Raw genomic sequence first — 55,631 nt, 5'->3', positions numbered from 1 at the left:
AGGGAGGGACAATTCCGCCTCAGGTGTTCGCATGCCTTGCCGGGTGCTGGCTATGTCATGCTCGGTGTGATGCGTGCGATGGCCGATGATTACGGCGCTCTGGTGTTTCTCGAACATCAGGGGTGGCGTGATTCGGGGGAGGAAACCGTCACGATCAATCTGCTGGAAACGGCCTATACGGAAGGGCGAAGCTTTGAACTGTCCGAACGGCTTGTGGGGTGAGACGTGAGTGTGGTGACGCCTGTGACATGCGATGTGAACCCGCTTCTGGCCTTCATGCCGTTGAGCCTGACCTTTTGCGACGCGGGGGTGATCTTGTCGGTGGGGCCGACGCTCGCGAAATTGCGCCCTGCGGAGGAGTTGATCGGCCGACAGGTGACAGAGGTGTTTGCGCTGCGCGATCATGGACGGGGGCGCGGTGCGGGGCCTGTGCCGTTGGATACCAAACTGTCTCTCACTTTCCGCTCCGGTCGTCCGACACCGCTCAAGGGGATGGCGGCGGCGCTTCCGAACGTGGGGGCGAATTTCCTCAACCTGTCCTTCGGAATCTCCATCGTGGATGCTGTGGCCGACTACCGTTTGAGCGCGGGCGATTTTGCCCATACCGATCTGGCGATTGAAATGCTCTATCTGGTGGAGGCGAAATCTGCCGTTATGGAAGAGACCAAAGAGCTGAACGCCCGTCTGCAACACGCGAAAGCTGCGGCGGAAGAACAGGCTGTGACCGATATGCTGACGGGGCTGAGGAACCGGCGGGCGCTGGACCAACATCTGGAACGCCTTTTGCGAAGCAATACGTCCTTCGCGCTGATGCACCTTGATCTCGATTATTTCAAAACGGTGAATGACACCTTGGGCCATGCCGCTGGTGATGCGGTTTTGCAGAAGGTGGCCGGTATTCTGCGGGAGGAAACCGGAGAGGATGATCTCGCGGCGCGTTTGGGCGGGGATGAATTCATTCTGGTCTATAAGACATGCTCCCATGACACAGACCTCGTGGCAAAGGCGCAGCGCCTGATTTCGCGGTTGGAGGAGCCAATTCCGTATCAGGGCAAACCTTGCAGCATTTCAGCCTCTATCGGGATCACGACAACCGGATTTTATGACACCCCCTCCGCGAAACAGATGATTCATGACGCTGATCTGGCACTCTATCAGTCTAAAGATGGCGGGCGAGGACATGCGACGATGTTTGATCCGGTAGCCTATTCCAAGGCCCGGTCCCCGCTCCGGAGCGAGGCTGCGGGACGTGCGATATCGCATGGAGGATAGTGGTGTGAGATCTGTGTTGGAAAAATTATGGAGAAAATTGCAATTCCATAAAGAATCCCTCTTGCGCCGCCCGCGCGTATTTCATAGATACGCGCCACGCAAAGCGCGGTCCGTTCGTCTATCGGTTAGGACGCCAGGTTTTCAACCTGGAAAGAGGGGTTCGATTCCCCTACGGACTGCCACTTTTATTTCCCTAAAATATGACAGGTCGCAAGACCGCTCCGCATCTGCAAATGACACATGCCTATCGCGTAGGCTGTGCTCCTGTCTTGGCTTTCGCCGTGTCAAAAGACAGGACGCTCTGCGCCCTGTCTCATGTGGTTCAGATTCGAAAGATCGGCTGCAACAGGCGCGGCACAAAGGCATTGAACCTCAAAGGCGCATCCGTCGCGGCAAGGCAGATACAGGGCGGGCCGGCCTCTGCGACCGGCGTGTGCTCCAGATCCTGATCGGCGACCTCGGCATCACCCACGTCGAACCGACCGGTTTCATCCACAAAGCTGCCCTGAAGTACCAGCGTGAGTTCCAGCCCGTTATGCCCGTGATCCGGCACGGCTTGTCCCGGAGGGATATACAAAAGCCGCACAGAGCCTTCCGAATTGCCCGTAAGGATGCACTGACGGACGCCCAGCCCCAAGGATTTCCAGCGTGGAGGGCGACCTTTGAGGGCGGCCATGACCGGTCCGGGGTAGATGCCGGAGCGGCTGTGCGCGGGCTGCGGCACAACGGGGGTATCGAGCATGGCCATGACTCCGGTTTTCAGATCACCGGAAAGCGCCTCGGTCGAGGCCATTTCCAGCACCGCCCCACCAAGCATCTGATGGGCCTCGTAATTGGCGCGGCATTCCAGACACATCGACAGATGCGTGGCCACCACGAGCGCATAAGGCTCCGACAAAGACCCTGTCGCATAGGCTGCGAGCACGTGGTCCGGAATATGATGCGTGATTTCAGCCATCTGATCGCATGTCCTTCAATTCATGGCGCAATTTTTCCAGTCCCAAACGGATTCTGGATTTGATCGTGCCAAGCGGCAGGCCGGTCTGGGATTTGATCTCCTGATGGGTCAATTCTCCCAGATAAGCCTTCTCTATCATCTCGCGCTGGTCCGGTTTCAGCCGGCCAATCGCGGTTTTCAACTTGCAGGCCTCCTGTTCGAGACCCAGCATCTGCTGCGCATCCGGCTCTGTGGCCTGATCTGCGTGCAACTCCTCTGGTACGGGGCGGTTCTCTTTGCGGATCACATCAATCTGGCGATTTCTCGCAATTTGATAAATCCAGCCGGACACCTGTGCGCGTTGAGGGTCGAACATCGCGGATTTGCGCCAGACCGTCAGCATGACATCCTGCACAATCTCTTCCGCCTGACCCGAGCCTGTGCCCGAGCGCATGATGAAGCCCTTCAGCCGCGGGGCAAAATGATCGAAGAGAGCCGCAAACGCCACTTTGTCCCGCGTGTCGCGCACGGCCAGCATCCAAAGCGTTTCCTGAGAGAGTGCGTGCAACGCATCGGCGGCGGGATCGGAGGAAGGGCTCTCCTGTGTCATATCCTGTCGCGGCCTTTCCTTGGCGGCGCCACTGAGGACGCGCCGGTACTCCCTGCGATGTGATGCGGGACGTTCTGTGCTTTCGATCAACATATCCTGACTACGCAGGAAAAAGATAGGCGGATCATTTTTGATCCGATTTTCTTTGCGGTTAAAGCGGGGAGCATATGGTGTGAAGTGCGGGTGATGTCGCTTGCAGCGCTTCTATTGAGCCACGGCCACGACAAACCTAGCGCGATGCTCTCGCATCCGTTTTAATCTGTTTAAACTATAGGGAGGAAAAAGTGGCAGTCCGTAGGGGAATCGAACCCCTCTTTCCAGGTTGAAAACCTGGCGTCCTAACCGATAGACGAACGGACCGCGCTTGGCGTGGCGCGTATCTATGAAATACGCGCGGGCGGCGCAAGAGATATTTTGCTTCCGGAGAGAGTTTTTTCAAAAATTTGTGACGGAAGCGGGCATCAGGCCTCTGCGGCATCTTCCAGACGCAGTTGCACCGATTGCCGTCCGCCCCATGTGTTGATCTCAAGACGGCCGGCCAGATGGAAGCGCGCGCCGCCATGGTGTTCGAGGGCGGGGCCGAGCGGGCTGTCGAAGGCTCCGAAACAGATCGCGTCAAGGCGCGGACCTTGTCCGTCGGAGAAGGTCACTTTGAGGTGGCTCTCACCGACGCGGCGGGCGAAATGGATGGCGCAGTCGGGGAAGGCAAAGCGCGGGGCGGGGGCGGAGGCGCCATAGGGGCCGGCGGCTTCGAGTTGCGCGATCAGTTCGGGGGAGGCCGCGCCAGGCATGAGCATCCCGTCGAGTTTCAGATCCGACGGGCCGAGATCGCCCGCGCCCTGTTTCGCCAGAAGATCCGACAGACGCTCCATCGCAGGCTCCAGCTTGTCACGCATCACGGTCAGCCCCGCAGCCATCTTGTGACCGCCGCCTTTGACCAGAAGACCCTCTGCGGCAAGGCGCTGGATCGAGGCGCCGAGGTCGACGCCGGTGACAGAGCGGCCCGATCCCTTGCCGACGCCGTCTTCGTCGAAGCCGATCACGATGGCGGGGCGGTTGGTGGCCTCTTTGAGTCGCGAGGCGACGATGCCCACCACGCCGGGATGCCAACCATTGCCCGCCGCCCAGACCAGCGGCGCGTCGAGACCGCGTTGCTCGGCTTGCACCAAAGCCTCATCGCGCACCGCATTCTCGATCTCGCGGCGTTCCGTGTTGAGATGGTCGAGGCGTTCGGCAAGGGCCTGCGCCTCGTTCGGGTCCTCGGTGGAGAGCAGGCGCGCGCCCAGATCGGCGGCTCCGATCCGTCCGCCCGCGTTGATGCGGGGTCCCAAGAGAAAGCCGAGCGAATAGGAGGTGGGCGCACTGTCCATGCGCGAGACATCCGCAAGCGCGCGCAGCCCGATGCGTTCGCGGCGGGCCATGACCTTGAGTCCTTGCCGCACCAGCGCACGGTTCACGCCGACCAGCGGGGCGACATCGGCCACGGTGGCCAGCGCCACGAGATCGAGCATTGCCATGAGATCAGGGCCTTTGGCGCCTTCGCTGCGCATCTGGCGTCCGGCTTCGACCAGCATGAGAAAGACGACAGAGGCGGCACAGAGATGCGCCAGATCGCCGCTTTCGTCCTGACGGTTCGGGTTCACCACGGCGACGCACTCCGGCAGGGTCTCGCCGCCCAAGTGGTGATCCAGCACCATCACATCCGCACCTTTCGCGGCGGCAATGGCCTCATGGGACAGGGTGCCGCAATCGACGCAGATGATGAGGTCGTGATCGCGGGCCAGCCCCTCCATCGCCGGTTCGTTGGGGCCATAGCCCTCGTCGATCCGGTCGGGAATGTAGAGGGTCGAGGGCAGGCCCATCTGCCGCAGCCATGTGATCAGCAGCGCCGCAGAGGTGCCGCCATCCACATCGTAATCGGCAAACACAGCGATTTTCTCGCGGGCTTTGACGGCTTTGAGAAAACGTGTGGCGGCGGTGCCCATGTCTTTGAGCGTCAAGGGATCGGGCAGCAGGTCTTTGAGCTTGGGCTCAAGGAAATTTGCCACATCATCGGGGGCCACGCCGCGCCGTGCGAGGGTCTGGCACAGGGGCAGGGGCAGGGCGGTCTGTTGCGCGAGCGCCTCGGCCAGACGGTTGCGTTCGACCGAGGGGCCGACCCAGCGGCGACCTGTGAGAGACGCGGAAACATTCAGGAAATCATGCATGGCTCATGTATCGCCCAAGCGTGCGAAACTTGCAATCGCGCATGAAAAAGGCGGCCCGAAAGAGCCGCCTTCAAAATGGGAAAACCCGCCGCTTATTTCTTGATCGGGTTGCGGTAGGTCATGTGACGCACGGAGCCGGTTTTCGAGCGCATTAGGATGGTTTCCGTGGTCAGGTGGGTCGGCTCGCGTTTGATGCCGCGCACAATGGAACCATCGGTGACACCGGTGGCGGCAAAGATCACGTCGGAGGTCACAAGCTCGTCGCGCGAGTAGACCTTGTTGAGATCGGTGATGCCGGCTTTGGCGGCGCGGCCCCGTTCGTCATCATTGCGGAACAACAGGCGGCCCCACATCTGGCCCCCCATGCATTTGAGCGCGGAGGCGGCGAGAACGCCTTCTGGTGCGCCACCGGAGCCCATATACATGTCGATCCCTGTTGTCGGTTCGGCACAGTGGATGACACCGGCGACATCGCCATCGGTGATGAGGCGGATGGCGCAACCTGTGGCACGCAGCTCGGCGATCATGTCTTCGTGGCGCGGACGTTCCAGCACGCACAGGGTGATTTGGTTGGGCGCAACGCCTTTGGCCTTTGCGAGGGCGTGAACCCGTTCGGTCGGCGTCATGTCCAGCGAGACGACGTTTTCGGGATAGCCGGGGCCGATGGCAAGTTTGTCCATATAGACATCCGGCGCGTGCAGCAGCGTGCCGCGCGGGGCCATGGCGATCACGGTCAGCGCGTTGGGCATGTCTTTGGCGGTCAGGGTTGTGCCTTCGAGCGGATCAAGCGCGATGTCCACGGCGGGTCCGTTGCCGGAGCCGACTTCTTCGCCGATGAAGAGCATCGGGGCTTCGTCGCGCTCGCCTTCGCCGATCACCACGACACCTTTGATGTCGAGCGAGTTGAGCTGTTCGCGCATGGCGTTCACAGCGGCCTGATCCGCGGCTTTCTCGTCCCCGAGGCCGATGAAATCGGCGGAGGCGAGGGCGGCCTGCTCTGCGACGCGGGCGAGGCCAAGGGAAAGCATACGGTCATGGAAGGTGGGAGTTTGCGACATGTCTTACGGGTCCTTTTCGGCGGACAGGGAGTTCTGTTCTCCCTTCATGACCACATGTTCCCGAGCGGGGCAAGGGTAGGGGAGTTGTCACAGCGCTAACATTTCCATGTTTGCGCCAACAGTCTGGAAAGGTGAAGTTTTTGCGACGTTTTGATGCGTCGCGACACGGCGGGTTGCGTGGATTTTCCCGCGTCCGAATTGGCGCGGGCGGGCAGCATCCGAACATGCGCCCGCCTTCGTCGTGTGTGAATGGACGCGCGGAAAAGGGCCGTGCGTTACAGGTTTTCGATGCGGATCGCGACGGGGTTTGTGGCGAGAACCCCCGTGGCTTTCATGCCGTCGAGAGCGGCGTCCAGCGAGGCGCGTGAGGTGGCATCTGTGACGATGAGCACGGGCGCAACCTCGGGGTTCACGTCCTGACCGTATTGGCGCATCCGGTCGATGGAGACACCCGCATCGCCCAGAGCGGCGGCGATTTTCGCCAAGGCACCCGGTTTGTCCAGAAGCGACATGCGCAGGTAATAGGGCGCGGGGGTGGCGGCGACTGCGGGGGTGGATTTCTCCAGCGCAGCGGCGGGCACGCCAAAGGTCGGCACGCGAATGCCACGGGCGATGTCGAGCACGTCGGACATGACGGCAGAGGCGGTGGGACCTTCGCCCGCACCTGCGCCGCGCAGCACGATCTGGCCTACCTCGTCGCCTTCCAGCACACACATATTGGTGGCATTTTCCAACTGTCCCAAGGGCGAGAGCGCCGGCACAAGGCAAGGTGTCATGCGCTGCTCAAGGCCACGGCCCGTCATCTGCGCAACCCCCAGAAGTTTGATACGATAGCCCATGTCGGCGGCGTGGCGGATGTCCTCGATGGTGATCCGTTCGATGCCTTCGAGCACCATATTGTCGAAATCGACCTGCGTGCCAAAGCCGATGGCGGCCAGAAGCGCCAGTTTGTGACCGGCGTCGATTCCGCCCACGTCCAAAGTCGGATCGGCTTCGAGATAGCCAAGGGCCTTTGCGGCCTCGAATACCTCGTCATAGGAGAGGCCTTCGTTCTCCATGCGGGTCAGAATGTAGTTGCAGGTGCCGTTCATCACGCCCGCGATGCGCTCGATCCGGTTGCCCGCAAGCCCTTCGGTCAGGGCTTTGATCACCGGAATGCCGCCCGCGACAGCCGCTTCAAAACGCAGGGCCGCGCCTTTGGCTTCGGCTTTTTCGGCCAGCATCTGACCGTGATGGGCGAGCATCGCCTTGTTCGCGGTAACCACATCCTTGCCTGCGGCAAGCGCGGCTTCGGTTGCGGCCTTGGCCGGACCGTCAGAGCCGCCCATCAGTTCGACGAACAGATCGACATCATCGCGCAGCGCCAGAGCCACGGGATCGTCTTCCCACGCGTAACCGGAAATCGTCACGCCGCGATCCTTGTCGCGGGAGCGTGCGGAGACGGCGGAGATGACCACGGATCGCCCCGTGCGCTGTGCCAGAAGGTTGGCTTTGCGCTGGATGATCTTGATCACGCCGACGCCAACGGTGCCAAGACCTGCAATGCCAAGACGCAGGGGGGCTTGGGAGGACGGGGTATTGGGCATAGGAGGCTCCGGCTGGGGCAAAAACTGACCGTTCTGATAGCGGTGAACGGGGGTATGTGCAACTCTTGTGCGCGTTTGGTCTCGTGCGGGTGTCGCTTTGTTGATGCTCAGTCGGCGGCGTTCAGCTGCGTAACGGCGGACTGGAGCTGGTCGCGCTCTGTCTGGTTCAGGATGGGCGCTCGCGACAGGCGGCTGGCGCGGGCCTGCAAGGCTGCGGCGCGGGCCTCCAGAGTTTGCGCCTGATCCAGACTGTCCTCTTCGCTGCCCGTTGCGGTCCCGCTCTGGGCCAAGTTGGCGCTGTCCAGAAGGCTGGGCCAAGGCTGGTCCGGATCAATAGGGGCCACGCGGCCCGACAGATCAGGGCGCTCGGCACAGGCGGACAGGCCGAGCATCAGGGCAATCCCCCCTGTCAGAAGCAGCGATGATGGGCGTGTGTGCGACATGAGAGATTCCCGGACGAGGTTGCTTTCTCCGTTCTAGCCTGCGGCGCGGCGCGGGACAATCCGCCTTTCCCTTTTGGCCGCCTCGGGCTAAAGCGCATGGGGTAAGCCAGTGTGTGCCAGAGGAGAGAGCCGATGAGTGATCTGAATGTGACCCCGTCGCCGATGCGTCGTGTGAGTGCCGTGGCGATGCTTGGCGTGCTCGGAGTTTTGCTCCTGCGTGTCGCGCTCGGGCCAGAGGCCCTTGGGGCGGGCTGGGTCGCCATGCTGCTGGTCTTTGCGGCGGCGGTGTTCTGGGTGTCCTGGCGCTTGTGGCAGGCAACAGCCTGTCGGCTTGTTCTGACGGAAGAGGAACTGGTCGAGGAAGGGCTGGATGGCACGCGTGGGCGTGTGCTGTGTCGGCTGGATGATATTGCAGGGGTCGAGCGGGGCACTTTTGCCTTCAAGCCGTCGAACGGGTTTATGATCCGTCTGAAAACGCCGGCTTCGCGTGTCTGGGCCCCCGGCTTGTGGTGGCGCTTTGGCAAGCGCGTGGGCGTGGGCGGTGTCACCCCCGCAGGGCAGGGCAAGGCGATGGCGGATGTGATTGCGGCGCGGATCGGCACGGGTGCGCGGATCGATTGATCTGCGCCCGATTGGCTCCGGCGTCCGGATGTCGCGGGAGCTGTGCCGGACACTTGTGAAGCGGGAGGCCGGACGCCGTTTTAGTTGGTCAAACTGCCAATGATTGATGACAGAAGCCCGTCTGAAGACTCTTCCGTGCCATCGGAATGGACGTAGCTGCTGCCGCTGCCAACGGTTCCGTCGTCGAAGGCCACTTGCGAGGAAAAGCGCGGCTTCGTGGTGACCACATCGGTAAAGTCGACATCTCCCAATCCGACATCAAAGAAAGGCGACCATGTGCGGCTGGTCTCGACAACAAGGACTTGTTCGCCATCGGACATCAAAGGCAAGACGCCTTCGATCGTGTCGAGATCGCTGTTGGTGAGCGCGTCATAGTTGCCGGTGCCATAGGACCAGACCAGCTGGTAATATTCGGTGCCTTCGTCATCCACAACAAATTGCACGGCAGAGGCGCGCAGGGCGATGTCTGCGTCATTGTTCAGGAACCTGTAGAGATCCGCCAGCCCGTCCACGAAAACCCCGTCAATCTCGTCGGTTTGACGCGAGAGGTAATCCGAGATCGTGTAATTGGCCTGGTTCGCATCGGTCTTGGCGCCGAAAGCGAGAAAAAACGTGATGATGAACAGCAACAAGAAGATCAGCAGAGGCAGCACCAGAACGGTCTCGACGACCCCTGAACCACTCTCGTCGCGGCGGAACTGTTGGCAGAGCCGGCGCAGGTTGCGCTTCGGAAGCCGATACGGATGAGCAGGTTTCATGATCAGCCTCCTTAACTGTTGGGTTCGTTAACAAAACCGGCGGTCGCCACCATCGCGTAGCCCGAGCCGGGGGTCTCTTCCAGCGCGGCGCCAAGCCAGCTGGTCGGGAAGAACGGATCAACCAGCACACAGGCGCGCACCAGCATCAACTCGTTCTCGCTCCCTGCATTAAAGGTCGTATTTGGGACGACATCTTCGGAGCGGTCGATACATTCTGCAAGACTGTCGGGATACTCGAAATCATTCGCGTCGATCGGTTCGAGAGCGATGTGAATGTTCTCTTCGCAATTGTTCACATATTTGGCGTAGTCACAGGTCGCGGTTTTGAGCGTGTCGAGCGTGACCTCCGACATGTTTCCAAGGCGCACGTCACGCACGGCCAGATCAAGTCCGCGGTTCAACATGGTGTTGACGACATTATAGTAACCGACTTCAAAGCCCCCCAATACGAAAGCGACGAAGAGCGGGAACACGATCACGAATTCGACCGTGGCGTTGCCGTTATCGTCTTTCGCATGACGGCGCGAGAGGCCGCGCAGCTTTGAGAAAACGCTCATTCGACCAGCCTCAACTCGGTGATTTTGGAAGCAATGGCCGCGAAAGCCTCCGAGATTTCCGTGCCTTCAACGTCGTAGTAATGCGAATCCGAGGATGCGCAGTCTTGCATGACTTTCTGTCCGTCGTCGGGTGCTTCAAAACCGATGGCAAAGATGATTGTGCCTGCGTTTTTCGCGGCAGTGCAGATGTCGGACAGGCGGTCATCTTTCGTGTTCGAGCCGATGTAGACTTGGGTTTTGTCGAGCCAGTCGTAGTAGACGTCGGAATCTTTGCCTGCGGCGAGATAACGCGCATATGCGTGGTTTTTGACGGTCATGGTGGACCAGACTTCAGGCCAGCTCAGTTCCCAAATGTCATCCGTGTCATCAAGGTCATAGGGAAGGATGGTATAAATGTCGTTGTTGCTCAGTCGCGTATAGCGGGTGATGGTGGAGCAGTTGTAATAGTACCATCTTCCGTTCTTTTTATAGGACGAGCAACTGGTATAGTCCTCACCCACAAAAACACGCCCGTCTTTATCTGCATAGACACCCGTGGAATAGCCGTCACGGTAGGGATCAGGAATGTAATACTGAGCCGTGTTTTCCCCGTCTGTCATGACGACAAGGTATTTTTGTGAATCGTCTGCGGAAGCCGGTTGATCCGTGCCGGAGATAGCCTGTGCCGATTCATCCAGAAGGGCCGCGCCCCATTTGACGCCGAGGTCGATGGAGGTATTCCCTTCTGCATAGAGGTTGGTGATGTAGGTCTCGATTGTGCCTTGATTGTTAGTGAAGGGTAGAATCTCGCGAGAGCTATCGGGCGCACAGACTTCAAGCGTTAGATCCTCGTCTAGATCGTCCCAATCGTTATACCAAGGGTCGAAATCCAGCGTCTGTTCGTAATACCGGGTGGTGTCCTCGTCATCTTTATAAGTCAAAGGCACAGAAGAGAAATCGCTCTCTACGAAGTTGAGGCAATAGGATTTGTCATGTGCATCTGTCAGGTTGAATTTTGACAGAATGTCATCGCCAGCGTTCACTTGGGTGGCGTAGGGCACGATGGAAATCGACACTTCGTCGCTACCAGCATTGTCAAAGATGGTCTGGGTGAATTCTTTGGCGGCGGATTTCAGGTTTTTCAGGCGGCTGTAGCTGTTCATTGAGCCGGAAACATCGAGCACCAAGGCCACTTCGAGGCCGGAGATGCCTTGCTCTGCGGTGCTGTGGCTTGTCATTTCCAGATCGTCAATGGCGACGAATTTCAGGAAATAGGTCGGGATTGTTGCTTCCACATTGGCGGTCACCTGACGGCCGTCGCCAAGCGGTGTAATGACGATCTCGTCTTCGTTGAGATATTCGCGCAATCCGGCTTTCTCGAAATAGTCGATCACAATATCTTTGGGATCGTTGGTGTTTCTGAGGTTGGTTGCAGCCAGAACGGCGCGGTCCAGCGTATTCTGCAACTCCACGCGCAGGGCTTCATGGCGCATGAAATCAAGCCCCATCCCCGCCACAAGCAGAATGATCACAAAACAGAACAAGCCGAGAATCGTGATCGAACCCTGTTCGTCACGTGTAAACCGGCGGCGCAAACGCCAAACCTCCGCAGTCGCCTTCAGGCGTGCGCGGACGGGCCCTTTGCCCAATTTCAACAGATGAAGGTCCGCTTCGCGGCTATCAACTTTACCCAACATGACACCGTCTCTTTATTCGAGTGGTGCCCCCTAATTCCCAGTTTGCGCTTTGGTGTGGCCGGATTTTCCCGTGCATGACACACCTTGCACAGCGGGTATTTTTAGCCTCTATTTACCAGCGGTAAAGCCCGGATGTGTCCGGCCCTGAAATGGCCGCAATACGGGAGAAAATCTGCGGGTTAAGGGCTTATTGTGCGAGGCTCGGGAACAGTTGGCCTTGATCTGGTCGCATTTAGGGTCGCTTTGAGGCGCATTTGTGAACGGTTTTTGCCATAATGTGATTCGCAGCAACGCGGAGCCGGTCTTGAAAAGCCGCTCCGCCATGCGTCTCTGCTCTGGACCTTGCGCTGATTTCGGAGAATACTCACGCCCATGTCTTTACCCCCGGGATTCTTGGATGAGCTGCGTAACCGCCTGTCGCTGACCGATGTGGTCGGTCGCAAGGTCATGTGGGATCAGCGCAAGTCCAACGCCGGCAAGGGGGATATGTGGGCGCCATGCCCGTTCCACCATGAAAAAACCGCGTCCTTCCATGTGAATGACAAGGACGGCTACTACTACTGCTTCGGCTGTCACGCGAAGGGCGACGCGATCACCTTTGTGCGCGAGACCGAGAATGTCAGCTTCATGGAAGCCATCGAAATTCTTGCACGCGAAGCGGGGATGCCGATTCCCGAACGTGATCCGCAGGCCCAGAAACAGGCCGACAAGCGTTCGCAACTTGCCGAGATCAACGAGGCGGCCAACCGGTTCTTCCGCTTGAACCTGTCGCAACAGGGCGGGGCACAGGCGCGGGCCTATCTTGACCGGCGCGGCATGAAGCCCGAGACCCGCGAACGCTTCGAGATCGGCTATGCGCCGCCGGGCAATGCCTTGCTGCGGGCGCTGAAGGATCAGGGCATTTCAGTGGAAATGGCCATTGAGGCCGGTGTGGTGGCCAAACCCGATGACGGGCGCGACCCCTATGACTTTTACCGCGACCGGATCACATTCCCGATCCGCGATGCGCGCGGGCGGCTGATTTCGTTCGGCGGGCGGGCGATGGACTCGAATGCGCGGGCGAAATACCTCAACGGTCCCGAACGGCTTTTGTTCGACAAGGGCGCGGCGCTCTATAACCACGGCCCTGCGCGGGCCGGATGTGGCAAGGGGCAGGTGCTTGTGGTGGCCGAGGGCTACATGGATGTCATTGCCATGGCCGAGGCCGGTTTCGACGCCACCGTGGCCCCTTTGGGCACGGCGATCACCGAACGCCAGTTGCAGCTTATGTGGCGCATGTCCGACGAGCCGGTGATCGCGCTTGATGGCGACAAGGCGGGGCTGCGCGCCGCGTTCCGACTGATTGATCTGGCCATGCCCTTGCTGCAAGCGGGCAAGGGGCTGCGCTTTGCCATTTTGCCGGAGGGGCAGGACCCCGACGAGTTGATCAAGGCCAAGGGGCGCGAGGCCATGCAGGAGGTGCTCGACGGGGCGTTGCCGATGGTCGCGCTGTTGTGGCGACGCGAGACCGAGGGCAAGGTGTTCGACAGTCCTGAACGGCGTGCGGCTCTGGACAAAAGCCTGCGCGATGCCATCCGTCCGATTGCGGACCCGTCGATCAAGGGGCATTACGGTGAAATCCTCAAGGACATGCGCTTTGAACTGTTCCGCGGAAAACGCAGCGAGCAGCAAGGCGGAGGCGGAGAACGGCGCGCATGGACGCCGGGCAAGGGGCGCTTCAATGGCGGGCGTTTCGGCAAGGGGCCTGCGGTGCCGACCGAAGGGCTGAAAGCCTCGCTCATTGTCTCGGGGGACGAAACGCAGGCCGATCTCATGCGCGAGGCGGTGGTGCTGGCGGTGCTTCTGAAAAACCCCGGCATTGCGCTCGATTTCTTGTCGCAACTCGAAGCGCTCCAGCCCCGGACCGAAGATCACGCGGCGCTCCTCCATGCGCTTCTGACCCATGCGGAGGTCGAAGACGCCGACGAACTGCGCGAAAAGATCCTCAACGATGTGGGGCGCGGACCTCTTGACCGGCTGCTGTCGCATCCCCATGTGCAGATCACGCCGCCGGTGCGCAAGCCGGATCGGGAGGTGGCGCAGATGTGCCTCACGGAAGAACTGGCCAAGCTGAAAGCCCGTCGGGGCTACAAGGCCGAGCTGGACGAAGGTCTGGTCGATCTTCTGGCGGCGGAGGACGAGAAGGTAACATGGCGGCTCCGGCAGGCCGCCGAAGCACGCAACAAGGCAACCAAAGCGGAGGCCGAGGACAAAACGGAATTCGATACGGCCGAGAATGGTCTGGAACTGTCGCGTGACGAGCGGGATGCTTTCCGCGCCCTTCTGAACCGAATCGCGCCGGAACGTCAGAAGTGAGAATCACCACAGGGTTGCGGCAGAAGGGTCACGGACCCGAATGAAGCGTGTCGGCAACCTATGCTGGGCTCTGGTGCATGGTTGGTTAAGGAAATATGGGTATTCGGGTGGCGAATCGCTGATTCGCGTGACATGATTCGTTCAACTCGGCTGGTCGGGCACTCGTTTTGGATGAACTCGGGCAAAGCCGCGCTTGAAGGCTCGATAGAGCCGCGCATTAAGATTAGGGGAGAGCCGCATGGCCGCTAAGGACAATGACGACGCCAAAACCGAGGATCAGGACGTGATGCTCGACGTGAGCCAGGCCGCGGTCAAAAAGATGATCAGCGAGGCGCGCGAAAAGGGCTACATCACCTACGATCAGCTCAACAAGGTTCTGCCGCCGGAACAGGTCAGCTCGGAACAGATCGAGGACGTGATGTCGATGCTCTCCGAAATGGGCATCAATATCATCGAGGACGAGGAAGCCGAGGAAGAAGAAAATTCCGGCAAAGGTGGCGAACTCGTCACCGCGAACAGCTCGCGCGAAGTGGCCGTTGCGGCGTCCGAGACCGAAAAACTCGACCGCACCGATGACCCCGTGCGCATGTATCTGCGCGAAATGGGCTCTGTGGAGCTTTTGAGCCGCGAGGGCGAGATTGCCATTGCGAAGCGGATCGAGGCCGGACGCAACACCATGATCGCAGGGCTGTGCGAAAGCCCGCTGACCTTTCAGGCGATCACCATCTGGCATGACGAGCTTTTGTCCGAGGACATTCTCCTGCGCGACGTTATCGACCTTGAGGCCACGTTCGGCGGCGGCGTCGACGGGGACGATGAGGAAGAGACTGTTGTGGGCGGTCTCAAGACCGAAGGCGCTGCGGCCAGCGGCGAGACGAAGCAGAAAGAACAGGAATATGACGCCGACGGCAATCCGATCTCCACGGATGACGACGACGATGACGAGGACGAACAGGCCAATATGTCTCTGGCCGCGATGGAAGCGGCGCTGAAGCCTCAGGTTCTGGAGACGCTGGCGCAGATTTCCGAGGATTTCGCAAAGCTGTCCGAGATGCAGGACCTGCGGATGTCCGCGACACTCAACGAGGACGGGTCCTTCTCCGAGGCTGAAGAGGCGCAATATCAACAGCTCCGTTCCGAGATCGTGACGCTGGTGAACTCGCTGCACCTCCACAACAACCGGATCGAAGCGCTGATCGACCAGCTTTATGGTATCAACAAGCGCATCATGACCATCGACTCGAACATGGTGAAACTCGCCGATCAGGCGCGGATCAACCGCCGCGAGTTTATCGAGGCTTACCGTGGTGCCGAACTGGACCCGAACTGGCTCGACCGTATGGCCGAAAAGCCGGGGCGTGGCTGGCAGATGTTCATTGAACGCCACACGCCGAAGGTCGAGGAACTGCGCGCCGAAATGGCGATGGTCGGTCAATATGTCGGTGTCGACATTTCCGAATTCCGCCGCATCGTGCAACAGGTGCAAAAGGGTGAAAAAGAGGCCCGTCAGGCCAAGAAGGAAATGGTCGAGGCCAACCTGCGTCTCGTGATTTCCATTGCCAAGAAATACACCAACCGCGGTTTGCAATTTCTTGACCTCATTCAGGAAGGCAACATCGGCCTGATGAAGGCCGTGGATAAATTCGAATACCGGCGCGGCTATAAATTCTCCACCTATGCGACGTGGTGGATCCGTCAGGCGATCACCCGCTCGATTGCCGATCAGGCCCGCACCATCCGTATCCCTGTGCATATGATCGAGACGATCAACAAGCTGGTGCGGACTGGTCGTCAGATGCTCCACGAAATCGGTCGCGAACCGACACCGGAGGAATTGGCAGAAAAGCTGCAAATGCCGCTGGAAAAAGTCCGCAAGGTGATGAAAATCGCCAAGGAGCCGATCTCTCTGGAAACGCCGATTGGCGACGAGGAAGACAGCCAGCTTGGCGATTTCATCGAGGACAAGAACGCGGTCCTGCCTTTGGACGCGGCGATTCAGGAGAACCTCAAAGAGACCACAACCCGCGTGCTCTCCTCGCTCACACCGCGCGAAGAACGCGTGCTGCGTATGCGTTTCGGGATCGGAATGAACACCGACCACACGCTCGAAGAGGTGGGCCAACAGTTCTCTGTGACCCGCGAACGTATTCGTCAGATCGAGGCGAAGGCGCTGCGCAAGCTCAAGCACCCCTCGCGGTCTCGCAAACTGCGGTCGTTCCTGGATCAATAAAGTCAGAGGCGCCTCCCGAAAGGGGGGCGTTTTGCTTATGCCGAAGCTGCAAGCGTGAAACCTGTGTAGGTGGGCGCAAAAACTGAAAAGTTGCCCTGCACCCCTCCCGTTCAAACCATCTGCGGCTTGCGCTTCCGAGGTAACCTCTTCAAAATGCCTTCCAAACAGGAGGCCCCATGTCCCTTTTCGCAAAACTTTTCGGTGGCAAATCGAAACCCGACGCCACGCCGAAACCCGAAAGCAAGCCGGAGCTTTACGCTGCGGATTTCCGCATTTTTGTGGAGCCGATCAAAGAGGCGAACGGCTATCGCGTTGCGGCCCGCATCGAGAAGGACATCGATGGCGTCACCAAAACCCATATGATGATCCGCGCGGATACAATGAGCTCCGAAGACGATGCGCGCGTGGCGAGCCTGCACAAGGCGCAGGTGTTTATTGATCAGATGGGGGACGGCATTTTTGGCTAAGGCCAACATAATGTCGCATAAGCTTGTGCCGTGTTTTTCTGTATGGTATCCGGAACGGGCCTCTAACGCATGAGGTGCGAATGTCCTACCTGTCCCACATACTCGTCGCCGCTGTTTTAAGCGTTGCCGCGTCGCCCGTTTGGGCGATCTGCGCGGGCAATCAGGAGACGGTGTTCGCCTGTTCCCTCGGGGCCAAGCATGTAGAGTTGTGCCTGACCCCAGCCGAGGGCCGCGTGACCTATCGGTTCGGGCCTGAACGCGCTCCGGAGATCGAGCTGACGCGGGACTTTGACGAGATCACGATGCAGCCGTGGAGTGGTATCGGGCGCTCGATTTGGGATCGTGTGACGATACCCAACGGCGATTATTCTTATAGCCTGTCGTGGTCCTACGACAAAATTGACCAAGAGGTGTCAGGCGGGATTGAGGTTGCGCGCGGAGAGACTGTCTTGGCCTCTTTGGCTTGCGAGGATGCGGGTGAGGGCGGCGCGATTATGGAGCTTGAGACCTTGAGCTTTGCGATGCAGGACGCGGGTTTCTGTCGCTCAGCCACATACGAGGCTTTGCGGGAGGGGCCGTGCGAATGAGCCATCATCTGTTCGAGTTCTCCACGCATGGGCCGGGTCTCTATGAGATCACCGAGGATCTGGCGCGCTGGGTCGCGGGGGAGGGGCCGATGGAGGCGGTGCTCACCGTGATGGTGCAGCATACCTCGGCCTCGCTCGTCATTCAGGAAAATGCCGACCCCGAGGTGCAGACTGATCTCGCGGCGTTTTTTCATCGGTTGGTGCCGCCGACAACCGACCCGTCCATGTCCTACTTGACCCATACCTATGAAGGGCCGGACGATATGCCCGCGCATATCAAATCCGCGCTGTTGCCCACGACTATCACAATTCCTGTCATCGCGGGGCGAATGGCGCTTGGAACATGGCAGGGTGTTTACCTTTTCGAACATCGCACCCGTCCGCATGTCCGGCGCGTTATGGCGGTTTTGCGATAGGCGGGCGGCCGGATTTTTGCGCCTACTACATCTTGGGTTGCATTTTTGATCTACCCAAATTGTGGCCTGCCCCCTATAGTGCCTGTGGATAACTGGGGCATAGACCCCAGATGATTGAGGCAGTGATGAAATAAGGGGGCGCGGATGCGTTGTCCATTTTGCGGAAATGTTGATACCCAGGTGAAAGACAGTCGTCCGGCTGAGGATCATGTTGCGATCCGTCGGCGGAGGTTCTGTTCGGCCTGTGGTGGACGTTTCACCACCTATGAACGTGTGCAGTTGCGCGACCTTGTTGTGGTCAAAACCAACGGTCGCCGCGAAGATTTTGATCGCGACAAGCTGGAGCGTTCCATCCGGATCGCGGTGCAGAAACGCCCGATTGAACCGGAGCGTCTCGACCAGATGATTTCCGGCATTGTGCGGCGTCTGGAGAGCATGGGCGAGACGGATATTCCGTCGAAAATCATTGGCGAAATCGTCATGGAAAGCCTCGCTCGGATTGATACCGTGGCCTATGTGCGCTTTGCCTCTGTCTACAAAAATTTCCAAGCCGCAGATGATTTTGACAAGTTTGTCAGCGAGTTGCGCCCGGACACCAAGTCTGACGAATGACCCGTCAGAGTGACGAGCGCCATATGCGCCACGCGATGTCTCTGGCCGCGCGCGGGCTTGGGCGCACATGGCCGAACCCTGCGGTCGGCTGCGTTATTGTCAAAGATCATCGCGTTGTCGGGCGGGGGTGGACCCAGCCCGGTGGTCGGCCTCATGCCGAGGCGATGGCGCTTGCCCAAGCGGGGGAGACGGCACGCGGTGCAACAGCCTATGTTACCTTGGAACCCTGTTCCCATTACGGCAAAACACCACCTTGTTCCGAGGCGCTGATCGCGGCGGGCCTGTCCCGTGTGGTTGTCGCCTTGGGTGATCCCGATCCACGCGTGAACGGAAGAGGCTTTGCAAAGCTGCAAGAGGCGGGGATCGTGGTCACGACTGGCGTGCTGGAGGCGGAGGCCAGAGCGCAACAGGCGGGGTTTCTCTCGAAAGTGACGCTGGGGCGTCCGATGGTGACACTGAAACTCGCGATGTCTTGGGACGGGCGGATCGCCACGGCCACGGGGGAGAGTCAATGGATCACAGGTCCGCTGGCCCGTCGTCGCGTTCATGCCATGCGGGCAACCCATGACGCTGTTCTGGTGGGCGGTGGCACGGCGCGGGCGGATGATCCGAACCTGACCGTGCGGGGACTTGGGGTTTCGCACCAGCCTGTGCGCGTGGTCATGTCGCGCCGCCTTGATCTGCCGCTTACGGGGCATTTGGCACGCACGGCGCAAGAGATTCCGGTCTGGATTATTCATGGGCCGGAGGTGGATGATGCGCTGAAATCCGCATGGCGTGGGCTTGGAGTAGACCTGATCGAAGCCTCTGTTATTGCGGGAAATATTAATCCGAAATCGGCATTTGACGCCTTGGGCGCACGCGGTCTGACGCGGGTGTTTTGCGAGGGGGGCGGGGCGTTGGCGGCGTCGCTTTTGTCGGCGGATCTGGTGGATCGTGTGGCGCTGTTCACCGCAGGGCTGGCCATCGGCGCGGAAGGCCGTCCGGGGCTGGGTGCTTTGGGCCTCGACCGGTTGTCAGCCGCAATCCGTTATCAGCTTGAAAGCGTGGAGCAGCTTGGCCCCGACACTCTGAGCCAGTGGCGGCGCGGGCCTGCGCTTGATGATGGCCCGAACGCATAGCGCCCTAACACTTTGATTTTCAATAAAACACTCTAGCGAAGCCCAAGAAAGGCGGCGCGGAACTGGCGCAGTTTTGCCAGCGCATATTGCATCGCACGGCTGCGTCCCTGCGGTGCGATGGCGAGCCGTTCGAGCGCCTCTTCGGGGGCTAGAGTGGCCCCTGTTTCGGGGTCGAAATACCGCGGATAGTCGAGCAGAACGGCATGGGCGAGGCCCATAAGATCGGGTGCGGCATTACGTCGGACAAGCGTCGGACTTCTGTCGGACGTCAAACCCCATCTGGCATAAAAGGGCGCACCGGTGCAGGTCACGGGTTTGTGGCGGAGCAGGGCCTCGAAACCGATGAGCGAAGTCATGGTCCAGACCTCGTCACAGGCCTCGATTAGACTTAAAGGATCTGCCTTCGTGGCAATCACATCTGCGATCTCTTGCGCCTCGGGCACCTTGCCGCGCCGCAGACCGGCTTCCACATCAGGATGAGGTTTGTAGACGATCACCGCTTCGGGATGCGCGGCGCGGGCGGCGGTCAGAAGATCGAGATTGGTGGCAATCTCGCCTGCGGCACATTGGATCGAGGCATCGTCCTCAACCTGTCCGGCGACGAGAATGCGATGCCCCTCCGGCAGATCCGGCAACCCGTCGCCAACATTGTATTTGCTCAACCGCAAACAGGTCAGACGCTGGACGAAACGCTCGATCCGGTGGCGCTGATGCGGGGTCAATTCGGCGCGGGCGGTGATGAGTTGTTCGAGCCGTGAGGGCCGTGTCGGGTCAAAGTAGATTCCCGTATCATCAAGCACCAGAGACAGGGGCCGCACCAGAGCCGCGCCCAAACCGCGCGAGCGCAGGAACCCGTCTTCGAGCCGCAATTCGGCCTCCGGTGTACGTCCCCAAGCGAGGTGGCGAAGCCCTGCGGCCTTGTGGCGGGCGATGCTGTCAGGGTCATCGGTGAAGACGATCTGCGACCTGCCAAGATAACGGCGCAGGAAAGGGCGTTTCCACGGCAGGATGTTGGAGGCGACATAACCCGCCGCATCCTCCGTTACGGCGCGTTGGCGGGCTTCAAGGCGGGCGAGGAGGTCTTCAATCTCCAGCGCCTTATCTCCTGCGCGCCATTGGGGCGCCATCATGAGGGCGGCGCAAAAGAGCTGGACGCGGGTCAGGCGGCGGGTCGCATAGGGGTCGGGGCGCTCGTCCTGTGTCAGGCCAAGGCTGCTATACCAAGGCTGCCCGAAAACGCGGGGTCGATGTCCGGCGAGAATGGCGTCGAAACCGTAACCGGCGCTGTGGGTGTAGACTGCGGTCGCGTTTTCCAGAAGGGGATAGAGCGCGCTGTCTTCGGAAAGCAGGATGATCCTAGGATCGTCATGGGCGGTGAAATACCCGTCAGGGCAGGGCAGGATCGCAACCTGCGCGTTGAGGATCTCCGTCTGGGCGAAGACCAGCATTTCGGCCATATCGGCCTCGCTCGGGGCCTGATCTGCGGTTTTGGGCTGATCCAGAACGAGCACATATGGAACATCTGGCAGGGCATCCTGCGAAGGAAGGGTCGCAAATTTGGACAAATTCAACGAAACGAGCCACGCCATCGCATCGCGTGCGCGATTGAGTAATGCGCTGTCATCCAGAGGGCTGCGGGTGAGCAAGGCGTCCCAGTCTTCCAGCGAGGCGTAGGAGAGATCGGGCTCGTCCTGCACACGTTCGAACAGCAAGGGAGGCGCAAAGGAAAGCCGCCCCGACAGGTGATGCGGGGCGGCTTGGGATGCGTTGCGGTCGGGATCGACCATCGGGCCTATTCGCCGATGCTGGCCAGCGAGTCGACAGAGCTGGTTGCGCCGGTAATTGCACCCAGAGTTTTCTGCCATTGGGTGAACGGCGCTTCGGTGACATAGATCGTATCGCCATCGCGGATCAGGAAGTCGCGGGCAAGGAACAGGCCGTTCGGCTGGGTCAGGTCCAGCATGTAGATCATGCGCTGGGGACCGACCAGATCATCGCGACCAAGCACCTGTTTGGCGATCGCTTCAGGTTCGTTGCGGAACACGAAAACCCCTGTGGGATCGGCGGAATTGGTTTGCAGCCCGCCGACTTGGGCAATGGCTTCAATCGCGGAGAGATTGCGGGTCTCGAAATTGATGACGCTTTGACCGCCCGTCGCCCCAAGCGCGGTGAAGGAGCGCGGATCGGCTTCGACGAGGATGCGGTCGCCGTCGCGCAGCGGGATGTCGTATTTCGGATTCTTGTAGAGGTCTTCGAACCAGACCGTGCCGGACTTGCTGCCACGAATAACTTTGACCTGCGCGATATCCGGATCGACGGCGACGCCACCGGCTTGTGCCAGCATGGCGGTCAGGCGACGGGTGGGGCGCTGGATCGGGTAGACGCCTTGACCTGCAATCTGGCCGGTGATGGTGACGGTGGCCCCGTCTCCTGCGGCGCGTGTGACCATGACTTGCGGATCGGGGGTCTGGGTGTCGAGTTTTTCGGTGATGATGCGGCGGATGGCTTCGGGGCTGTTGCCTGCGGCCTTGATGCGACCTGCATAGGGCACGAAGATGAAGCCGCTGCCGTCGACCTGAACCTCGGAGAGGACGGTGGCGTTGGCGCCCTGACCGGCCAGCAGCCCGTCATCGACGTTTTCCCAGATCGTCAGCGACAGAACGTCGCCTGCGGCAATGGTGTCGGAGCCGACAACGCCGGCGTTCTGGAAGGCGGAGGAGAAGCCGAGTTCTTCGGTGATGGCGGTGGCTGCCGTGACGCGGTCATTGACGGCCACAACAAAGGAATCGCCTTGTTCCAGAACGGAGCCTGCAAAAATCTCTTTCTTGTTGGGGCCGGATCGTGGAAGGCCACAAGCCGACAGACTCGCGGTGATGGCAACAAGTGCCACAGCGCGGGTGATGCGCGATGTCAGGATTTGCACAGCTCGAACTCCTCTGCCCCAAATTTTTATCGGGTCTAATCGACACGTTAACCAAAGGCGACATAAAAATCCACTGTGAGGGGCATCTCGGGCGGGAACGTTCGGTCAAGTGTTGCGCGCAGGACGCGGCGGTCATAGGGAATGTGGTGATTTGGAAATTTCCCTCAGGATATAGGGGGCTACGCGGCGATGTTGAGGCCGCTTTGGCGGGGGCTCAGGTCTAATTGACCACGCGCAGAGGCTGGCGCGGCGGGGCGGAGCCGGAGATCAGGGCCGCATCGGGGGCCTCTTTGGAGAGCATCAGGTCCACCACGAGACGCAGGAGTTGCCGCCGTCCCCGTTTGGAATAGAACCCGCCGGGCACTTGCGAGGTTTCCAGAAGGAATTGCCGGTAATCGCGATAGGCGCGGGTGTCGGGCCGTTCGGGGCGGGCGAAGAACTCGTCCAGCGGTTGATGGGAGACGAATTCGGGTTTGTCATAGACCGCACGTCCCAGAATGCGCAGGGGTATCCCCAGCGAGAGGACTTGTTGTCCGGCGGTGGAATTGACCGTGACGGCGGAGCGGGCGCTGTGCAAGAGGCGTTGCAGTTTGCCGCCCCGCACAAAATGCACGCGGGATTCGACGCCGAACTGGGCGGAGAGGCGGCGGATTTCATGGCGCAGATTGCGCCGGTCGTTTTCCAGAGGGTGCGCCTTGAACACGAGGTGGTGATGCTGCGGGGCGCCTTTGGCAAAGCCTTCGATCACATCGGCGATAAATTCGGGCATGGTCGCATAGGGGCTATGGACCTGAAAGCTGGTGTCATGTTCGAGTTGCAACAGCGCGATATGGAAGGGGTGGCCTGCGGCAAGGATGGCGCGTGTGTGCCATGCCCGCGAGAGTCTGTGAGCGGGCATCAGGGTCAGGCGTTTGAAATACAGCAGGAATTCCTTGGTCACGGGCAGTTCGCGGTGGCCGCGATAGTTTTTGAACGCGGAGTTCCGGAACATCACGAACCAGTGGTAGAGTGCGCCGTAAAAGATGTGCTGGCGCATGTCGCCCCAATGGGCGGGGGGCTCGATACTGTCGTGTTCGATCTTGGCCAGAGCCTTGCGCATATCTTCGACAGAGAGCGACATGAGGGTGGAGTTGCCGTTCGATCCGTTGCGCTCGTAGGACACCCAGTAGGGGCGGATGTAGCCCTCTTCGAACACATGGATGGTCAGGCCAAGCGCGCGGGCCTTCTCGATTGCAAGCGCATGGACGGGGCGGGTGTCGCCGTAAAGCACGATGTCGGTGACGGATTTCTCGCGGACAATCTCGGCAAAGCGCTCGGGCCAGTGGTCGGCCGGATCGGTGTAGGGCAGAAAGCTCCGGCTGGAGAACCAGAAGGCACGGTCGCCCGCATTGAACCCCACACGCCAGACCGACGCACCTGCCGCACGCAGCATCTTGCCAAGCGCCCAGAAGAACGGCCCGTGTGGCCCCTGCAACATCAGGAACACCCGTTTGTCGGCAGAGGCGGGAACGTCTGTGGGTTTCATGGGCATAGGATGTGCAAACGGTTGTGTTTCAGGAAGATACGCGGGGTTTACCTTGAGTTAACCTCTGTGTGGCGCGAAAGTAAGGCGGAAATGTGGCATTTCCTTCCCCGTGCTTTTCTTCGTGCTCATCCCAGAGACACGATCCTGTGGCGCGATAGGGCCTCCGGGCAAGCGATGGGTAAGCGACGGGCAAGTGTCGCCCCACCCGCAACGCGCGACTTGCAGCGGCGCGCGCGGGGCGCTACCTCTGGCACGGACACTAACACCTGCGCCCGCCTGTCGCTGGCGCGGGGTATCATCTGGAGAGAGCATGTTCACAGGGATCATCACGGATATCGGCACGGTTCTGGAACTGGAAAAACGCGGGGATCTGCGGGCGCGGATCGGCTGTGCCTATGATGTCGACGGGATCGAGATCGGCGCGTCGATTGCCTGTGATGGCGTGTGCCTCACGGTGGTCGCGCTGGGAACCGAGCCGCAAAACTGGTTCGACGTGGAAATCTCTGCGGAAAGCGTGTCGAAAACCAACATCGGCGCGTGGCAGACCGGCAAAAAGCTCAATCTGGAGCGGGCGTTGAAACTTGGCGACGAGTTGGGCGGGCATATCGTGTCGGGCCATGTGGACGGTGTGGCACAGATCACGGCGATGGTGGACGAGGGCGACAGCACAAGGATCCGCTTTGAGGCCCCCGAAGCGCTGGCCAAATTCATCGCGCCGAAAGGCTCGGTCGCGCTCAATGGCACGTCTTTGACCGTAAACGAGGTGGAAGGCACGAGTTTCGGCATCAATGCCATTCCACACACGCAAGAGGTCACCACATGGGGCGGCGTGGCCGTGGGCGACAAGGTCAATCTGGAGATTGACACGCTGGCGCGCTATGTGGCGCGGCTTCAGGAGTGGCAGGTCTGACCACGCATTGCGTGGCGGGGCAGGCCAAGCCTGACGGGAATTTTTAACAAACTGCGTAAAAAAGCTGCATCAACAGGTGCGGCAATTCTCTGGCGTTTGGCGGCGCAACCTTGTACGGAAAGGCGACCGAATTCCCGAAAAGGCCCGCCTGAGACTCATGTCCGACAATACCACGCCGACCCCCGACAGCTACGAAGCCGCAATTTCTCCGATTGAAGAGATCATCGAAGATGCCCGTAACGGGCGGATGTTCATCCTCGTTGATCACGAAGACCGCGAAAACGAAGGTGATCTGGTGATCCCCTCGCAGATGGCGACGCCGGAAGCGATCAACTTCATGGCCACCTACGGGCGCGGGCTGATCTGTGTCACGCTGACCGGCGAGCGGATTGATGCGCTGGGCCTGCCGATGATGGCGTCCAACAACTCTTCGCGCCACGAGACGGCCTTTACGGTCTCCATCGAGGCGAAAGAGGGTGTGTCCACCGGCATTTCCGCCCATGACCGTGCCCGCACGGTGGCTGTGGCGATTGATCCGTCGAAAACCGCTGACGACATTGCCACGCCGGGCCATGTCTTCCCGCTGCGTGCGCGTGACGGTGGCGTGCTTGTCCGCGCCGGTCACACCGAGGCGGGTGTCGATGTGGCGCGTCTGGCGGGGCTGATGCCCTCGTCGGTGATCTGCGAGATCATGAAGGAAGACGGCACCATGTCGCGTCTGCCCGATCTGGTGGCTTTCGCGCAGATGCACAATCTCAAGATCGGCACGATTTCCGACCTGATCGCCTATCGCCGCCGCCACGATAACCTCGTGACGAAAACCGAAGAGCGTCCGGTTGTCTCCGAATTCGGCGGCGACTGGAATATGCAGGTTTACACGGATGACCTGCACGGGGCCGAACATATCGTTCTGGTCAAGGGCGATGTCTCTGACGGAGCGCCGACCTTGGTGCGGGTGCATAACCTGAACCCGCTCGAAGATGTGCTGGGCATTGGCAAGACCTCGCGCGAGATCGAAGGCGCGATGGAAGTGATCGCCGAAGAAGGCCGCGGCGTGATCGTGTTGTTGCGGGACACGCGGATGAAACTGGCGGAAGAGGATGAAGAGACCTCCCCGCAAACCTTGCGCCGCTACGGGCTCGGGGCGGAAATCCTTGCGGCCATCGGGCTGAGCGAGCTGATCCTTGTGACCGACAGCCCGCAGCCGAAAGTGCCGGGGCTGGATGCCTTCGGTCTTGAAATCGTTGGCACGCGCAGAATCACGAAAGGGGCATAACCATGGCTGCCGCTGAAGAGCATTACATTCTCGACCTTCCGACATTCGAAGCGCCTGTAAAGCTGCTGATCGTCGTTGCGCCTTATTACAAGGACATTGCCGACGAGTTGGTTGCAGGGGCCAAGGCCACGATTGAAGCGGCGGGCGGCACATGGGATCTGGTCGAGGTGCCCGGTGCGCTCGAAGTTCCAACCGCGATTTCGATTGCCGACAAGATGTCCAATTTCGACGGCTACGTTGCGCTGGGCTGTGTCATTCGCGGCGAAACCACCCATTATGAGACCGTGTGTAACGACAGTTCGCGCGCGCTTCAGTTGATGGGATTGCAGGGGATTTGCATCGGCAATGGCATCCTGACGGTTGAAAATCGCGAGCAGGCGGTGGTGCGTGCCGAGAGCAAAGGGCAAAATAAAGGCGGCGGCGCTGCGGCTGCGGCCTTGCATCTCATCGCACTTTCGCGCAAATGGGCTGCTCCGAGCAAGGGCGTGGGCTTCCATTCCGACGCGATCAAACTTGCCGGACAAGCGACAGGACCGAAAAACGCATGACTTCTAACGACACTGGCGAGAACGCACGTCTGAAACCGCCCACCAAGCGCGAGATGAAATCCGCAGCGCGGCTCTATGCCACGCAGGCGCTGTTTCAGATGGAAGCGGCGGATATGACCGTCGACAAGGTGCGTCGCCAGTTCTACGACCATTTCTTTGGTCTGGAGACCGAGGAAGAGGGCACATTTATCGACGGCGACAGCGACCTGTTCCACGAGATCACCGAGATTGCCGTGAACGATCAGGCGAAGATCGACCAGATGACCGACCGTGCTTTGGTGGCGAAATGGCCGATTGCGCGGATCGATTCGACGCTGCGCGCCTTGTTCCGCGCGGCTGGCGGCGAGCTTTTGTCCGGTCGGACGCCGCCCAAGGTGGTGATTGTCGAGTTCGTGGATGTGGCGAAGGCCTTCTATCCCGATGGCCGTGAGCCGAAATTCGTCAATGCTGTGCTGGATCATATGGCCCGCGAAGTGAAGCCGGAAGCCTTTTAAGGCTTTCGTCTGGAACGAGCAAATCCAGCATGTGAAGTGAAGCCGGAAGCCTTTTAAGGCTTTCGTCTGGGCTTTGAGGTTTCGTTTAAAGTGGTCCCAAAACATGAAAAACCCGACCGGTTAAGGTCGGGTTTTGTCGTTTCAAAGGCTGGCCTTAGACGTCAAGCGGCGTCTCGGAGCGGGTCCATGCCAGCGGTTTGAAGACCTCGTCCACGGGTGTTTCCGCAACGTGGTTGACGTAGTTGGAGATGGTTTTCTGCGCCATGCCGAGGATCACGTCCAGCACCGCGCGGTGGCCGTAACCGGCTGCGAAAAACGCATCCAGCGTCTCTTCGCTGACAAAACCGCGCTCGCGGACCATTTTCACGGTAAAGGTGCGCAGGGCTTCGAGTTTTTCTGTGGGCAGCGGCGTCTCGTCACGCAGGGCGTTGGAGATTTCGTCGGACACTTTCATCATCTTGGCAATGCCTGTGTGCGCGGGCACGCAGTAATGACATTCGTTCTCGACGTTGATCGACTGCCAGACCACGGTCAACTCATCGGCGTCAAATTCGGTCTCGGTGAAGAGGCGGTGTAGGACCTGGTAAGCCTCAAATGCCTGCGGGCTTTCGGCCAGAACCTTGTGCAGGCCGGGGTAGCGGCCAAATGCTTTGAGGGAGCCTTCCAACAGGGCTTTGGAGCCTTCAGGCGCGGAATCGGTATCATGGGAAGGGAAGGGGGTCATGTGCAGTCCTTTTGAATTTGTGTGCTTGATATGGTGATACTTTATTTTTGAGTGATTGCTCAAGTTATTTATTGAGTGATCACTCAAATGTAATCGAAGCGTCACTTTCTGACACAATCGGCCCACGCGGGGCAGCCAAAGACCACACGCGACGACGTGCCGCGTTGTCGGGGGCAGATTTCACAGTGGTTTTGTGTTAGCTGAGATTGTGTCAGGTTCAGGAGACCGTTTATGCCCAAACTCGTTAAACTCTACATCACGCAGGTGCTGATCGGCTTTGCCATCGCGGCGGGGTTTGTGGGGATGCTGCTGTATTTTAACGTCGCGAATCTCTGGCACCTTGTGACCCATAACGACGCGGGCATCATTGCGGTGATCGTGTTGTGGTTCGCCAACGGGATCGTATTCTCCGGTGTGCAATTCGCCATCACGATCATGCGCATGGCCGATAGCGAGGATGAGGATCAAGGCGGCAAACGCGACGATCTTCCTTTGGTCGCGCTGGAACCTGTGCCTGTCGAAGTCACAGCAAAGCGCCGCTAAGTCTTTGTGTCCACAGATCAATGCCCAAACAAAACGCGCCCCGAAGTGAGGGCGCGTTTTGGTATGGCGGCGGGGGACCGCAGCATCCGTAGCGACGCGTATGCTCCCGAAGCCTGATATATCAGGTGGGCACCAGATAACAGAACCACGGTCCTGACAGAGCCAGCTCCCATTCGGTTGCTTAAGGCCACCGGAGTCTTGCGCCCATGTGTACGTAACGAGCAGATCCCGCCTGCACCCGCAGATAGGGCGTTGCAGGGCGAAGGACAAGGGCAGGGCGTTGAATTTCTCCGCTCCTTGGGTCAGGTTTCTCTTATGTCCGATCTTGATCCTCCCTCCACAGCCGCGCCGATGCAGCCGGGCCAAATGCTCGCCCGTGGTGTCTGCCGCCACTTGCGCGGCTACGGCTTTGCCTGTGTGGAGGAATTTGTGCCCGCCCGCGGCCTGCGCGTCGATGTCATGGCGCTGGGGCCGAAAGGCGAGGTCTGGGTGATCGAATGTAAATCCGGCCGCGCGGACTTTACCTCGGACCATAAATGGCAGGGCTATCTGGACTGGTGCGACCGCTATTTCTTTGCGGTTGATGCCGGATTCCCTGTCGAAATCCTGCCGGATGAGGCGGGGCTGATTCTCGCGGACGGCTTCGGGGCGGAGATCATACGCCACCCCGAGGAGGGCAGACTGCCCGCATCCAGACGCAAGGCGCTCCATTTGAATGTCGCCCGCACGGCGGCCACACGGTTGCAGAGCTACCGTGATCCGGGCGTGGCGGGGATGTTCAAAGATAAATAGGGTTTTCCGTGGGGAAAATACTCCCGCCGGAGGCACGCGACATTTGCGCGATTACTTGACCTTGCGGGCCTGAGCGGCGGCGGCGCGGAGTTCTTCGGCAATCTCTTCGGCTTCTTCCGGTTCGAAATCCATCGGGATTTCAATGCCGCCTGTGGCCTCGATAAACATACGCACCATACCCAGCGAGGTCGGCCCGATCTGGAGATTGGCTTCGATGTCTTGTTCCGAGTTGATGCCCATGGTCCGTGGCTCCCTTATGGATTAACCCGCATTTAAGGCTTTGACGCGCCGGAGGCAAGCCGGCTCTGGCCTTGTGGCGCGGCGCACCGGCCCCCGTGGCATGGCTTTGTCATTGCTTTCGCGAAAAACATAGCGGCTTTGTGGCATTTTTGCTCAAACTGCCTCTTGCATTCACGGGCGCGGGACAGTACATCCCCCGTCAGTGCCGCCTTAGCTCAGTAGGTTAGAGCGCCTGATTGTGGATCAGGAGGTCCCCCGTTCGAGCCGGGGAGGTGGTACCACCCTTCTTCTTCATCTCCGGCTTTGTCTACGTCACGGCTCTCGCGGCAGATTTTTCTGCGCTTGCGAAGGCTTTTGTGCGCGGATGTCTCCCCTCGTTTTCCCCTCTCTGAGCCCGCGACAAAGACGCCGGAGGCTCGGCCCTCATATCAGCGCCTGAGTCTGTTTCCGTTGCCTGTCCTCTTTGAATGCGCTGCGCGGGGTAGGGCTATCTCTCTACCCTCAGCCCTTTGACTTGTATGGAGAAAAGCTGACTCTCGCTCAGGCTGCGACAAAATGTAGCAATTTTTGGAATTTTGTGCTAATATTTCAAAAAGGGAGGATAATATGCATCTTTATTTCGTTGGAGCACTCTATTCGGCTTTGGTCTTTTTGCCAGTCCTGTTGCTCGCATTCGCAGCACATGAATGCTGCAAGGGCGAGGTGGACGGGCGCGTCTAGGAAAAGCACCTGAAAATCGCCTGATGAACCACGGGGTTTCAGGGTTCAAAAGGTTGGAACGCGGCGCAGGGGAGGGCGTCGCGTTCTCTATTTGTAGTGCATTGTTGCGCAGGTGGGGTTTCGTGTGTGGCTTTCGTCCACGGCCTTAGTCTACGGATATCCGCTGTTGCAGCGTGCCGGTTTCGGCATCGAAGATCAGGATTTCATCCCCCGCAACCACCGCAATCCAGTCAGAGCCACGGGTCACAGCCTCCGGTTCGACGCCATCCGGCAGGGCCAGCGTGTCGGGCCAGTCTGGCGTGGGTGCGTCAAAATCGGGGAAGCGCGTGACAAGGAGGCCGATCAGCACTAGAAACCCGACAATCATCACCCCGAGAAGTCCGGTGACCAGCCGTCGCAACAGCGTCAGCCCTGCCGCTTCTTTCGGGTCTATCTCGAAGCCCTTGTTTGTCGGATCATCCATGCCTGTGACCACCGTTACCTTTGCCATTGCGGAGAACCCGCCCAAACGTCTTGATAAGGCGATTGCCCGCGATGTGCCAGAAGAAGCCACGCTGTCGCGGTCGCGTCTGGTGAAATTGCTTTCTGAGGGGGCGGTGAAGCTCAACGGGGTCGTGGTGAGCGACCAGAAGGGCAAGGTCAAGGAAGGCGACCGGATCGAGATCACGGTGGAAGAGGCCACGGAGATCGAGCTCAAGGCCGAAGATATTCCGCTGGATGTGATCTATGAGGACGACGACCTGATCGTGGTGAACAAACCGGTCGGCATGGTGGTGCATCCGGCGCCGGGGTCGCCGTCGGGCACTTTGGTCAATGCTCTGATGCATCATTGCGGTGAGAGCCTGTCGGGAATCGGCGGGGAGAAGCGCCCCGGCATTGTGCACCGGATCGACAAGGACACATCGGGGCTTTTGGTTGTGGCCAAATCCGACAAGGCCCATCAGGGGCTGGCCAAGCAATTCGAGAAACACACGGTCGAGCGCCAATATTACGCGTTGGTTTACGGGGCACCGGACCCGATGGACCCGCGTCTGCGGGGGGTGAAGGGCGTGAGTTTCGAGGGCTCGAACATCTTGCGCATCACGACTCTTCTGGGACGTCACAAGACGGATCGTCAGAAACAGGCCGTGTCCTTTACCGAGGGCCGTCATGCCATCACCCGCGCGCGTGTTCTGGACCTGTTCGGGACGCCGCCGCAACTGGCGCTTGTGGAATGTTGGCTGGAGACCGGACGCACGCACCAGATCCGCGTGCATATGGCCCATGCGGGGCACGGGCTTGTCGGGGACCAGACCTATGGCGGGCGGCGCAAGCTCAACCACAAGGCACTCTCCGAGGCGGCGCGTGAGGCGGTGGATCACTTCCCCCGTCAGGCGCTTCATGCGGCAGTGTTGGGTTTTGTTCACCCTGTCAGCGGCGAGGAGATCCGGTTCGAGGCCCCTCTGCCCGAGGACATGCAGCAGCTTCTCGATCATCTCTAGGCGCATGGGGCTAAATCTATGGGCGGGCCTGCGTCGGAGTGTAACAAAGGCCACATGGTTGTGAGATCGGTGAAATCTTGACGCTTTTGCTTGGAGAAATGCCGGAATATCGGCCATCCTCCGTTCAAACCTTGAAGCTATGGTGTTTTGCGAAGGAAACCGGCGTCCGGGCCGTCGGGAAACACCATGCAACGTATTGATGTAGCGCCTCTTTCACGATCGGCTTGAGATTCAAGGGATGTGTGGAAAGGCATTGGGAAATGTGTCGCGGCCCCTTGAAAGCACAAATGTGCTTTCCTAGATGGAATGTTAAGTCTTGTTACATAGACAGAGAGCCAAGGCGCCGCGACATGGGAGAGATGTGAGACATGAGTAATTACACAAATTTGCCGGCTCCGAGTCCGGAACAGGGCCTGAACCGGTATTTGCAGGAAATCCGCAAGTTCCCGATGCTGGAACCCGAAGAGGAATACATGCTGGCCAAGCGCTGGGTGGATCACGAGGATGCCGCTGCGGCGCATAAGCTTGTGACCTCCCACCTGCGACTGGCCGCCAAGATCGCGATGGGCTACCGCGGCTACGGCTTGCCGCAGGCCGAAGTGGTCTCCGAGGCCAATGTGGGCCTGATGCAGGCGGTGAAACGCTTTGATCCGGAAAAGGGCTTCCGCCTGTCGACCTATGCGATGTGGTGGATTCGCGCGAGCATTCAGGAATATATCCTGCGCTCGTGGTCACTGGTGAAACTCGGCACGACATCGGCGCAGAAGAAACTGTTCTTCAACCTGCGCAAGGCCAAGGCGCGGATCGGCGCGTTCGAGGATGGCGATTTGCGCCCCGAGAATGTGAAACAGATCGCGCATGATCTGGGTGTGACCGAGGCGGAAGTCGTGTCGATGAACCAGCGGATGGCAGGGGGTGATGCCTCTTTGAACGCCACCGTCGGCAGCGATGACGAAGGGTCCGCGCAATGGCAGGACTGGCTTGAAGACGAAAACGCGAATCAGGCCGCAGATTATGAAGCCCGCGATGAAATGGACACGCGGCGCGAGTTGCTGGTGAAGGCGATGGACGTGCTCAATGATCGGGAAAAAGACATCCTGATGCAGCGTCGTCTGAAGGACCAGCCCGTGACATTGGAAGAACTGTCCGGCCAATATAACGTGTCGCGCGAACGTATCCGCCAAATCGAAGTGCGTGCCTTTGAAAAGCTGCAAAAGCGGATGCAGGAACTGGCGAAAGAGCAGGGGCTTCTCGAAAGCGTCTGATCGCCGGATGCGGAAAATTCTGTCAAAGGGGTGGCCGAGGCCGCCCCTTTTTCTTTGTTCTCACCCTGCGCTGATGGTGCTGACATGGGATGTCGCGCAAAACCGGCTCGAATAACGCGGAGAAACCACCTGTTGCGCACGTTTCGGCTTCTGTGATTGAACGCTTGGAGGGTGTCCGGTGGCGGGAGCGAGAGCGGGGGGAAGGCGTTGAGGACGGGCGCCCCTGATAGGGCGCCCGAATTTTATGCGAAAGGTGTTAGTCCGGCAAAATCTGGCGCAGGACGCGGACCATATTGCCGCCCATGACGCTGGCAATCTCCGTCTCGCTCAATCCTTGATCCATCAGCGCCTGTGTCAGCGCGGCGAGTTCGGAACTGTCGAATTCCACCGCGACAGAGCCGTCATAATCGGAGCCGAGCGCCACATGATCCGCGCCGACCAGATCGACCGCAGCCTTGATCGTTCGGGCAACCCCGTCGGGGGAGGCGTCACAGGTCACATCTGCCCAATAGCCGATGCCAATCACACCACCTGTCGCGGCGATCTGCTGCATCAACTCATCGGGGAAGTTTCGTTTCACCTCGCAATGGGAATGGATGCCCGTATGCGACAGGATCAGCGGCTGATCGGTCATTTCGATCACCTCCCGCGCCATTTGCGGCGAGGCATGGGCCAGATCGATCACCATATGTTTGTTGACCATCGCCCGCACCACATCGCGACCGAAGTCGGTCAGCCCGTGTTCTTCCTCACCATGCAGAGATCCACCCAGCGCGTTGTCAAAGAAATGCGTCAGCCCCATCAGGCGAAAACCTGCGTCATAGATGCGGTCGAGATTGGCGAGATCGCCTTCGAGAATATGCCCGCCTTCAGACCCGATTAGCGCACCGGTCAGGGCATGCCCGTTGGCGCGGGCGGCGAGGACGTCATCGAGATCGCTTTTGGTGCGCAGGATTCTCACCTGTTCGGGCGCTTTCTCTTCATAGCGCTGCATCCGTTTCGCCATATAGAGTCCGCGCTCGGTCAGGTTGAACCAGCTTTTCACCGGCCAGAGTTGGGCAATGCCCAAAAGCGTGATGTTGTCGCGGGCGTCGGCGGAGTTGTGGTCATAGTTCTGGCCAGCAGGACTTTTGGTCACTGTGGTGAAGACCTGAACGGCGACATTGCCTTCTCTGAGACGCGGGAAATCCACATGGCCCCGATCTGCGCGTTTCAAGAGATCGCGGTTCCACAACAGGCTGTCCGCATGCAGATCGCCGATGGTCAGGCTGTCGTGCAGGGCCTGCGCTTCGGCGGTGACGGGGTAGGGGGCATGGTCTGCAACAGAGTTCTGTCCCTTCTCCACAATGCCGGGCAATATTCCGAAGAACACCACCGCCCCGACCACCAGCACGATGCCGAGGCCGCGTCCTATCCATTTCACCATGAAATCTCCTCCCGTCTGTCATATGTCCGGCAAGCCTATGAGCGCGAATGCAACGCCGCCAAGAGAAACCTTGCGTCAGGCCGGCGGATCACCCTGTGCTGATGCGGGATGGCGGGGGCGCTTGCAAATCGGTGATTCAGATTTGAGGCAGAAGGCTTTAGACTGGCGCAGGGTAACGTAAAGGAATCGCCATGGCCGACCCGCATGAATTCGACCACGTAATGCCCGACATGGGCGGAGCAAAGGACAAACGTCCGGAGGAAATTACCGAGAATATGGGGGCGCGTATCCTCTATTCGATCCTCATCTGGATCATGATGAACCTCGCCTCCACCATCATTGGCGTGCTTGCGATTTTGCAGGCGATCATTCTTCTGGTGAATGGCAAGAAACCCAATGATCGTGTGGCGAATGCGGGCACGGATGTGGGAATCTGGTATGCCAAGGCCACGCGCTACATCACGGGCGATAGCGAGGTGAAGCCCTGGCCCTGGACGGAGCTGGACTGAGGCTTACGCGCTATTGTCAAAATGAAAAGCCCCGCCGGTTGAGCGGGGCTTTGTGTTTTGTGGAGCGATTATCCCTCGCGGGATCGTGGGGCACCGCCCGTTCGAACCTTAATCGCTCCACTAGGGCGATGATCCCTAACGGGAATCGGCTCTCACTCCATCGCTTCCAATTCGTCGATAAAGCCGGAAATCATCGACAGGCCCTTGTCCCAGAATTTCGGGTCGGAGGCGTCCAGCCCGAAGGGGGCGAGAAGTTCCTTGTGATGTTTCGAGCCGCCCGCTTTGAGCATGTCGAAATATTTCTCCTGAAATCCGTCGGGCTGTTCGGTGTAGGCCGCGTAAAGCGCGTTCACCAGACCGTCGCCAAAGGCATAGGCGTAGACGTAAAAGGGCGAATGCACAAAATGCGGCACATAGGACCAGTAGACCTCGTAGCCGTCCATGAATTCGAATGCTGGCCCCAGAGATTCACCCTGCACGGACATCCACAGCCGGTTGATGTCGTCAGACGTCAGTTCCCCGCCTTTGCGCGCCTCGTGCAGTTTGCATTCGAAATCATAAAAGGCGATCTGGCGGACCACCGTGTTGAGCATGTCCTCGACCTTGCCAGCCAGAAGAACCTTGCGCTCTGTCGGGGTTTCGGCACCTTTCAGCAGCTTCTGGAAGGTCAGCATCTCGCCAAAGACGGACGCGGTTTCGGCCAGCGTTAGCGGTGTGTTGGCCAGAAGTTCCCCCTGATCGGCGGCGAGAACCTGATGCACGCCGTGGCCCAACTCATGCGCTAGCGTCATCACATCGCGCTGTTTGCCCAGATAGTTGAGCATGACATAGGGGTGGGCATCGGTGACGGTCGGATGCGCGAAGGCACCCGGTGCCTTGCCAGGCTTTACGCCTGCGTCGATCCAGCCCTTGGTGAAGAACGGCTCTGCGATTTCGGCCATCTTCGGGGAGAAGCCCGCATAGGCCTCCATGACCGTCTTTTGCGCCTCATCCCAATCAACCGTGCGGGTCTCTTCGAGCGGCAGCGGGGCGTTGCGGTCCCAGACTTGCAGCTTGTCGAGACCGAGCCAGCTGCGTTTCAATTCGTAATAGCGGTGCGAGAGCTTCGGATAGGCGGCAACAACCGCATTGCGCAGCGCCTCGACCACTTCGGGTTCCACATCATTGGACAGGTGGCGACCGGTTTGCGGCGTCGGCATCCCGCGCCATTTGTCCTCGATGTCGCCCATCTTGGCCAAGGTGTTGTGAACACGCGTGAAAATCTTGATGTTCTCGCCCAGAACCTTGGCGATCTCTTTCGCTGCCGCTTCGCGCAGGTCGCGGTCCGGTTCGGACATCAGCGTGGTGGTGGCCTCAAGCCCGAGGGTCTCGCCATTCACCTCGAATTTCAGATCGGCAACGGTTTCGTCAAAGAGCTTGTTCCATGCAGAGGCCCCCACGACAGACATGTCGTGCTCGTAGCGCTCCAACTCGTCGGAAAGCTGATAGGGCCGCATTTTGCGCATCCGCTCAAAGATCGGACGGTAGCGCGACAGCCCCTCGTGTTTGAGCATCTCTTCGAGCGTTTCGTCAGGGATGCGGTTCACTTCGAGGGAGAAAAACACCAAAGGCGCGGTGTAGGTCGTGATCTTGTCCTGAATGTCGGAAAAGAACTTGGCGCGTTCGCCGTCTACAGTGTTCTGGTAATACAAAAGCCCCGCAAAAGAGCCCAAACGCCCCGCGACCTGAGATATCCGCTCGTCGCGCAGGATACATTCATACATGCCCGCGCCGTCGAGATCGGCAAGCTTGCCCTCATAGTCGCGTGCGAAAGAGGCACAGGCCTCTTCGAGCCAGTCGAGATCGCGCTTCACTTCGGGCGCATCTGTGGCGGGGTAGAGATCGGTCAGATCCCAATCCGGCAGGTCTCCGAAGTCTTTGGCCCCTTTGTCGGCGCTTGCATCGAAAACCATATTTTGCCGCGTGAACCGCATCGCATCTCTCCTAATTCTCAGTGTTGTCCAAGAGATAGGGAGTCTGGCTGCGGGATGCAAAGGGGTCGGCGGGATTAACGCGCGCTTTCGGTAAAAAGCGCGGCAAGCCGGTCATAAAACAGCGCGCGTGTGGCGGGGCTTTCCATCGGCACCTCGTGACGTGCGCCGGGAATGGTCACCAATTCGCAGGATGTCCAGCGCATGGCGAGGTCTTTGACCGCCTGCGTGTTCACGATTTGCTCGTCGCCGCCGAGGAAACACAGCGCGGGCACGTCGGGCAGATCAAGCTCGAAGGCCCAGTCGTTTTCGCGGATCGCCTCCACGACCCAATGCGACGACGGCCCGCCAAGGCCGAGTTCGGGGCGGGTGACGACCTGATGCGTCATATAGTCGAACATCTCGCGGTCGGAGGTCAGAAGATTGTCGGTGAACCCGTTCCAGATCATGTAGGTCTCGGGTTTCGTTCCCGGCGCAAGCCTGTTTTGCAGGCCCAGAAGATGCAGGACGGGGGAGACAAAGCGGAGCATGAATTTCTGCACCGGCGTCAGGCCAATCCCCCACATCGGCGCGGAAAATCCGGCGGCCTGAAAGGGTTTGCCTTCGACGAGCGCACGCAGCCCGATGGCACCGCCCATAGAGTGCCCGATCAGGAACCACGGTTTCGGCATGGCTTTTTCTTCGGCCAGCGCGATCACCGCGTCCAGATCTTTCTGATAGTCCTGAAAATCCTCGACATGGCCGATACGGCGGTCTTTCAACAATCGGTCGGCAATGCCCTGACCTCGCCAGTCCACCGCCAGAGAGGCAAAGCCGCGGGCGGCCAGATCCGCCGCACCGCGTCCGTATTTTTCGAGACATTCCGTGCGACCGGGCAGGATAAACACCGTGCCTTTGGCGTCATCCTTGGGCCAGAGCCCGACGCGAAGACGCACCCCGTCCGACGCGGTCAGCCAATAGGCCGCTCCGCCTTCGGGGCCTTGGGCCAGATCATCGAAAAAGGGTGCGTTCTCGGCCATGGCGCTTCACTCAACTTTCAACTCGCTACAAAAACACGCGCTTGGTCTCAGGCAAGCACAGAGCCAAGCTGCATGGCAAGTCCCATGTCGCCATCTACAGAGAGTTTGCCCTGCATGAAGGCGGCGGTGGGGTTCACTTCGCCTTCGATGATGCCTTGGAAGGTTTCGACATCGGCGGTCAGGGTGACATCGGCGTCATCGTCTGCGGCACGGGCGCCTTCGCCATCGACAACAATAGCGCCTTCGCCTTCGATCACGAATTTCGCAACGCCAGCGTCAAAGCCGCCGGTCATCTTTTCGTTCAGTGCCGATACGGCTTTGGTGATGAGATCGCTCATAGGTATTTCTCCGGTTGGTCTGGCACAGTCTGTATGGCCACTCTTTTGTGACTATGAACATGTGCATCAGAAAGCTACAATCCAAATTGTTATGAAAGCATTGCGACAGTTTCTCAAATGTGCCGTTGCGTTCTGGCTCGTTTTTGCCGGTTCTGCGGCTTTTGCCGTCGATCAGGCGCGGCTGGATGCGTTGTTTTCCGACCTCGCGGTGGCCGACGTCTATGATGCGGGCCAGATCGAACAGGAAATTGCCATGGAACTGTCGCGCTCCGGTTCGGATGCGATGGATCTGCTCTTGGAGCGCGGACGTGCGGCGATGGAGGCCGGTGATGTGCAGGGGGCCATCGGGCATCTGACCGCGCTGGTGGATCATGCGCCGGAATTTACCGAAGGCTACAATGCGCGTGCCACGGCCTATTATATGGCGGGGCTCTACGGTCCGGCGATTGCCGATATCGGCGTGGTGCTGAGCCGCGAACCGCGCCATTTCGGGGCGCTGTCCGGTCTTGCGCTTGTGCTTGAAGAGATCGGGGATAGTCCGCGTGCGCTGGAAGTTCTGTTGAAAATTCAGGAAATTCACCCGCAGATGGAAGGGCTTTCGGAGCGGATTGCGCGTCTTGAACTGGCGCTTGAGGGCACGGCGCTCTAAAACCCACACGACTCGGATCAAAGACGAAAAGGCGAAGCCAATGACGGGCATGACCGGTCGGATCACGGCAGTGCTCGGCCCCACGAACACAGGCAAAACCCATTACGCGATCGAGCGGATGCTGTCCTATCGCACGGGCGTCATCGGCCTGCCGTTGCGGCTTCTGGCGCGTGAGGTCTATGACCGGATCGTGGCTGCACGGGGGCCGTCTGTTGTGGCGTTGGTGACGGGCGAGGAACGTATCGTGCCGCCGCGCGCGCAATATTGGGTCTGCACGGTCGAGGCCATGCCCACGGGGATGGGGTCGGATTTTCTGGCCATTGACGAAATCCAGCTCTGCGCCGATCCGGAACGCGGCCATGTCTTTACCGACCGGCTTCTGAATGCCCGCGGCACCCATGAGACCCTGTTCATGGGCTCTGATTCGATGCGTTCGGTGATCGCGACACTGGTGCCTAAGGCGCAATTCATGCACCGCGACCGGTTTTCGCGTCTGACCTACGGAGGTTCGAAAAAGATAAGTCGGATGCCCGCACGCGCCGCGATAGTCGGGTTTTCTGTTGATGATGTCTATGCCATCGCGGAATTGCTGCGCCGTCAGAAGGGCGGGGCGGCGGTGGTCATGGGGGCTTTGTCCCCGCGCACACGCAACGCGCAGGTGGAGATGTATCAAAACGGCGATGTGGATTACCTTGTTGCCACGGATGCGATTGGCATGGGGCTCAATCTCGACGTCACCCATGTCGCCTTCTCATCGACGGTGAAATTCGACGGGCGGCGGATGCGGCCCTTGATGCCCAACGAGCTGGCGCAGATCGCGGGGCGGGCAGGGCGCTACCAGACCGACGGCACCTTTGGCGTGACGGGGGAGGCGGAGCCCTTTGACGCGGAGGTGATCGAAGCCATCGAGGAGCATCGCTTTACCCCGCAAAAGAAACTCAATTGGCGCAACGGGCGGCTTGAGTTCGGCACGGTGGACCGGCTCATCGCCTCATTGGAGATCGCGCCGAATGATCCGTCACTAGTCAAGGCCCGCGAGGCGGATGACCTCAAATCACTCAAGACGCTGGCGGATCTGAGAACCGTGCGCCCGCGCCTGCGCGGCACGAAAGACGTGCGGTTGCTGTGGGACGTGTGCCGCATTCCTGATTTTCGGGGAATCAGCCACGGGGAACACACCTCGCTTCTGGAGCGGATTTACGAGTTTTTGCACGAATATGGGCGGGTTCCCGACGATTGGCTGGCCGAACAGATCAAACGCATTGACCGGATAGAGGGGAACATTGACACTCTGTCTAAAAGACTCGCCTATATTCGCACTTGGACCTATGTTGCGCAGCGTGAAAACTGGGTCGATGACGAAAGCCATTGGCGCGGCGCGACCCGCGCTGTAGAAGACCGATTGTCAGATGCGCTTCATGGGGCACTGACGCAAAGATTTGTGGACCGGCGGACGAGTGTGCTCCTTCGGCGGCTCAAGCAAAAGGAGGGCCTTGTGGCCGAAGTGAACGACAAGGGTGAAGTGACGGTCGAGGGCGAATTCGTCGGCCGTCTTGAGGGTTTCCGTTTCCAGCAGGACAAGGCGGCAACGCCGGATGAGGCCAAGACGCTTGCGCAAGCAGCGATGGCCGCTCTGGCGCCGGAGTTCAGCCTGCGGGCGGACCGGTTCTATAATGCGCCGGACACGGAAATGGATTTCACCGAACAAGGTGGCCTGATGTGGGGCGAACATGCCGTGGGCAAGCTGGTTGCGGGCGATGATGCGCTCAAACCGCGTGCTGTGGCTTTCGTCGATGACGGTGTTGCGCAGGATGTCGCGGAGAAAGTCCAGCGCCGGTTGCAACATTTCATCGACCGTAAGATTGCGACGCTCTTCGAGCCGCTTCTGAACATGTCCCGCGACGAGACCCTTACAGGGCTGGCACGCGGTTTTGCTTTCCGTCTGGTCGAAAACCTCGGCGTGATCCCGCGCGAAGCGGTGGCACAAGAGGTCAAGGAACTGGATCAGGATGCCCGTGGCGCGCTGCGCAAACACGGGGTGCGGTTCGGACAATACACGATCTTCATGCCGCTTCTGCTCAAACCGGCACCGACGCGCCTGCGTCTGTTGCTCTGGGCGCTGAACGCGAAATTCGATGTCTTCCCCGACAGCCCCCCGCCGGGACTGGTGACGATCCCAGCCGTGGCGGATGCACCGGACGGTTATTATCCGATGTCGGGCTACCGTCTCTCCGGTTCGCGCGCGATTCGGATCGATATGCTGGAACGTCTCGCAGACCTTCTGCGCAGTCAGGACAGCCGTGGCGGGTTCGAAGCCAATCCGGATATGCTCTCGATCACCGGTATGACGCTTGAGCAATTTGCCGATCTGATGGGCGGCATGGGCTACAAGGCCGAAAAAGGCGAACGTGTGAAGGTGAAAGCCGTCGATCAGGTGATCGAGGCAGAAGCCGCTCCGGCCGAAACCACTGAGGACGCTCCGGCGGACCTCTCCGGTGTGGCCGCAGAGATTCCCGACGAGGGTGAAGCGCCTTCTGCGGAAATCGCGGAACCTGCACCTGCCGAGGATGAAGCCGCACAATTCGCAGATACCGAAACACCTGAAGGTGTGGCGGCGGATGCGGGCCTGCCTGAAACCGAGATGGAAGTGTTCTACACCTTCACCTGGGGCGGAAACCGTGGCGGCAATCGCAACGCCGGTCGTGGCCCGCGCCGCGAAGGTGGCGAGCGTCCGCAAGGCAAGAAGGGCGGCAAGCCGCAGGGCAAAAAAGGTGGCAAACCCCGTCGCGATGGCGGCAAGGGAGACAACCAGCCCAAGACCTTCTCCGCTCGCCCGCCGCGCAAAGAGAAGCCGATTGATCCCGACAACCCCTTCGCCGCGGCGCTTATGGGGCTCAAGGACAAGAAGTAAATGGAGAAGCGGGAGACCATTCGTCTCGACAAGTGGCTTTGGTATGCCCGCTTTTTCAAAACCCGTGGCCTTGCGTCAAAACAGGTCACGGGGGGCCATGTGCGGATCAATTCCAACAAGGTCTCGAAAGCCGCAACAGCCGTGGGCGCGGGCGATGTTCTGACCTTTGCGCAGGGCCGACAGATTCGCATTGTCAGGATCGAGGCCTGTGGCACACGGCGCGGACCGGCCCCCGAGGCGCAGATGCTTTATGCGGATCTGACGCCGGAAGTGGCGAAAGAGGACCGTGTTCCGCCATCGCCGCGATTCGAGGGAAAAGGGCGTCCGACAAAGAAAGATCGTCGCACCGGCCTCCTTTCCCGTGCAGACATGCTTGAATGATCCGGCACTTGCGGCTAGCTAGGGCGCAAGAGAGCAAAGTGGATAGCCGCAATGACTTATGTCGTTTTAGATAACTGCATCGCCTGCAAATACACTGACTGTGTCGAAGTCTGCCCCGTGGATTGTTTCTACGAGGGTGAGAACATGCTCGTCATTCATCCCGATGAATGTATCGATTGCGGCGTTTGCGAACCGGAATGCCCCGCAGATGCGATCCGGCCCGATACGGAACCGGATATGGAGAAGTGGGTCGAGCTGAACCGCAAATATGCGGAAGTCTGGCCCGTGATCCTCGAAAAGAAAGACCCGATGCCGGGCTACGAAGAACGCGATGGTGAGTCGGGCAAACTGGAGAAATATTTCTCCGAAGCGCCGGGCGAAGGCTCCTGATCTGATTTTCCGCGATTGATTCGCTGCTCAAGGCTCCCTGTCGGGGGCCTTTTGAGTCTGAAAACCCCGTCATGGGGTCGAATTCCGGTGTAAGCCCCTGAAAACAAGCAGATAGAGAGCCTTTCCGCCCGCTATGCTTTCTTTGGGGTGTTTTTTGTGGTATGTTCTTCGAACCACGTCAGGACATATCAACCTCAACCCCCAAAGCACAGCTTGAAGGGGATTGAGTTTTTCGCGCCTCGTTCAGGGATCAGGGTCGTCTCGGCTATGATCGATGTTAGCAGACTTTTGTGTGTGTCTGCACGTCTCGACCTGAGTTATACGCGAATGATTTGAACGGGCGTGGTGGAAACGGTCCCGTCTGAGGAAAAAACCTGCAAATGAGCAAGACCAAGAAATCTGAATTCCGCCCCAACGATTACGTTGTTTATCCGGCACATGGTGTCGGTCAGATCATGTCGATCGAAGAACAGGAAATCGCGGGCATGTCCCTCGAACTATTTGTCATCGCCTTTGAAAAGGACAAGATGACGCTGCGCGTTCCGACCAATAAAGCGGTCGAATCCGGCCTGCGCTCGCTGTCCTCGCCCGAGCTGATTCAGGATGCGATGAAGACCCTGAAAGGCAAGGCCAAGGTCAAACGTGCCATGTGGTCGCGTCGTGCGCAGGAGTATGAGCAAAAGATCAACTCCGGTGACCTGATCGCCATTGCCGAAGTGGTGCGCGACCTGCACCGCACGGATGACCAGCGCGAACAGAGCTATTCCGAGCGCCAGCTTTACGAAGCGGCACTTGACCGTCTGACCCGCGAAGTGGCGGCAGTCTCGGGCTCCGACGAGGCCGATGCACAGAAGAAAGTCAGCGAAGTTCTGGTCAGCCGCGCGGCCTGAGTGCCGCATGATCCGGCTGGAATGAGTATTTCCAGCACAAAGGAAACCGCCGGGAGGGAGACCTCTTCGGCGGTTTTTCCGTGTCTGCTTTGTCGTGTCCGCTTGTCGCGCGGTGATGTTATGCGAAGGCGGCAAAAACCGTGAGGGCCGCGATTTCTGTGAGCATCTGGGTGGCGCCCAGAACATCGCCTGTCTGGCCGCCGATCTTGGCTCGTGCGATCCGTGCGGCGCAAAATGCGGTGGCGGTGACGGCAGAGGCCGCGACCACGGTGGGCACAAATCCGACCACCAGCCATGACAGCGCAAGCGCGATGACCGCGCCAAGGCTGGCTGCTGCGCGGGGCGGGCGACCGGTCTGCACCGAGAGCCCGTCGCGGCGGGCGTGCGGCAGGAGTGTCATGACATAGGGGATGGTCGCGCGCGAGAGCAGGGCGGAGGCGATGACGGTTGTGACGATCACATCCTCATGGGCCAGTGTGGAGAGCGCGGTGAAGCGCAGTAATAGCCCGAGGATCAGGGCCAGCACGCCATAAGCGCCGATGCGGCTGTCGCGCATGATTTCAAGGCGACGTGTGCGCTCGAACCCGCCCCAGAACCCGTCGGCACAATCCGCCAGCCCGTCCTCGTGCATGGCCCCTGTGGCAATGACCAGAGCGGCGAGGGTGAACCCCGCGATCAGGCCCGCTCCCAAGCTGAACCAGCCCGCGATGGTGGCGACGGCTCCGGCGATCACACCCACGGCCAGTCCGGCCAAGGGGAAGGCCCAAGCGGATTCGGCGCTGCGTGTGAAGGTGGCGCGGACCGGAATGCGGGTCAAAAGCGCCAGTGCCGTGACCATATCGGTGGGCTGTGGGCGGAATGTTGTGGTCATCTCAATCGCTCCTGTCCTTGGCGGTAAACTCGGGATAAAACCCTTCTCGTTGAAACACAATGAGGGAGACCCTGACGTGACTTTTTCCGATCTTGCCAGCTTTGAACTGCTTCTGAAACAGGCTCCTGGTCCGGACGAGGCGGCGAAAGAGGCGGCACAAGAGCGCAATGCGCAGTTGACCAAGCCTGCGGGGTCGTTGGGGCGTCTCGAAGAGATCGGCGTTTGGTATGCAAGCTGGCGCGGCGAGGGACGGCCACGGATCACCCATCCTCAAGTGGCGATTTTTGCGGGCAATCACGGGATCACAGCGCGCGGTGTTTCGGCCTTTCCTGTGGAGGTCACGGTGCAGATGGTGGCGAATTTCGAGCATGGCGGCGCGGCGATCAACCAACTGGCCCGCAATGCCGGTGCGGTGATGTCGGTGCATCCGATCGAACTGGAGCGCCCGACTGCGGATTTCACCCAAGCGCCCGCGATGAGCGAGGCGGAATGTGTTGCCGCGCTCAAGGTTGGTTGGGAAGCGGTGGATCCGCAATCGGATTTGTTGGTGGTCGGTGAAATGGGGATCGGCAACACCACCTCTGCGGCGGCACTGGCCAATGCACTGTTTGGTGGCGCGGCGTCTGACTGGGTCGGACGCGGCACGGGGGTTGATGATGCAGGGCTGAAGATCAAGGAAGAGGTCTGTGCCGCCGGTGTCGCTTTGCACGCGGGAAAAGCGCCGCTGGAGAGTCTGGCCGCACTGGGCGGGCGCGAAGTGGCGGCGATGGCCGGCGCGATTGCGCGGGCGCGGCATCTTCGTATTCCTGTGGTGCTGGACGGGTTTATCTGTTGCGCGGCGGCGGCGGTGCTTGAGAAAACCGTGTCCGGCGCGCTGGATCATTGCCTTGCGGGGCATGTCTCGGCTGAAGCCGCCCATGGCGCTGTGCTGGCGGAATTGGGCAAGGAGCCCTTGGTGGCGATGGGCTTGCGTCTTGGTGAAGGGTCGGGCGCAGGTCTGGCGATCCCGCTGGTCAAGGCAGCGGTGGAATGTCTCTCCGGCATGGCGACATTTGCCGAAGCGGGCGTCTCCATCACATAGTTACGCGGATGCAGGCGGCGCGGCTCAGGCCGCGTCATTCGCCTGTCGTTTGCGTTCCAGTTCGGTGAGCAAGGCCGCCTCGAAGGCTTTGTCGAGCGCCTGTGACCGCGCAACATATTCGGCGTTTTCGGACACCGGCGTGTTCGGGTCCCAAAGCTCGGCCAGAGAGCGCAGCGCCTCGCGGTCATGCTGGAAATAGGCCTGTTCGGTGACGGCAGCGTCATATTCGGAAAAGCCCATTTCCTCCAGCACATACCGGCCTGCACGCAGTGAGCTGTCGAACAATTCGCGCACGATCTTGTCGGCGCCTGCCTTGAACAGTTCATAGACATGGATGCGGTCGCGGGCGCGCACGATGATGAACAGGTCGGGCCGGATGCTACGCGCGTAGCGCACCAGTTGCGTGGCCGCTTTCGGATCGTCGAGGGTGATGACCAGAACGCGGGCTGTGTCGATCCCTGCGGCGTGGAGCAACTCGGGCCGTGTGGGGTCGCCAAAGAATCCCTTGAAACCGAATTTGCGCATGAGCTGGATGGTTTTCAGATTGTTGTCCAGAACGGTTGTGTGAAAGCCCGAGGCTTGTACCAGCCGGTTCACCACCTGACCGAAACGTCCGATCCCTGCGATAATGATCTCCTGTTGCTCGTCAATGTCATCGGCAGGGGCCTCTTCTGATCGTTCGGAGAGTTTCGCGCGCAGGTAGTCCTGCAAGATGAAGAATAGCGGGGTGAAGAGCAGGGAGAGGGCGATGATCAAGAGCACCCGTTCGCCCATGTAGGGGGCCAGAACCCCCTGTTGCAGGGAGAAGGTTGTCAGCACCATGCCGAATTCGCCTGCTTGCGCCAGAGACAGGGTGAACAACCACTGCCCGCGTGTGCGCAGTTTGAACACCCGCCCGATGCCATAGAGGATCAGCCCTTTGGTGATCATGAGCATGACCGTTAGACCGATGATGGTGATGGGGTCGCGGAACAACACGGTGAAATTGACGCCTGCGCCCACGGCGATGAAGAACAGCCCCAAAAGCAGACCTTTGAACGGTTCGATGGAGCTTTCCAACTCATGGCGAAATTCGGAGTTTGCCAGAACGACGCCCGCAAGGAAGGTGCCCAGAGCCGGAGAGAGACCGACCTCAGTCATGAGCAAGGCGATGCCAATGACGATCAGAAGGGCGACGGCGGTATAAATCTCGCGCAGGTTGGCGGAGTGGATGTAGCGAAACACCGGTCGGGTGAGAAACACACCGGCAAGGATGATCGCGGCCACCGCTCCCAGTGTCACCAGAGTGACCCCCCAGGCGGGCAGCCCTGCCACAAGCGAAGCACCGTGATCGGCAGCATGGGTGGCATCGGAGGCGCGGCTGATAGAGCCGTCCGGATTGATCGACAGGCGTGATCCGGTCGCCAGAAGCGGCATCAGCGCCAGCATCGGGATGACGGCGATGTCCTGTGTCAAAAGCACGGAAAAGGCCGCACGCCCCCCGCCGGTATGGATCAGGTTTTTCTCCGACAGGGTTTGCAGAACCACGGCGGTGGAGGACAGCGACAGAATCATGCCAAGGGCCAGCCCCGTCTGCCAGCTTTGTCCGAACCAGACCGCAGCGCCTGCCACGACAGAGGTTGTGACGAGGACTTGTAACCCGCCCATGCCCAACAGCTTGTGCCGCATTTCCCAAAGGCCGCGCGGGTCCAGTTCAAGCCCGATCAGAAACAGCATCATGACCACGCCGAACTCGGCAAAATGCAGCAGATCTTCGCTTTCGTTATGTTGCACAAGCCCGAGCACAGGCCCGATCATCATCCCCGCGAGGAGATAGCCCAGCACGGAGCCAAGACCCAAACGGCGGGCCAGAGGAACAGCGACAACCATAGCGGCGAGATAGATAACGGCTTGGGCCAGAAGGCCTTGCATGAGCGCAGTCCTTATGTGTCTTGATCATGATCAGGTTACGGGGTGTATATGCCCGTTTCGTGATCGGTTGGTAAATATTTATTCAATATCGTATCGGTAGGCCAGTCGCCCGCTCGCAGCGAACAGGCGTTAGCCTTGAATCTCAAGCGTGTAAGAGCGGTTGCCCTTGATATAGGTGAGGCTGTCGGAAGCGATGGATTGCACACGCCCGCCGTTCAGCTTGTCGCCCACTTGAACCTTTGCGAACCGCCCCGAAGGCAGGCGCACAAGAGCGCGGCGGTCGGAGTTTGAACCATAGACCCCGATCAGGTTGATCTTGCGCAGGTTGATCGCGTTTTGCACCGTTGCGGCGCGGGCGACATTGGCAGGATCGGATTTCGGCAAGGGGCTGTCGGGCACACGCGCCGTGACCTGTGCGGCGGATGATGTGCGTGTGGTGCCAGCATCTGCCGCTGCGGAGGCGGCGGCTTCGGCTGCGCGGGCGGCGGCTGCGAGCTTGTCGAAGTTTTGCGGGCGGGGCTTTGGAATGAGCGATACGGTCACGACAGGGGCGGTGCGCGGTTGCTCTTCGGCCCCGCTGTTGCGTGCGTCTTCTTCGGCCAGTTCCTGTGCCGAGGCCGGACGCAGTTTGGGCTGGATGCGACCAAGCTCTGCGCGGGTCATGCCGCTCAGATTGGCTTTCTCTGTGTTCTCCACAAGGCTGTCTGGCCGCAGCTTGGGCTGGAACCCTGCCAGCGCGAGACGCGCGGGGTCGTTCTCGTCCACGGCGGCGGGGGACAAGGCGGCCTCAACCGCTTCATTGACCGCGCTGCCCGGACGCGGCTGCGGAATAACATCAGGGCGACCGGCATAAACCACAGCACCATCGGGCGTCACAGTCCCTTCGGGCGTAGCACGGATAAAGCCGTTTTCGTCATAATCATACCGCGTTCCCGGCGGTGCGGGAGGCAGGGGCGTGCGAGGGGCGGTCTCGCCGATATGGCGGGCCGGATCGGGCAGGCCGCCTGCGTCCTGAGAGGCAATGTTGGGATCAATCGAGGCCGTGTAAAGCGCGTTCAAATCGTCTTCGGCGGTCTCGCCTGTGCCGTTTTCAGGTGCCAGAGGCCAGATGCCTGTGGCGGCATATTCGGCAGTCAGGGCCTCCATATCCAGCTCTGCGGTGGCCTCTTGCGAGCCGGGCGGTGCGGGCAGGGCCGCTTGCTCCAGAAGCTCCGGCGTCAGTTCCGGTTCTTCCTCCGGTGCGGGCACTTCGGCAAGCGCGTCTTCGACGGCTGTCTGCGCGGGCAGGGCGGGCGCGTCTTGAGCGAGGGTGGTTTCCTCTGCCGCAGGATCTTGCTCCAGCGTGCTGCTGTGTTGCGCGGGCGCGTCCGCCGTGGTGTCCTCGTCGGGCAACATGCCTGCGATCACGCCCACAAGCAGCAGCGCCAGCACCAGCGCAACGGTGAGGATCAGCCCCATGCGGCGCGGCGATTGACGCTCTGCACGGGTGCGACGACGCGCGCCAAATACGGTCAGGGCTTCGGCCTCATCGCGTGTGTTTTCGACACGGTCCAGTCCGGCGGCGCGATCCGACAGCGGCGCGATCTCGTCACCGGCGACGCCATGATCCGCCACAGTTTGCGGCGCTGGGTCCTCAGTGACTTTGCTCACCGAGATTTTCGGAGCCGCCTCGGCGGGTTTGTCCGCGGTATCTGCGGTTTTCTTGCCCGTTGGCGCAAGGCTGGACAGGGTTTTGAGCGCTCCGAGTGCTGCACCTTTGGCGGCATTCTTGGCCGCATTCTTGGCGACGGTGGCTTTCTGCGGGACGGGTTTTGCCTCCACCCTCGGTGCCGGCGCGGGCGCTTGCGGGGCGGGCATGGGCGGCGGTTCCGGCAAAGGCGCGGACTTGCCGGGGCGCGGGGCTTTCGGCTTGGGTGGCTCTACGGGGTCGTCCACCGGCACATCGCCGGACGTCACGGCCACATGGGGATGGCTCTGGACGGTCTCTTTCGGCGGAACGCTGTCCGGTATGTCCTGCGTGGCCGGTCCCAAGCGTTTCGGCGCACCGACCTGCGGTGGCCCGACCTGCGTAGAGAGGCGGAGCGGCGGCAGCGGTCGTTCGGTTTCTGCCGTGTCTGCCTCATCCTCCGGTGCGCTTTGCGCGTCAGGCTGGTCTTTGGTGGGCTGATCTTCGGAGGGCTGCTCCACGTCGGGCTGGACATTGTCCGTGGGCGCGGCGGGCGTTTCCACCGCGACTTCGCTTGCCTCATCCGAGGGGGCATCGACGGTCGCCTCAATCACATCCGCTTCAAGCGTCTTGCCCGCAGGGGCTTCTACCTCGACAGACGCTTGAGTGCCGTCTTCCTGAGCATCGCCTTCAGGCGCGTCAAAAGGCAGTTCCGGCGCTTCGGGGACGTCCTCCACCACAGGCGCGGTGTCGTCGGCCTCGGCTGCAATCTCGGCCTCATCAACCGCAATGTCCGCAACCGGAGGCGCGACAGGCAGATCGGCGGGAGGTGGCGGTAGGCGGCGTTTGGGCAGGATGCGGATGGCCTCGTCGTCCGGCTCGATCCGCGTGTCGGGGCCGATCAGCCCGTCGGCACTTTGGCAGCGCCCGAAAAACGGCTCACCCTCAAAAGTGCCTGCATCGGGCAGGGCGACGAAGGAAACCGGATTGAACCGATGCTCCGTTGCAAAACTCTCCGCCTCTTCGAGCGTCTCGCGGGCCACCACAGCAATTTGCAACTGTCCGTCATGAACGGTGCTGTCCCAGACCAACTCGTCGAGCGTGTAGGGCGTGGCCCCGTCCAGCTCGGCACGGATCGCGGCGTCACGCGTCTCCGGCCCCGGATCGGGCAGGGTGCGGTAGAGAATCTGGCTGTTCGGGATGACCAGTTTGCTGGCCAGACCTGCGGAGGACACGGATGTGGCCAGTGCGCGCAACTCCGCCAGTTCGCCCGCCATATCGGGGGCATCCAGAGCCACTTCGCCCATATGGTGCCAGCCGCTGGATGCGCGGTGCAATAAAACGATGCCGTCATGGCTGAGGTTGAGGGCAAAATTCGGTTTCATTTCCGTGCGCTGGCTCGATCTTTTAGGTATGGGGCGCACCCTAGCGCAGCTTTCGGACCATGCAAAGTGAAACCGGGCAACTGCGCCAAGATGTTCGGGGGGATGGCGGAACCTTGCCGGGTCACCGCATCCACATTCCGGCTTTCTTGATCCTGTTGCGGATCATGTGTTCCCGTCGCGGCAGGTGGTCGCGGTCGAACATGGCGCGGATTTTCTCGCCCTTGGGCTGATAGACCAGCCGCTTGATCGGCTCATATGTCTTGAGCGCCTTCTTGATCCAGTTCGGGGCGGAGACATCGCGCAAGACCTTGACCACATGATCGCTCTCACGGGCAAACAGCAGCGGGAAGGTCCGGTAATGGCACGAGATCGCACCATCGAGCGTGTCCTCGGGGATGGTGCGCCGCGCGCCACCGAAGGAATGGATCACCAGCGGCAGGGCAACCTGATCCAGCCACGGGTCGAACACCTGAAGGCTGGCGGCCTCAGGCGGGTTGTCGCGAATCTCCAACGCGTATTCGAGGAAGCGTTCGCCGAATTTGCGCGGACATTCGTAGAAAAAGAACCCCGCGTTGAAATAGAGGTAGCGTTTCCAGTATTCGTCCGGCTGGCCAAGGTCGAGTGTGCTTTCGAAGTCCAGCCCGAAACGGTCGTAAAGCGATTTCCAGATGTCCGTGTAGCCCGGCCCGTAAAGCTCGATTTGCGGCCATGTGCCCTCGACCTTGAGCGAGGCACAGGGGCGGGAGAAATCGAAGGGCACGGAAGAGAGCGGGCCGGTGATCAACGTATCGCTGTCGAAAAACACGAAGGGTTCGCCCTCCGGCAGGGCCAGCAGGGCTTCGATCTTGTTGCCATAGGGGTAGCTCTGGCCGAAATGGCGGCTTTCGAAAGGCAGGATTTCCGCATCCAGCCGTTTGAAGGCCGCGAGCACGTCCGCGTGTTTCATGCGCGGGTCATTGTCCCATTTCTCGCCGGGTTGCGGCTCTGCAATGAACAACCGGCCTTTGAAGTCGGGGGCCATGGCACGCAGCGATGCGGCGAACAAAAGCGCCTCATACATGAGCCGCCCGTCCTGTCCGATGACGACAATGTTGAACGGAACACGATTTTGCGGCTTACTGGACATGGATAGGAACTCTGACTGACGATGAAAACCTGTGGTTCGATACGGGCACTATAGGGCGGCTTATCGTTGACCTAAAGGCTCTAATTCTCATGTAGTTAAAAGGATTGTTTTCAAGATGCGTAAAACTTCACACACCGTTCTGGCTGCTGCCTTCTGTATAATCGCCGCAGGGGCTGGCGCGGCGAATTTCACCACCGCCGCCGAGGTCAAACCCATCCTGCAAGCGACCAAGGCGCAATGGATCGCCGTGCGTAATTATGAGGGACAGGATCTGCTGTATTTCACCAACCTCCTGAGCTGGCGCTGCGGCTTGACCGAGGTGTTCTATTCGGTAAATGGCGGCGAGATGACGCCGTTCCGGATGGAACCCTGCTACCTCGACACCGCCCAGCCCAATGCGCTCAAGGCCGAAACCCTCGACGCGGTTCTCGTCAGCTTTCCCGCCGAGAGTGTCGAGACCATCGATTTGAACGTGACCTTTGATGACGGCACATCGGAACAGGCCCATTACGAGCGCAAGGCGGTGGAGATTCAGTAGGGGCTCAAACCTTGTCGCAGACGGCGCGTTTCGTCTGCGGCGATATCTATCCGTTCATCACGCCGCCGCCATGAACGTTAACACGCTCTCGAATGGTGTGAAGTGGTCCGGCAAATTCAGACCACGTGCTAAGATGTATCCAGCACTGACGACGGGATACGGAAATGACGAGAAGACGCAGTTTTTCGGACAAGTTTAAAGCCACGGTCGCCCTTGAGGCGCTGCGTGGTGACAAGACGGCGCAAGAGATTGCGGCCAAGCACAAAATCCACCCAACGCAGGTGACGACATGGAAACGGCAGGCGATTGACGGCCTGACGGGCGTGTTTTCCGACAAAGCCAAGAAGATCGAAGACAACGAGGCCGAAGTCAAAGAGCTCCACGCTAAGATCGGAAAGCTGGTGGTCGAAAACGGTACGGGGGCTTACGCGGCCCTTCAGGCCACGGTCCCCCTAGCTTTATCACAAGGGCTGAAGCGATGAGCCCGTCTGAACGCAAAGCGATGATCAACCGGGATCGCACGGATCTGAGCCTGACCAGGCAGTGCAAGCTGCTAAAGGTCAGCCGGTCGTCACTCTACTATGCTCCCATCGGCATGAATGCAGAGACGTTGGAATTGATGAACGAGATCGACCGGGTGTTCACAAAATACCCGTTCTTCCCCTCTCGTGCATGTAAAGATGCACTGCCGGGCAGTGGGCAGTCGCCAGATTGCAGCCTACCTGCCGCGAAGCGGTTTCCATGCTGGTCGTCATCGCGTGCGGCGCCTGATGAGGATCCTGGGGTTACAGGCGATCTATAAAGGCCCCAACACCAGCAAGAAGCACCCCCAACATCCGGTCTATCCTTACCTGCTGCGGAAACTGCCTATCACGCGCCCAAACCACGTTTGGTGCTGCGATATCACATATATTCCGGTGCGACGCGGGTTCCTCTATCTGGTGGCGATCATGGACTGGGCTACACGCAAAGTGCTGGCATGGCGGCTCTCAAACACGCTGGACGCCAGCTTTTGTGTCGAGGCTTTAAACGAGGCCATCGCCAAATATGGTAAACCCGAGATAATGAATACCGATCAAGGATCGCAGTTCACCGGGACGGCCTGGATCACCACGCTCATCGATGCCAAGATCAAAATCTCCATGGATGGCCGAGGTCGCTATCTCGATAATATCTTCATCGAAAGGCTGTGGCGATCACTTAAGCAGGAGGCCGTCTATCTGCACGAATTGCAGGACGGGTTCCAAGCCAAACGCGTCATCGACGAATGGCTCGAATTCTACAACGCCGAGCGACCGCACACGGCGCTTGATAAACGGACGCCAGACGACGCATACTTTGAGGCAACACAGATGAACCAAGCGGCATGAAACCTTAACCATGATCCATCTTAGCAAAGCCGCACAACTGTCCGAAAAAGCAGGACCACTTCACTTGCGCGGCTTCGATCGCGCGCTGAATTGCGTGTTTTGTCACGGTTGGTGCTGCCATCGGTGCCTCCTGCCTAGTCTCGGTTGTGTAGGCCGGACCGAAGTCCGGCCTGTTGGTGATCAGTTCGTGCCGTAGAAGAGCGGCAGGGCGGTTGCCTCTTTGGCTTTCTCTGCGCCTTCGCGGATGGCGTCGCGGCGGGCCTTGTCAGCATCGTGCAGCGTCAGGCGGAATTTGACATCGCCGCCGTTGGGGCGATAGGCGAGGCGGACGGGCAGGGTGTAGGCTGCGCCGTTCTCAAAGACCGGAATGGCGATCAGCGCGAGGTTCGGGATCTCGATTTTGCCGCCATCCTGACCGGCTTGTGTGGCCTCGAAGAAAATCTGGCCTTCGCCTGTGTCGGGGTTGCGTTTGAGCTTCGCGGTTTGGCTTTCGTGGATTTCGAGCCCGCGTGAGAGTTCGAGGAGGCGGCGATAGGTTGCAAAGCGGCCGCTCAGGCGGGCTGCGACATCGGCCAGCTTTTTCTCCCACTCCTGCGCTTCCTCTTGGCCCGTGCCGTTCGCGAGGTATGGCGTGGGGTCATAGAAATCTGCGGAGCGGTCTTCGATGAATTCACCGAACTCGCCGGGGCTTTTCCATTTTCCGGAGAAGTCGGACCATGCCTTCCATTCTTCCGAGTGCGGGAATTTGTAGACACCACGATGGTCGCAGTGATTGGCGAGTGGATCGCGGCCCTCGGGCGTGGCCGCCCCTTCGCCGTGGTAGTTGGTGATGCAGGTCAGGGAGGGCTGCTCGGCATTGCAGAACAGCACAGAGTTGCTGCCTTTGAAGCGGTTGGTCCATTCGATCAGGCTGTCGATTTCGTGCAGATGATCGGTGCCGCTGCGGCGTGCGGGCTGGAACTTGTCCAGGGCGCGATCAATTTCCTCGGTGACATTGACTAGGCTCTGATCTTTGTGGTGCGAGATGTATGTCGGGGTTTTGGGGTTGTTGCCGAGAGAAATTACCTCTGCGTCTGCGTGCTCTTCCACGATCTTCGCGACGGTTTCCGCGATGTTTTCCTTTGTGAATTCCATGCCCATGGTTCCTTCTTGGTCTGGTGGTTAGCTGGTGGTGCGGATCTCGGGCTCTTCGCTCACTGTGCGCAGCTCCATCCGCATTTGGCGCGGGTTTGTCGGGGTGATCCCGCCTTCCTGCGTGGTCCATGCAACGCCTTTGGCCTTTGGTGCAGCGGGGGGCTTGGTTGTGATCTCGCCCACAAGTTCGAGTGTGCCCTGTTCGTCCAGAGTCATGTCGATCTTGAGGGTGAGGGAGCCTTTGGCCTTTTTCATGTAGGCGGTGCGGTGATCCTGAAGGTCCGCGATCAGCTCCTTCTGTGCGGCGAGGACTTCGCCCAGAAAGTCTCCGTTGTTCATCAGCGAGAGAAGCTGATCGAGGCTTGAAAGTTTCGGGTCCGTGACGGACATGGCGCTCTCCTTAGCGTTGGTTCGGGATTTTTCCGGCCCATGCGTCGAAATCGGTGCGCATGGCTTGGAAACGGATTTGTGCGATCGTGTTGGTGGCGAGTTCGCGGCGGCTGTTGATCTGGCAGATCGTGCGCAGATATTCGGCTGCGCCTTCGGTGGTGAGGCGATCATCGGGAAAGCCGGATCGGATCGCGGCAAAGCGCTGAAAGCGCGGGTCGTTGCAGATGATCCCCGCCTGTTGAGACAAGGGCAGCGTGTCGAAGGGCCGTTTGCTCATGGTTTCATTGTCCTGATCTTCTGGTTGTGGTTCGTTGGCGGCTTCCTGGCTGCATCGCTGGCACGGGATCATGGCGAAGCCTGCGGGGTCTTTGACGCCGTGCCCGTTGCAGATGGGGCAGGTCGGGTCTGGTGCCTGTGTCATGTCTCAGGCTGAGCTACCCCCCGAAATTCGGACAGTGACGTAAGCTACGATTTGCAGTCTGCTGATCTTCGACGAAAAGGAGATCAGAGATGTCGAAACGCAAACAACATGCGCCTGAATTTAAGGCGAAGGTCGCGCTGGAAGCCTTGAAGGGTGAGGAGACCGCCGCCGAGCTGGCAAGCCGGTTCGGGGTGCATCCGACGATGATCCATCAATGGAAACGTGCGCTCTTTGAGGGCGCCTCCGGCGTGTTTGAACGCGGTGGCAGAAAGAATCCCGAGATCAATGAGGAGCAGGTGAA

The 55,631-nt window shown here is 59.8% G+C and carries 53 protein-coding genes, 3 tRNA genes and 1 pseudogene (1 of these 57 running past the window's edge); 30 read left to right on the top strand and 27 right to left on the bottom strand.

The genetic code is table 11. From position 1 onward, the window contains the following. The 3 genes from BM152_RS06320 to BM152_RS06310 all read left to right on the top strand — a co-directional run. Positions 1 to 222, top strand: the 3' portion of a protein-coding gene (locus tag BM152_RS06320; protein WP_066599352.1) for a heme NO-binding domain-containing protein. It extends 372 nt beyond the left edge of the window; only the last 222 of its 594 coding nucleotides appear in the window; its start codon lies off the left edge, out of view; the stop codon is at positions 220 to 222. Positions 223 to 225: 3 nt separating this feature from the next. Next, positions 226 to 1,272 (top strand): GGDEF domain-containing protein, encoded by a 1,047-nt coding sequence (locus tag BM152_RS06315; protein ID WP_231730465.1) that lies wholly within the window; start codon positions 226 to 228, stop codon positions 1,270 to 1,272. Between the two features lie 107 nt (positions 1,273 to 1,379). Continuing rightward, positions 1,380 to 1,454 (top strand) — tRNA-Glu (locus BM152_RS06310). Positions 1,455 to 1,594: 140 nt separating this feature from the next. Here the strand turns inward: BM152_RS06310 and BM152_RS06305 are convergent. The 7 genes from BM152_RS06305 to BM152_RS06275 form a co-directional block, all read right to left on the bottom strand. Continuing rightward, a complete protein-coding gene (locus BM152_RS06305; RefSeq protein ID WP_066599350.1) occupies positions 1,595 to 2,230 on the bottom strand; it encodes a ChrR family anti-sigma-E factor in 636 nt (211 codons plus the stop codon). Beyond that, positions 2,223 to 2,819 carry a sigma-70 family RNA polymerase sigma factor gene (locus BM152_RS06300; protein ID WP_066599348.1) on the bottom strand — a complete coding sequence of 199 codons (597 nt, stop codon included), beginning with the start codon at positions 2,817 to 2,819 and terminating at the stop codon, positions 2,223 to 2,225. Before BM152_RS06300 ends, BM152_RS06305 begins: the two co-directional genes overlap by 8 nt. A gap of 285 nt (positions 2,820 to 3,104) precedes the next feature. Continuing rightward, positions 3,105 to 3,179, bottom strand: a tRNA-Glu gene (locus BM152_RS06295). 101 nt (positions 3,180 to 3,280) lie between these two features. Next, entirely contained in the window at positions 3,281 to 5,026 is a 1,746-nt protein-coding gene (gene recJ / locus BM152_RS06290; protein ID WP_066599342.1) for a single-stranded-DNA-specific exonuclease RecJ, read from the bottom strand. Positions 5,027 to 5,118: 92 nt separating this feature from the next. Continuing rightward, positions 5,119 to 6,084, bottom strand: a complete 966-nt coding sequence (glpX, locus tag BM152_RS06285; protein WP_066599340.1) for a class II fructose-bisphosphatase — start codon at positions 6,082 to 6,084, stop codon at positions 5,119 to 5,121. Between the two features lie 275 nt (positions 6,085 to 6,359). After that, positions 6,360 to 7,670, bottom strand: coding sequence for a homoserine dehydrogenase (locus tag BM152_RS06280; RefSeq protein WP_066599338.1), 1,311 nt, complete (start codon positions 7,668 to 7,670; stop codon positions 6,360 to 6,362). Positions 7,671 to 7,777: 107 nt separating this feature from the next. Continuing rightward, positions 7,778 to 8,113, bottom strand: coding sequence for a hypothetical protein (locus BM152_RS06275; protein ID WP_066599335.1), 336 nt, complete (start codon positions 8,111 to 8,113; stop codon positions 7,778 to 7,780). Between the two features lie 132 nt (positions 8,114 to 8,245). Between BM152_RS06275 and BM152_RS06270 the strand changes: the two genes are divergently transcribed. Next, a complete protein-coding gene (locus BM152_RS06270) occupies positions 8,246 to 8,734 on the top strand; it encodes a hypothetical protein (protein WP_066599333.1) in 489 nt (162 codons plus the stop codon). Between the two features lie 80 nt (positions 8,735 to 8,814). Here BM152_RS06270 and BM152_RS06265 read toward each other — a convergent pair whose 3' ends face one another. The 3 genes from BM152_RS06265 to BM152_RS06255 are packed head-to-tail and all read right to left on the bottom strand — an operon-like array spanning position 8,815 to position 11,725. Next, the gene (locus tag BM152_RS06265) at positions 8,815 to 9,492 is read right to left on the bottom strand and encodes a TadE/TadG family type IV pilus assembly protein (protein WP_066599330.1); all 678 of its coding nucleotides are present in this window, start codon (positions 9,490 to 9,492) and stop codon (positions 8,815 to 8,817) included. Positions 9,493 to 9,503: 11 nt separating this feature from the next. Further along, positions 9,504 to 10,049, bottom strand: a complete 546-nt coding sequence (locus BM152_RS06260) for a TadE/TadG family type IV pilus assembly protein (RefSeq protein ID WP_066599328.1) — start codon at positions 10,047 to 10,049, stop codon at positions 9,504 to 9,506. After that, complete coding sequence (locus BM152_RS06255) at positions 10,046 to 11,725, bottom strand: TadE/TadG family type IV pilus assembly protein (RefSeq protein WP_066599325.1); 1,680 nt, start codon at positions 11,723 to 11,725, stop codon at positions 10,046 to 10,048. Before BM152_RS06255 ends, BM152_RS06260 begins: the two co-directional genes overlap by 4 nt. A gap of 372 nt (positions 11,726 to 12,097) precedes the next feature. On the opposite strand from BM152_RS06255, the gene dnaG reads away from it, so the two are divergent. The 7 genes from dnaG to ribD all read left to right on the top strand — a co-directional run bounded on the left by dnaG (position 12,098) and on the right by ribD (position 19,513). Beyond that, positions 12,098 to 14,080, top strand: a complete 1,983-nt coding sequence (dnaG, locus tag BM152_RS06250) for a DNA primase (protein WP_066599323.1) — start codon at positions 12,098 to 12,100, stop codon at positions 14,078 to 14,080. Between the two features lie 238 nt (positions 14,081 to 14,318). Further along, positions 14,319 to 16,310, top strand: coding sequence for an RNA polymerase sigma factor RpoD (gene rpoD / locus BM152_RS06245; protein ID WP_066599317.1), 1,992 nt, complete (start codon positions 14,319 to 14,321; stop codon positions 16,308 to 16,310). A 176-nt stretch (positions 16,311 to 16,486) separates the two neighbouring features. Continuing rightward, positions 16,487 to 16,777: an HlyU family transcriptional regulator gene (locus BM152_RS06240; RefSeq protein ID WP_066599314.1), complete on the top strand. Its 291-nt coding sequence runs from the start codon at positions 16,487 to 16,489 to the stop codon at positions 16,775 to 16,777. 80 nt (positions 16,778 to 16,857) lie between these two features. Continuing rightward, complete coding sequence (locus BM152_RS06235) at positions 16,858 to 17,364, top strand: hypothetical protein (RefSeq protein WP_066599310.1); 507 nt, start codon at positions 16,858 to 16,860, stop codon at positions 17,362 to 17,364. Beyond that, on the top strand, positions 17,361 to 17,780 hold the full coding sequence (locus tag BM152_RS06230) for a secondary thiamine-phosphate synthase enzyme YjbQ (protein ID WP_066599307.1): 420 nt from the start codon (positions 17,361 to 17,363) through the stop codon (positions 17,778 to 17,780). The genes BM152_RS06235 and BM152_RS06230 overlap by 4 nt, the downstream gene beginning before the upstream one ends. Positions 17,781 to 17,924: 144 nt before the next feature. Further along, complete coding sequence (gene nrdR, locus BM152_RS06225) at positions 17,925 to 18,392, top strand: transcriptional regulator NrdR (RefSeq protein ID WP_066599305.1); 468 nt, start codon at positions 17,925 to 17,927, stop codon at positions 18,390 to 18,392. Continuing rightward, entirely contained in the window at positions 18,389 to 19,513 is a 1,125-nt protein-coding gene (gene ribD, locus BM152_RS06220) for a bifunctional diaminohydroxyphosphoribosylaminopyrimidine deaminase/5-amino-6-(5-phosphoribosylamino)uracil reductase RibD (RefSeq protein WP_066599303.1), read from the top strand. The genes nrdR and ribD overlap by 4 nt, the downstream gene beginning before the upstream one ends. A 32-nt stretch (positions 19,514 to 19,545) precedes the next feature. On the opposite strand, the gene BM152_RS06215 is transcribed toward ribD, so the two are convergent. From BM152_RS06215 to BM152_RS06200, 3 genes are all read right to left on the bottom strand, one after another. Further along, a complete protein-coding gene (locus tag BM152_RS06215; RefSeq protein ID WP_066599298.1) occupies positions 19,546 to 21,300 on the bottom strand; it encodes a capsular polysaccharide biosynthesis protein in 1,755 nt (584 codons plus the stop codon). A gap of 5 nt (positions 21,301 to 21,305) precedes the next feature. Continuing rightward, positions 21,306 to 22,436, bottom strand: a complete 1,131-nt coding sequence (locus BM152_RS06210) for a polysaccharide biosynthesis/export family protein (RefSeq protein ID WP_170845858.1) — start codon at positions 22,434 to 22,436, stop codon at positions 21,306 to 21,308. 220 nt (positions 22,437 to 22,656) lie between these two features. Next, positions 22,657 to 23,961, bottom strand: a complete 1,305-nt coding sequence (locus tag BM152_RS06200) for a capsule biosynthesis protein (protein WP_066599705.1) — start codon at positions 23,959 to 23,961, stop codon at positions 22,657 to 22,659. A gap of 310 nt (positions 23,962 to 24,271) precedes the next feature. On the opposite strand from BM152_RS06200, the gene BM152_RS06195 reads away from it, so the two are divergent. From BM152_RS06195 to nusB, 4 genes are all read left to right on the top strand, one after another. After that, a complete protein-coding gene (locus BM152_RS06195; RefSeq protein ID WP_066599295.1) occupies positions 24,272 to 24,871 on the top strand; it encodes a riboflavin synthase in 600 nt (199 codons plus the stop codon). A 157-nt stretch (positions 24,872 to 25,028) separates the two neighbouring features. Continuing rightward, positions 25,029 to 26,147 (top strand): 3,4-dihydroxy-2-butanone-4-phosphate synthase, encoded by a 1,119-nt coding sequence (gene ribB / locus BM152_RS06190; protein WP_066599292.1) that lies wholly within the window; start codon positions 25,029 to 25,031, stop codon positions 26,145 to 26,147. Between the two features lie 2 nt (positions 26,148 to 26,149). Further along, positions 26,150 to 26,695: a 6,7-dimethyl-8-ribityllumazine synthase gene (locus BM152_RS06185; protein WP_066599287.1), complete on the top strand. Its 546-nt coding sequence runs from the start codon at positions 26,150 to 26,152 to the stop codon at positions 26,693 to 26,695. After that, entirely contained in the window at positions 26,692 to 27,189 is a 498-nt protein-coding gene (gene nusB, locus BM152_RS06180) for a transcription antitermination factor NusB (RefSeq protein WP_066599285.1), read from the top strand. The genes BM152_RS06185 and nusB overlap by 4 nt, the downstream gene beginning before the upstream one ends. Positions 27,190 to 27,343: 154 nt before the next feature. On the opposite strand, the gene BM152_RS06175 is transcribed toward nusB, so the two are convergent. After that, positions 27,344 to 27,913: a carboxymuconolactone decarboxylase family protein gene (locus tag BM152_RS06175; protein WP_066599282.1), complete on the bottom strand. Its 570-nt coding sequence runs from the start codon at positions 27,911 to 27,913 to the stop codon at positions 27,344 to 27,346. Between the two features lie 231 nt (positions 27,914 to 28,144). Between BM152_RS06175 and BM152_RS06170 the strand changes: the two genes are divergently transcribed. Both BM152_RS06170 and BM152_RS06165 read left to right on the top strand, forming a co-directional pair. Next, the gene (locus BM152_RS06170) at positions 28,145 to 28,456 is read left to right on the top strand and encodes a hypothetical protein (RefSeq protein WP_066599280.1); all 312 of its coding nucleotides are present in this window, start codon (positions 28,145 to 28,147) and stop codon (positions 28,454 to 28,456) included. Between the two features lie 315 nt (positions 28,457 to 28,771). After that, positions 28,772 to 29,248: an MmcB family DNA repair protein gene (locus BM152_RS06165; protein ID WP_066599703.1), complete on the top strand. Its 477-nt coding sequence runs from the start codon at positions 28,772 to 28,774 to the stop codon at positions 29,246 to 29,248. 51 nt (positions 29,249 to 29,299) lie between these two features. Here the strand turns inward: BM152_RS06165 and BM152_RS06160 are convergent, their stop codons facing one another. Beyond that, positions 29,300 to 29,488 carry a DUF6324 family protein gene (locus BM152_RS06160; protein WP_066599277.1) on the bottom strand — a complete coding sequence of 63 codons (189 nt, stop codon included), beginning with the start codon at positions 29,486 to 29,488 and terminating at the stop codon, positions 29,300 to 29,302. A gap of 204 nt (positions 29,489 to 29,692) precedes the next feature. Between BM152_RS06160 and BM152_RS06155 the strand changes: the two genes are divergently transcribed. After that, positions 29,693 to 29,769: transfer RNA gene (locus BM152_RS06155), tRNA-His, on the top strand. A gap of 584 nt (positions 29,770 to 30,353) precedes the next feature. Here the strand turns inward: BM152_RS06155 and BM152_RS06150 are convergent. Continuing rightward, positions 30,354 to 30,671: a DUF6476 family protein gene (locus BM152_RS06150; RefSeq protein ID WP_066599273.1), complete on the bottom strand. Its 318-nt coding sequence runs from the start codon at positions 30,669 to 30,671 to the stop codon at positions 30,354 to 30,356. Here BM152_RS06150 and BM152_RS06145 point away from each other — a divergent pair. Both BM152_RS06145 and rpoH read left to right on the top strand, forming a co-directional pair. Then, positions 30,670 to 31,689 carry an RluA family pseudouridine synthase gene (locus tag BM152_RS06145; RefSeq protein ID WP_066599269.1) on the top strand — a complete coding sequence of 340 codons (1,020 nt, stop codon included), beginning with the start codon at positions 30,670 to 30,672 and terminating at the stop codon, positions 31,687 to 31,689. The genes BM152_RS06150 and BM152_RS06145 overlap by 2 nt on opposite strands. Before the next feature lie 368 nt (positions 31,690 to 32,057). Beyond that, positions 32,058 to 32,954, top strand: a complete 897-nt coding sequence (gene rpoH / locus BM152_RS06140; protein ID WP_066599266.1) for an RNA polymerase sigma factor RpoH — start codon at positions 32,058 to 32,060, stop codon at positions 32,952 to 32,954. A 256-nt stretch (positions 32,955 to 33,210) separates the two neighbouring features. Here the strand turns inward: rpoH and BM152_RS06135 are convergent, their stop codons facing one another. After that, positions 33,211 to 34,380: a dipeptidase gene (locus BM152_RS06135; RefSeq protein ID WP_066599263.1), complete on the bottom strand. Its 1,170-nt coding sequence runs from the start codon at positions 34,378 to 34,380 to the stop codon at positions 33,211 to 33,213. 191 nt (positions 34,381 to 34,571) lie between these two features. Between BM152_RS06135 and BM152_RS06130 the strand changes: the two genes are divergently transcribed. After that, the gene (locus BM152_RS06130) at positions 34,572 to 34,889 is read left to right on the top strand and encodes a DUF4389 domain-containing protein (protein WP_066599260.1); all 318 of its coding nucleotides are present in this window, start codon (positions 34,572 to 34,574) and stop codon (positions 34,887 to 34,889) included. 152 nt (positions 34,890 to 35,041) lie between these two features. Here the strand turns inward: BM152_RS06130 and BM152_RS06125 are convergent, their stop codons facing one another. The 3 genes from BM152_RS06125 to BM152_RS06115 all read right to left on the bottom strand — a co-directional run bounded on the left by BM152_RS06125 (position 35,042) and on the right by BM152_RS06115 (position 38,216). Next, positions 35,042 to 36,862, bottom strand: a complete 1,821-nt coding sequence (locus BM152_RS06125) for a M3 family oligoendopeptidase (protein WP_082715268.1) — start codon at positions 36,860 to 36,862, stop codon at positions 35,042 to 35,044. Positions 36,863 to 36,936: 74 nt separating this feature from the next. Beyond that, the gene (locus tag BM152_RS06120; RefSeq protein WP_066599257.1) at positions 36,937 to 37,878 is read right to left on the bottom strand and encodes an alpha/beta fold hydrolase; all 942 of its coding nucleotides are present in this window, start codon (positions 37,876 to 37,878) and stop codon (positions 36,937 to 36,939) included. A 47-nt stretch (positions 37,879 to 37,925) separates the two neighbouring features. Beyond that, positions 37,926 to 38,216 (bottom strand): SCP2 sterol-binding domain-containing protein, encoded by a 291-nt coding sequence (locus tag BM152_RS06115; protein WP_066599255.1) that lies wholly within the window; start codon positions 38,214 to 38,216, stop codon positions 37,926 to 37,928. 91 nt (positions 38,217 to 38,307) lie between these two features. Here BM152_RS06115 and BM152_RS06110 point away from each other — a divergent pair, with 91 nt between their 5' ends. The 5 genes from BM152_RS06110 to BM152_RS06090 all read left to right on the top strand — a co-directional run bounded on the left by BM152_RS06110 (position 38,308) and on the right by BM152_RS06090 (position 43,437). Next, positions 38,308 to 38,865 (top strand): tetratricopeptide repeat protein, encoded by a 558-nt coding sequence (locus BM152_RS06110; RefSeq protein ID WP_066599253.1) that lies wholly within the window; start codon positions 38,308 to 38,310, stop codon positions 38,863 to 38,865. Between the two features lie 40 nt (positions 38,866 to 38,905). Further along, positions 38,906 to 41,776: a helicase-related protein gene (locus BM152_RS06105; protein WP_066599250.1), complete on the top strand. Its 2,871-nt coding sequence runs from the start codon at positions 38,906 to 38,908 to the stop codon at positions 41,774 to 41,776. Continuing rightward, the gene (locus tag BM152_RS06100; protein WP_066599247.1) at positions 41,777 to 42,157 is read left to right on the top strand and encodes an RNA-binding S4 domain-containing protein; all 381 of its coding nucleotides are present in this window, start codon (positions 41,777 to 41,779) and stop codon (positions 42,155 to 42,157) included. It begins immediately after the preceding gene. A gap of 51 nt (positions 42,158 to 42,208) precedes the next feature. Then, positions 42,209 to 42,547, top strand: coding sequence for a ferredoxin FdxA (gene fdxA / locus BM152_RS06095; protein ID WP_066599245.1), 339 nt, complete (start codon positions 42,209 to 42,211; stop codon positions 42,545 to 42,547). A 380-nt stretch (positions 42,548 to 42,927) separates the two neighbouring features. Further along, positions 42,928 to 43,437: a CarD family transcriptional regulator gene (locus BM152_RS06090; RefSeq protein ID WP_066599243.1), complete on the top strand. Its 510-nt coding sequence runs from the start codon at positions 42,928 to 42,930 to the stop codon at positions 43,435 to 43,437. A gap of 118 nt (positions 43,438 to 43,555) precedes the next feature. Here BM152_RS06090 and cobS read toward each other — a convergent pair whose 3' ends face one another. Continuing rightward, entirely contained in the window at positions 43,556 to 44,308 is a 753-nt protein-coding gene (gene cobS, locus BM152_RS06085) for an adenosylcobinamide-GDP ribazoletransferase (RefSeq protein ID WP_066599240.1), read from the bottom strand. Between the two features lie 76 nt (positions 44,309 to 44,384). Here cobS and cobT point away from each other — a divergent pair, with 76 nt between their 5' ends. Further along, positions 44,385 to 45,389, top strand: coding sequence for a nicotinate-nucleotide--dimethylbenzimidazole phosphoribosyltransferase (cobT, locus tag BM152_RS06080; RefSeq protein ID WP_066599237.1), 1,005 nt, complete (start codon positions 44,385 to 44,387; stop codon positions 45,387 to 45,389). A 24-nt stretch (positions 45,390 to 45,413) separates the two neighbouring features. Here the strand turns inward: cobT and BM152_RS06075 are convergent, their stop codons facing one another. The 3 genes from BM152_RS06075 to BM152_RS06065 form a co-directional block, all read right to left on the bottom strand. After that, positions 45,414 to 47,300, bottom strand: a complete 1,887-nt coding sequence (locus BM152_RS06075; protein ID WP_066599235.1) for a monovalent cation:proton antiporter-2 (CPA2) family protein — start codon at positions 47,298 to 47,300, stop codon at positions 45,414 to 45,416. 129 nt (positions 47,301 to 47,429) lie between these two features. Further along, positions 47,430 to 50,351: a hypothetical protein gene (locus BM152_RS06070; RefSeq protein ID WP_066599232.1), complete on the bottom strand. Its 2,922-nt coding sequence runs from the start codon at positions 50,349 to 50,351 to the stop codon at positions 47,430 to 47,432. A 121-nt stretch (positions 50,352 to 50,472) separates the two neighbouring features. Beyond that, positions 50,473 to 51,477, bottom strand: coding sequence for a hypothetical protein (locus tag BM152_RS06065; protein WP_066599229.1), 1,005 nt, complete (start codon positions 51,475 to 51,477; stop codon positions 50,473 to 50,475). Positions 51,478 to 51,592: 115 nt separating this feature from the next. Here BM152_RS06065 and BM152_RS06060 point away from each other — a divergent pair, with 115 nt between their 5' ends. Beyond that, positions 51,593 to 52,015, top strand: coding sequence for a hypothetical protein (locus tag BM152_RS06060; protein WP_066599227.1), 423 nt, complete (start codon positions 51,593 to 51,595; stop codon positions 52,013 to 52,015). A 164-nt stretch (positions 52,016 to 52,179) separates the two neighbouring features. Then, positions 52,180 to 53,385: pseudogene (locus tag BM152_RS06050) on the top strand (IS3 family transposase). Between the two features lie 180 nt (positions 53,386 to 53,565). On the opposite strand, the gene BM152_RS06045 reads toward BM152_RS06050, so the two are convergent. Genes BM152_RS06045 through BM152_RS19520 form a run of 3 tightly spaced genes read right to left on the bottom strand, consistent with a single transcriptional unit; the run spans position 53,566 to position 55,330 of the window. After that, the gene (locus BM152_RS06045; protein ID WP_066599223.1) at positions 53,566 to 54,519 is read right to left on the bottom strand and encodes a DUF2303 family protein; all 954 of its coding nucleotides are present in this window, start codon (positions 54,517 to 54,519) and stop codon (positions 53,566 to 53,568) included. Positions 54,520 to 54,546: 27 nt separating this feature from the next. Beyond that, a complete protein-coding gene (locus tag BM152_RS06040) occupies positions 54,547 to 54,909 on the bottom strand; it encodes a hypothetical protein (RefSeq protein WP_066599222.1) in 363 nt (120 codons plus the stop codon). A gap of 10 nt (positions 54,910 to 54,919) precedes the next feature. Continuing rightward, positions 54,920 to 55,330, bottom strand: coding sequence for a hypothetical protein (locus BM152_RS19520; protein WP_231730464.1), 411 nt, complete (start codon positions 55,328 to 55,330; stop codon positions 54,920 to 54,922). Between the two features lie 89 nt (positions 55,331 to 55,419). Between BM152_RS19520 and BM152_RS19515 the strand changes: the two genes are divergently transcribed. Beyond that, positions 55,420 to 55,631 (top strand): transposase (locus BM152_RS19515; protein WP_074914050.1); only part of this gene is annotated, 212 nt, incomplete at its 3' end.

Origin of the sequence: Celeribacter halophilus (assembly GCF_900114135.1) — a bacterium.
GTDB classification, from domain to species: domain Bacteria; phylum Pseudomonadota; class Alphaproteobacteria; order Rhodobacterales; family Rhodobacteraceae; genus Celeribacter; species Celeribacter halophilus.
The sequence above is the reverse complement of the archived record's forward strand: the minus strand, read 5'-3'. Positions and strand labels throughout refer to the sequence as shown.

Excerpts from the sequence above, each read along its gene's own strand:
- BM152_RS19520 (WP_231730464.1), bottom strand. The coding sequence starts at position 55,330 with ATGACACAGGCACCAGACCCGACCTGCCCCATCTGCAACGGGCACGGC.
- dnaG (WP_066599323.1), top strand. The coding sequence starts at position 12,098 with ATGTCTTTACCCCCGGGATTCTTGGATGAGCTGCGTAACCGCCTGTCG.
- BM152_RS06240 (WP_066599314.1), top strand. The coding sequence starts at position 16,487 with ATGTCCCTTTTCGCAAAACTTTTCGGTGGCAAATCGAAACCCGACGCC.
- recJ (WP_066599342.1), bottom strand. The coding sequence starts at position 5,026 with ATGCATGATTTCCTGAATGTTTCCGCGTCTCTCACAGGTCGCCGCTGG.
- BM152_RS06115 (WP_066599255.1), bottom strand. The coding sequence starts at position 38,216 with ATGAGCGATCTCATCACCAAAGCCGTATCGGCACTGAACGAAAAGATG.
- BM152_RS06280 (WP_066599338.1), bottom strand. The coding sequence starts at position 7,670 with ATGCCCAATACCCCGTCCTCCCAAGCCCCCCTGCGTCTTGGCATTGCA.
- BM152_RS06100 (WP_066599247.1), top strand. The coding sequence starts at position 41,777 with ATGGAGAAGCGGGAGACCATTCGTCTCGACAAGTGGCTTTGGTATGCC.
- BM152_RS06145 (WP_066599269.1), top strand. The coding sequence starts at position 30,670 with ATGCCTGTGACCACCGTTACCTTTGCCATTGCGGAGAACCCGCCCAAA.
- rpoH (WP_066599266.1), top strand. The coding sequence starts at position 32,058 with ATGAGTAATTACACAAATTTGCCGGCTCCGAGTCCGGAACAGGGCCTG.
- BM152_RS06160 (WP_066599277.1), bottom strand. The coding sequence starts at position 29,488 with ATGGGCATCAACTCGGAACAAGACATCGAAGCCAATCTCCAGATCGGG.
- BM152_RS06305 (WP_066599350.1), bottom strand. The coding sequence starts at position 2,230 with ATGGCTGAAATCACGCATCATATTCCGGACCACGTGCTCGCAGCCTAT.
- BM152_RS06270 (WP_066599333.1), top strand. The coding sequence starts at position 8,246 with ATGAGTGATCTGAATGTGACCCCGTCGCCGATGCGTCGTGTGAGTGCC.
- rpoD (WP_066599317.1), top strand. The coding sequence starts at position 14,319 with ATGGCCGCTAAGGACAATGACGACGCCAAAACCGAGGATCAGGACGTG.
- BM152_RS06200 (WP_066599705.1), bottom strand. The coding sequence starts at position 23,961 with ATGAAACCCACAGACGTTCCCGCCTCTGCCGACAAACGGGTGTTCCTG.
- BM152_RS06135 (WP_066599263.1), bottom strand. The coding sequence starts at position 34,380 with ATGGTGAAATGGATAGGACGCGGCCTCGGCATCGTGCTGGTGGTCGGG.
- BM152_RS06120 (WP_066599257.1), bottom strand. The coding sequence starts at position 37,878 with ATGGCCGAGAACGCACCCTTTTTCGATGATCTGGCCCAAGGCCCCGAA.
- BM152_RS06045 (WP_066599223.1), bottom strand. The coding sequence starts at position 54,519 with ATGGAATTCACAAAGGAAAACATCGCGGAAACCGTCGCGAAGATCGTG.
- BM152_RS06090 (WP_066599243.1), top strand. The coding sequence starts at position 42,928 with ATGAGCAAGACCAAGAAATCTGAATTCCGCCCCAACGATTACGTTGTT.
- BM152_RS06175 (WP_066599282.1), bottom strand. The coding sequence starts at position 27,913 with ATGACCCCCTTCCCTTCCCATGATACCGATTCCGCGCCTGAAGGCTCC.
- BM152_RS06195 (WP_066599295.1), top strand. The coding sequence starts at position 24,272 with ATGTTCACAGGGATCATCACGGATATCGGCACGGTTCTGGAACTGGAA.
- BM152_RS06170 (WP_066599280.1), top strand. The coding sequence starts at position 28,145 with ATGCCCAAACTCGTTAAACTCTACATCACGCAGGTGCTGATCGGCTTT.
- BM152_RS06105 (WP_066599250.1), top strand. The coding sequence starts at position 38,906 with ATGACGGGCATGACCGGTCGGATCACGGCAGTGCTCGGCCCCACGAAC.
- ribD (WP_066599303.1), top strand. The coding sequence starts at position 18,389 with ATGACCCGTCAGAGTGACGAGCGCCATATGCGCCACGCGATGTCTCTG.
- ribB (WP_066599292.1), top strand. The coding sequence starts at position 25,029 with ATGTCCGACAATACCACGCCGACCCCCGACAGCTACGAAGCCGCAATT.
- BM152_RS06150 (WP_066599273.1), bottom strand. The coding sequence starts at position 30,671 with ATGGATGATCCGACAAACAAGGGCTTCGAGATAGACCCGAAAGAAGCG.
- BM152_RS06040 (WP_066599222.1), bottom strand. The coding sequence starts at position 54,909 with ATGTCCGTCACGGACCCGAAACTTTCAAGCCTCGATCAGCTTCTCTCG.
- BM152_RS06260 (WP_066599328.1), bottom strand. The coding sequence starts at position 10,049 with ATGAGCGTTTTCTCAAAGCTGCGCGGCCTCTCGCGCCGTCATGCGAAA.
- glpX (WP_066599340.1), bottom strand. The coding sequence starts at position 6,084 with ATGTCGCAAACTCCCACCTTCCATGACCGTATGCTTTCCCTTGGCCTC.
- nrdR (WP_066599305.1), top strand. The coding sequence starts at position 17,925 with ATGCGTTGTCCATTTTGCGGAAATGTTGATACCCAGGTGAAAGACAGT.
- BM152_RS06265 (WP_066599330.1), bottom strand. The coding sequence starts at position 9,492 with ATGAAACCTGCTCATCCGTATCGGCTTCCGAAGCGCAACCTGCGCCGG.
- BM152_RS06275 (WP_066599335.1), bottom strand. The coding sequence starts at position 8,113 with ATGTCGCACACACGCCCATCATCGCTGCTTCTGACAGGGGGGATTGCC.
- BM152_RS06185 (WP_066599287.1), top strand. The coding sequence starts at position 26,150 with ATGGCTGCCGCTGAAGAGCATTACATTCTCGACCTTCCGACATTCGAA.
- BM152_RS06235 (WP_066599310.1), top strand. The coding sequence starts at position 16,858 with ATGTCCTACCTGTCCCACATACTCGTCGCCGCTGTTTTAAGCGTTGCC.
- cobS (WP_066599240.1), bottom strand. The coding sequence starts at position 44,308 with ATGACCACAACATTCCGCCCACAGCCCACCGATATGGTCACGGCACTG.
- BM152_RS06230 (WP_066599307.1), top strand. The coding sequence starts at position 17,361 with ATGAGCCATCATCTGTTCGAGTTCTCCACGCATGGGCCGGGTCTCTAT.
- BM152_RS06255 (WP_066599325.1), bottom strand. The coding sequence starts at position 11,725 with ATGTTGGGTAAAGTTGATAGCCGCGAAGCGGACCTTCATCTGTTGAAA.
- BM152_RS06300 (WP_066599348.1), bottom strand. The coding sequence starts at position 2,819 with ATGACACAGGAGAGCCCTTCCTCCGATCCCGCCGCCGATGCGTTGCAC.
- BM152_RS06130 (WP_066599260.1), top strand. The coding sequence starts at position 34,572 with ATGGCCGACCCGCATGAATTCGACCACGTAATGCCCGACATGGGCGGA.
- BM152_RS06075 (WP_066599235.1), bottom strand. The coding sequence starts at position 47,300 with ATGCAAGGCCTTCTGGCCCAAGCCGTTATCTATCTCGCCGCTATGGTT.
- BM152_RS06125 (WP_082715268.1), bottom strand. The coding sequence starts at position 36,862 with ATGCGGTTCACGCGGCAAAATATGGTTTTCGATGCAAGCGCCGACAAA.
- nusB (WP_066599285.1), top strand. The coding sequence starts at position 26,692 with ATGACTTCTAACGACACTGGCGAGAACGCACGTCTGAAACCGCCCACC.
- BM152_RS06065 (WP_066599229.1), bottom strand. The coding sequence starts at position 51,477 with ATGTCCAGTAAGCCGCAAAATCGTGTTCCGTTCAACATTGTCGTCATC.
- BM152_RS06215 (WP_066599298.1), bottom strand. The coding sequence starts at position 21,300 with ATGGTCGATCCCGACCGCAACGCATCCCAAGCCGCCCCGCATCACCTG.
- fdxA (WP_066599245.1), top strand. The coding sequence starts at position 42,209 with ATGACTTATGTCGTTTTAGATAACTGCATCGCCTGCAAATACACTGAC.
- BM152_RS06070 (WP_066599232.1), bottom strand. The coding sequence starts at position 50,351 with ATGAAACCGAATTTTGCCCTCAACCTCAGCCATGACGGCATCGTTTTA.
- BM152_RS06110 (WP_066599253.1), top strand. The coding sequence starts at position 38,308 with ATGAAAGCATTGCGACAGTTTCTCAAATGTGCCGTTGCGTTCTGGCTC.
- BM152_RS06165 (WP_066599703.1), top strand. The coding sequence starts at position 28,772 with ATGTCCGATCTTGATCCTCCCTCCACAGCCGCGCCGATGCAGCCGGGC.
- BM152_RS06060 (WP_066599227.1), top strand. The coding sequence starts at position 51,593 with ATGCGTAAAACTTCACACACCGTTCTGGCTGCTGCCTTCTGTATAATC.